Origin of the sequence: Oscillibacter sp. KLE 1745 (genome assembly GCF_000469445.2) — a bacterium.
Taxonomy (GTDB): Bacteria; Bacillota; Clostridia; order Oscillospirales; family Oscillospiraceae; genus Oscillibacter; species Oscillibacter welbionis.
In genome coordinates this window covers 1-50,922 of sequence record NZ_KI271721.1, presented here as the reverse complement: position 1 = coordinate 50,922, position 50,922 = coordinate 1, and the positions used below count along the sequence as shown (strand labels likewise).

Here is a 50,922-nt window from a genome sequence, read left to right as displayed (position 1 = left end):
CCGGTACAAGGGCACCCACCCCCGCACCTTTCAGGAGAAGTACAAAGAGCATGACCCGGAGAAGTACCGCTCTGATGTAGAAAAGATCATCGAGAGCGGCAAGACCCCGGCAGGGATGCACATCCCCATTCTGGTAGACGAGATCCTGGAGGTCCTTCAGATCCAGCCGGGCCAGACCGGCTACGACGCCACGCTGGGCTACGGCGGCCACACCCGCCGGATGCTGGCACAGCTCCAGGGGCAAGGACACCTATATGCCACGGACGTGGACCCCATCGAGATGGAAAAGACCCGCGCCCGGCTGGCATCTGCGGGCTTCGGGCCGGAGCTCCTCACCATCCAGCATCGGAATTTCGCCGACGTGGACCAGGTGGCCCCCGGCGTGCTCTTCGACTTCGTGCTGGCGGATTTAGGCGTCTCCTCCATGCAGATCGACGACCCGGCCCGGGGCTTTACCTTCAAGCAGGACGGTCCCCTGGACCTGCGGCTGGACCCCTCCTCCGGCGTCACCGCGGCGGAGCGGCTGCGGCAGCTGGACCAGGAGGAGTTGGCGAACCTGCTGGTGGAAAATTCCGACGAGCCCTACGCGGACCGCATCGCAAAGGCCGTCATTCAGGTGTTCCGCCGGGGCGGCACTGTGGACACCACCCGGCAGCTGTACGCTCTCATCGAGGGGGCGCTGTCCTTCCTCCCCGCCGCCGAGCGCAAGGAGGCGGTGAAGAAGTCCTGCCAGCGGACCTTCCAGGCATTGCGGATCGACGTGAACAGCGAGTTCGAGGTGCTGTACGCCTTTCTGGACAAGCTCCCCCATGTGCTGAAGCCCGGCGGGCGGGCGGCCATCCTCACCTTTCACTCCGGGGAGGACCGGCTGGTGAAGCAGGCCTTCCGCCAGCAGTACCGGGATGGGCTGTACAGCGACATCGCCCAGGAGGTCACCCGTCCCTCCCCTCAGGAGTGCCGCCGGAACCCCCGGGCCCACTCCACCAAGCTGCGGTGGGCTGTCCGGGCGGAGTGAATGCTGATTTTATGGAAAAGGAGTTGACATCCATGCTGCGGGATGAGACGATCCGTCGGGTGATCCAGTTCCGGGACGACCGGGAGTGGCGGCAGTTCCACACCCCCAAGGACCTGGCCATCTCCCTGTCCCTGGAGGCGGCGGAGCTGCTGGAGATATTCCAGTGGAGCGGCGCGGACCTGGAATGCCGGGACAAGCTGGGCCGCATCCGGGAGGAGCTGGCGGATGTGCTGAGCTACTGCGTCCTGATGGCCGATGTGTGCGGCCTGGATCTGGATGAGATCCTGAACGCCAAGGTGGATCAGAACGCCGCCAAGTACCCGGTGGAAAAGGCCCGGGGCAGCGCCGCCAAATACACAGAGCTGACCTGACTGTTCTCCGGATCCCGACCGCTCCGCGCCCTGCCGCACGGGGCGGTTTTTCCGCATCGACAGCTTTTCTCCGGAACGCACAAATTTCCTCGCCGAATTTTGGAAGACACTATGGTAAATGCAACTTTTCATCCCATATCTAGTGTGGTATGATAACAATGCTTACTAGATATATTACAATTGAGATTGATTCTACAAGAGAGGCGGAGAGTCCCATGAAAGTCATGAAGCGGAACGGCACGGAGGTCATCTTCGACATCACGAAGATCATCGCCGCCATCACCAAGGCCAACAACACTATCGAGGAGGACGCCCGGATGACCCCGGTCCAGATCCAGCGGATCGCGGAGTCCGTGGAACTCAGCTGTCAGAAGATGAACCGCTCCCCCTCTGTGGAGGAGATTCAGGACCTGGTGGAGTCCCAGATCATGGCTCACGGGGCCTATGAGGTGGCCAAGAACTACATCACCTACCGCTATGTCCGCTCTCTGGTCCGCAAGAGCAATACCACCGACGAGAAGATCCTCAGCCTCATCGAGTGCTGCAACGAGGAGGCCAAGCAGGAGAACTCCAACAAGAACCCGGTGGTGAACTCCACCCAGCGGGACTACATGGCCGGCGAGGTCTCCCGGGACCTGAGCGAGCGGCTGCTGCTGCCCGCCGACATCGTGGAGGCCCATCGGGAGGGCATCATCCACTTCCATGACTCGGACTACTACGCCCAGCACATGCACAACTGTGACCTGGTGAATCTGGAGGATATGCTTCAGAACGGCACCGTCATCACGGACACCCTGATCGAGCGGCCCCACAGCTTCTCCACCGCCTGCAACATTGCCACTCAGATCATCGCTCAGGTGGCTTCCAACCAGTACGGCGGGCAGTCTATCTCCCTGGCCCACCTGGCCCCCTTCGTGGATGTGAGCCGGAAGAAGATCCGCCGGCTGGTGGAGCAGGAGATGGAGGCCCTGGGCATCCGGCCCACCCGGGAGAAGATCGAGGAGCTGGTGGAGACCCGTCTGCGGGATGAGGTCCGCCGCGGCGTCCAGACCATCCAGTACCAAGTGCTGACCCTGTTGACCACCAATGGCCAGGCCCCCTTCGTGACGGTGTTCATGTACCTGGGTGAGGCCAAGAATGAGCAGGAGAAAAAGGATCTGGCCCTCATCATTGAGGAAACCTTGGAGCAGCGCTACCAGGGCGTGAAGAACGAAAAGGGCGTGTGGATCACTCCCGCCTTCCCCAAGCTGATCTATGTGCTGGAGGAGGATAACGTCCACGAGGATTCCCCCTATTATTACCTGACCAAGCTGGCGGCCAAGTGCACCGCCCGCCGGATGGTGCCCGACTACATCTCTGCCAAGAAAATGCTGGAGCTGAAGGGCGATGTGTATACCTGCATGGGCTGCCGCTCCTTCCTGACGCCGGACCGCTTCACAGATGCCGGCATCGGCAACATCGCAAACGCCGGCAATTATGAGCCTGGCAAGCACAAGTACTACGGCCGCTTCAATCAGGGCGTTGTGACCATCAACCTCCCTGACGTGGCTCTGTCCTCCGGCGGCGACCTGGACAAGTTCTGGAAGATCTTTGACGAACGGCTGGAGCTGTGCCACCGTGCCCTGATGTGCCGGCACAACCGGCTGAAGGGCACTCTCTCCGACGTGGCCCCGATTTTGTGGCAGTACGGCGCCTGCGCCCGGCTGAAGAAGGGCGAGACTATCGACAAGCTGCTCTACCACGGCTACTCCACCATCTCCCTGGGCTACGCCGGCCTCTACGAGTGCGTGAAGTACATGACCGGCAAGAGCCATACGGACCCCTCCGCCACCCCCTTCGCCCTGCAGGTGATGCAGTACATGAACGACGCCTGCAGGAAGTGGAAAGCGGAGAGCGACATCGACTTCTCCCTCTACGGCACGCCTCTGGAGTCCACCACCTATAAATTTGCCAAGAGCCTGCAGCGCCGCTTCGGCATCATCGAGGGCGTCACTGACAAGAGCTACATCACCAACAGCTACCACGTCCATGTGACAGAAGATATCAACGCTTTCGACAAGCTGAAGTTTGAGGCCCAGTTCCAGGCCCTGTCTCCCGGCGGCGCCATCAGCTACGTGGAGGTGCCGGACATGCAGAACAACCTGGAGGCGGTGCTCCAGGTGATGAAGTTCATCTATGAAAACATCATCTACGCCGAACTGAACACCAAGTCCGACTACTGCCAGGTGTGCGGCTGGGACGGCGAGATCCAGATCGCGGAGGAGAACGGCAAGCTGATCTGGAAGTGCCCCCAGTGCGGCAACACAGACCAGGACAAGATGAATGTGGCCCGCCGGACCTGCGGCTACATCGGAACCCAGTTCTGGAACCAGGGCCGGACTCAGGAGATCCGGGACCGGGTGCTGCACCTGTAAAATATTTCGTTCAAAAGGCAAAGCCTTTTGAACGAAGAGATTGCAGTTTGTGCGCGCACTCGCTTCGCTCGCACACTTACAAACTGAGCGGTGTTTTTCCCGAGGCGCATGTCCCCGGGAAAAACGATCAAACTCAAATGGGCGCCTGCGGGCGCCCATTTTGAAGAATAGCAGGAGGGCTGTCATGTACTACGGTGAGATCAAAAACTGCGACATTGCCAATGGCGAGGGAGTGCGGGTCACCCTGTTCGTCTCTGGCTGCACCAATCACTGCAAGAACTGCTTTCAGCCCCAAACCTGGGACTTCTGCTACGGCCAGCCCTTTACCACCGAGACGGAGGATTATTTGCTCTCCCTGCTCTCCCCTGTCTACATCAACGGCCTGACACTGCTGGGGGGCGAGCCCTTTGAACCGGAGAACCAGCGGGCCCTGGTGCCCTTTCTCCGGCGGGTCCGGCAGATGTATCCGGACAAGACCATCTGGGGCTTCTCCGGCTTCACCTATGAGGAGCTTACCTCGGACGGCACTCATCCCCGCTGCGAGGTGACAGACGAGATGCTCTCCCTGTTGGATGTGCTGGTGGACGGCCGCTTCGTAGAGGAGCTGAAGGACCTGACCCTCCGGTTCCGGGGCAGCTCCAACCAGCGGCTCATCGACCTGAACGCCAGCCGTCAGGCCGGTTGCCTCTGTTTCCTGCCGGACCGCCCCCGGGGCGGCCGCTGAACAGCAGCCTCCAACCCGTTTTTTCAGAGGCGCCCCGCCCTTCGGTGTGGGGCGCCTCCTTCTCTTTCGGTGCCTGCCGAATTTTAAAGGAAGACCCGTAGAAATTTTGGCAGATTGCTTCTTGACATTTGCTAGTTTGCTAACTAAAATATAATCCTGTTCAGTTGGAGGAGGTGTTTCCATGCAGCATGAGCGGTACGTCGGGTATGAGATCAAGGCACTGTCCAATCTCCTGCGCAGACGGCTTTGGGGGCCTGCCGACCATCCCCAGAGCATGCTGACGGAGATCGAGGGCGTTTTGATCGGTTATCTCTGCCACAGCCAGGGCCGGGAAATCTATCAAAAGGATCTGGAGCGCGCCCTCTGCATCCGCAGCTCCACCGCCTCCCGGCTGCTGAAGCGGCTGGAGGACGAGGGCCTCGTCCAGCGCTCTATGGGAGTCAGGGACGCCCGGATGAAGCGGATCACGCCCACACTCCGGGCGCAGGCGCTGAATCAGGAGGCAGAGCGGCGGATCGCCGCCACAGAGGCGACGCTGACCAGAGGCATCTCTCAGGAGGAGATTGACCAGTTCCTGGCCATCGCGGAAAAGCTGAAGCAAAATCTCATTTGACCAACCGGGCCCGGCCGGGAAGCGGCTCAATCGCTTCCCCCGGCACAGCAAAGACACAAGGAGGTATTCTATGAAGAAAAAAAGGAGCCTGGCCAGCTGTATTCAGGAGTTCTGGCCAGCCACCATCCTGACGCCCATCTTCGTCATCGGCGAAGTGGCGTTTGACGTGTTGATCCCTCTGATGACCGGCAAGCTGCTGGACGAGGGGGTCAAGGCCGGCAGCATGCACCATATTGCCGCCTACGGCCTCACCGTGGTGGGAATGGCTGTTCTGGCGCTGATCTGCGGCGGACTGTCCGGCCGTTTCGGCGCCAAGGCCTCTACGGGCTTCGCGCGGAATCTGCGGCGGGAGATGTATCGGAATGTCCAGAAGTTCTCCTTTTCCAACATTGACAAGTTCTCCACCAGCGGCATCATCACCCGCCTGACCACAGACGTGACCAACGTCCAGATGGCTTTTATGATGGTCATCCGTATCGCGGTCCGGTCCCCCATCATGTTGATCTGCGCCTGGGTACTCACCCTGCGCATCAACCCCAAGCTGGCACTGATCTTCCTGGTGGTCATCCCGATCCTGGGCATCGGCCTGGCGCTCATCATGACCAGGGCCCACCCCATTTTTGAACGGGTCTTCAAGCGCTATGACCACCTGAACAACGTGGTGCAGGAGAACCTGCTGGGCATCCGGGTGGTGAAGTCCTTTGTTCGGGAGGACCATGAAGTAGAGAAGTTCGGCAAGGTCTCCCAGGAGATCTACATGGACTTCTCCAAGGCGGAGCGCATCCTGGCCTTCAATATGCCTCTGATGCAGATCTGTGTGTATGCCTGCATGATCTCCGTGTCCTGGATCGGCGCCAACCTGATCGTGGGCGGCAGCATGACCACCGGCCAGCTGACCAGTATGTTCAGCTACATCATGATGATGCTGATGAGCCTGATGATGCTCTCCATGGTACTGACTATGATCATCATGGCCCGGGCCTCCGCAGAGCGGATCACAGAGATCCTGAACGAGGAGAGCGATCTGAAGAACGGCTCCCAGCCCATCGAAGAGGTCAAGGACGGCTCCGTGGTGTTTGAGAACGTCAGCTTCTCCTACGCCAAGGACCCCAGCAAGGAGTGCCTGAAGAACGTGAACCTCACGGTGAAGTCCGGTGAGACCGTAGGTATCCTGGGCGGCACCGGCACCTCCAAGACCACCCTGGTCCAGCTGATCCCCCGTCTGTACGACGCCACTGAGGGCCGCGTCCTGGTGGGCGGCGCGGACGTCCGGGACTACGATATGGACGCCCTGCGGGACCAGGTGGCCATGGTGCTGCAGAAGAACGTGCTGTTCTCCGGCACCATCAAGGATAATCTCCGCTGGGGCAAAAAGGACGCCACTGACGAGGAGATGGTCCGGATGTGCCAGCTGGCCCAGGCGGATTCCTTTATCCAGGAGTTCCCCGACAAGTACGACACCTATATCGAGCAGGGCGGCTCCAACGTCTCCGGCGGGCAGAAGCAGCGGCTTTGCATCGCCCGGGCCCTGCTGAAGCACCCCAAGATCCTGATCCTGGACGACTCCACCTCCGCCGTGGACACCAAGACCGACGCCCTGATCCGCAAGGCGTTTCTGGAGGAGATCCCGGATACCACCAAGTTCATCATCGCCCAGCGGGTCTCCTCCATCGAGGACGCCGACAAGATCCTGGTGATGGACGGCGGACAGATCGTGGCCATGGGTACCCACGACGAATTGCTGAAAACCTGTGATATCTACCGCGAGACCTATGAATCCCAAATGAAAGGAGGCAGTGACAATGAGCAGTAAGCAGATCCGCAGCGGCGCCAAGGCACCCGGCCATCGCCGGCACATTGTCGGCCGCCTGATGGGCTATATCAAACGGGGGTACAAGGCCCGCTTCATCATTGTTCTGGTGTGCATTCTGGTCAGTGCCATCGCCAACGTGGCGGGCTCTCTGTTTCTGGGCAGTCTGATCGACGACTATATCACCCCCCTGCTGGGTGCGGCGGATCCAGACTTTTCCGGCCTGGTGCGGGCCCTGGTGATGATGGGTTGCCTGTTCCTGGTGGGTGCCCTGTGCGCTTACGCCTATAACCGGAACATGATCGTGGTGTCCCAGGGCGTACAGAAAACCATTCGGGACGACCTGTTCGGCCACATGCAGACCCTGCCTATCAAGTATTTTGACACCCACGCCCACGGCGACGTGATGAGCGTCTACACCAACGATGTGGACACCCTGCGGCAGATGTTCGCCCAGAGCATCCCCCAGGTCATCAACTCCTCCATGACCATTCTGGTCACCTTCCTGGGTATGCTGTTCACCAACGCCCTGCTCACGGTTGTGGTCCTGGTGTGCGTCTGCTTCGCCCTGGTGGTGACACGGTTCCTGGCCGGCCGCAGCGGCCGCTACTTCCTCCGCCAGCAGAGCACCCTGGGCGCCCTCAACGGTTATATCGAGGAGATGATCAACGGTCAGAAAGTGGTCAAGGTCTTCTGCCATGAGCAGGAGGCCCAGGACGGCTTTGACCGGGTCAACGACGAAATGTTCCACAGCGCGGACAAAGCCCACACCTACGCCAGCATCCTGATGCCTATCATGGTGAACATCGGCAATGTCCAGTACGTGATCGTGGCTATGGTGGGCGGCGCTCTGGCCCTCAGCGGGGTGGACACCACCATCACCCTGGGCGTTATTGCCAGCTTCCTGCAGCTGTCCAAGAGCTTTTCCAACCCCATCAACCAGATCTCCCAGCAGTTCAACTCCATCATCATGGCCCTGGCCGGCGCGGAGCGGATCTTCGCCCTGATGGACGAGGAGCCGGAGGAGGACCACGGCACTGTGACGCTGGTAAACGTGTCCTATGATAAAGAGGGCCACCAACTGGAGGAGTCCGAGAAGCGCACCAACCTCTGGGCCTGGAGGGTCCCCCACAGCACTGACATGGTGATGGTCCCTGTGCGGGAAGAGGCGGACGGCTCCTTCACGGAGCTGAAGGCCCCCGAGGCTGGAAAAGACGAGGCCTGGGCCTGGAAATACCAGGAGCACGGCAAGGCCTTCTACCGCCCCATCCTGGGCCCGGTCCGAAATGTCGAGAGCGAGGACTACTACCTCATCAAGCTCTCCGGCGACGTGCGGTTCGACCATGTGGACTTCGCCTATGAGGAGGGCAAGACCATCCTCCACGACATCAGCCTCTTTGCCAAGCCCGGCCAGAAGCTGGCCTTCGTGGGCGCCACCGGCGCCGGCAAGACCACCATCACCAACCTGATCAACCGGTTCTACGACATTGCCGACGGCAAGATCCGTTACGACGGCATCTCCATCAACAACATCCGCAAGCCGGACCTGCGGCGCAGCCTGGGCATCGTGCTGCAGGACACCAACCTCTTCACCGGCACCGTCCGGGAGAACATCCGTTACGGCAATCTGGATGCCACGGATGAAGAGGTGGAGGCGGCCGCCGCCCTGGCCAATGCCGACGACTTCATCCGCCGCCTGCCCCAGGGGTACGATACCATGCTCACCGGCAACGGCGCCAATCTGTCCCAAGGCCAGCGGCAGCTGCTGGCCATTGCCCGGGCAGCCGTGGCAGACCCGCCGGTGATGATCCTGGATGAGGCCACCAGCTCTATCGACACCCGGACGGAGGCCATCGTTCAGCAGGGCATGGACTCCCTGATGTATGGCCGGACGGTGTTCGTCATCGCCCACCGGCTCTCCACCGTCCGCAACTCCAACGCCATCATGGTGCTGGACCACGGCCGGATCGTGGAGCGGGGCGACCACGACGATCTGATCCGCCAGCACGGACTGTACTATCAGCTGTACACTGGTGCCTTCGAGCTGGAATAAGCGAACATCAAAGCCACCGGAGCATTTGCTCCGGTGGCTTTTTTCTGTTCAGCGCCCCGCTCACGATTCCAGCATCTCCCGCACCAGCGCCTGGAAGGCCCGGCCCAGCTCCTTGGAATCCGCTCCTTCCAGTGCCTCCGCCCGGGCCATGATCCGCCGCAGGGTGTCCAGGTCCTGCTGCAGGAACAGCTCGCAGAGATACCGCTTCATCCTGCCGTTGTTGTACCGCTCCAGCGCCACCGTCAGCAGGTCCACCTTTTCCTCATACTCCGCCAGCCAGGCGGGCAGGCCCTCCGCCGCCACGGCCTGGCAGGTCCGCTCCTTCACGCGGCCCGTATCCAGGTCCCGGAAATCCCCCATCTTCCCCAGCTTCGGGCAGGGGAAGTCCCCGCACTGTCCGCAGTGGTCCAGTCCCTTTTCCCGGACGCAGCGGTGGACCTTGCAGGGCACAGTGTAGTATCCGTCGCAGGAGCAGCCGGGACACCGGCTGCTTCCCTCTGTCCGGCAGCGGGTACAGAGGGCGCAGGGCATCCCGCAGTATCCGTAGGCATAGTGGCTCATAGGTCCTCCTTCCCTTCCGGACCGGGAATCTCCGTCCCGTCCATCTCCCGGTCGATCAGCGCCAAGGCGATCCGGAACGCCCGGATGCGCCGTACCGTCAGCGTGTGGGGCGACGTGCCCGGTCGCAGCTTCTCCAGCGCCTTCTCACACTTGCGCAGGGTGGAGTCGATGGATCGCCGGGCCTCCGCCAGCTCTTCCCGTGTGTATCTCATCGCTTGCTCTCCGCAAAGTCCCATGCCTCCCGCAGCCAGCCCATCAGCTCTTCGTTGATCTGGTCCGCCTCTGTCACCAAGACATGGTGGGTCCAGCGGCCGGGATACGGCTCCGAGGCCGCCACCACCCGGGGCGAGTCCAGCCGGTACGGCAGTCCAACGGTCACCATCAGGCACATCTTCGGCCAGTCCTTCCGCCGCCGCACCGGCAGAGATGCCGCAGCGAACAGATGCCGGCCGTAAAAGCTGATCTGGCTTTTCTGCACCTTGACGGTTCCCTCCGGAAACGCCCCGTCCATCCGCCGGAACAGCGCTTCATACAGCGCCAGCTCCGCCGGATGGCCGTCGAAGAACATCCCCGCATCCGCTGTGCAGTGCTCTGGTACGCGCATAGTGATCCGCCTCTCCTCTTCCGGCCTCTTAATCTCCATCAGCGCCGGTTACAGGCCGTTGACCACCCGTTCCGGACGCTTGCCGTCCATCAGCTTTTCCAGATCCGCAAACACCATCCGCGCGGCCTCTCGGAACGCCGCATGGCTGATCCCGCCCTGGTGGGGGCAGAGGATCAGCCGGTCCGGGCACTCCGCCGCCAGCCGCACCAGCGGGTGCTCCGCCGTCACAGGCTCCGGGTCATAGGCGTCCAGCGCCGCCCCCGCCAGACGGCCGGAGCGGATAGCCTCGCACAGGGCCGCATCGTCGATCACCGCGCCCCGAGCGGTGTTCACCAGATAGCTCCCCGGCCGTATCCGGCCGAAGAACGCCCGGTCCAGCAGGTGGGTGCTCTCCGGCGTGGCGGGCAGATGGAGGCTGATGATGTCACAGGTCTCCGCCAGCTCGTACAGGGGCAGATACCGGGCGCCGCACGCCTCCTCCACAGCCGGATCCTGCCGGTGCCGGGCGTAGTAAAACACCTCGCTGCCGTTGGCCCGCAGCCGCTGCGCCGTAGCCTGGCCGATGGCGCCGAAGCCCACCAGCCCCACCCGGCAGGTGGACAGATCTTCCGGCACATGGGCTGCCAGCTCGTTCACCGCCTCATGCTGCTGCCCGGCCCGCACCATCCGGTCTCCCCACAGCGTCCGGTGCAGCAGCATGCTCATCAGCGTCACCGCCAGCTCCGCCACGGGGCCTGCGTTGCACCCGGCGCAGTTGCACACATAGATGCCCCGCTCCCGGGCCGCCGCCAGGTCAATCCGGTCGTAGCCCACCCCGTCGCTGTGGATCAGCTTGAGATGCGGCATCCGGGCGATCAGTTCCTCTGTCACCGGCGTCACCGGTGCGGCCACCAAAGCCTCCGCATCGCCGCCAGCTGCCAGCCAGCGCTCCTCCGGCCCCTCCCGGTCCGTGAACACCAGCTCCATCCGCCCCGCAGCGGGAATATCGGGCAGATACCGGTCATATCGGCTGCTGGGATGTAAGATCAAAACCTTCAACGCTCTTTCGCCTCCAAATCATTTGCCCGGCCCACTGCCTCCACATCTGCGGCGGTGATCCGCGTCAGGTCCTCCCGGTTGACGGACGCCTGTCCCGCCAGACGGCCCGCCTGCCGGACCAGGATCTGCTCAAACAGGTTTCGCACGCCCCGGGCGTTGCCGAAGGAGGCCGCATCCGCCATCCGCCTTTCCAGCAGGGAGCGCAGCGGCGCCTCCGCCTCCGGCTCCAGAATGTAGCACCCTTTTTCACACTGCATCCGGAAGATGGCCAGCAGTTCCTCCGCCGTGTAATCTGCAAAGTGGAGAAAGCGGTTGAACCTGGACTCCAGTCCCGGATTGGAGTGGATGAACTCGTCCATCAGCCCGTCGTAGCCCGCGACGATCACCACCAGGTCGTCCCGGTGGTCCTCCATGGCCTTCAGCAGCGTGTCGATGGCCTCCTGGCCGAAGTCGTTGGCCCCGCCGCCGTTGAGGGCGTATGCCTCGTCGATGAACAGCACACCCCCCAGAGCGGAGTCGATGACCTTCCGGGTCTTGATGGCTGTCTGTCCCACGTAGCCCGCCACCAGCCCGCTGCGGTCCACCTCCGCCAGCTGCCCCTTGGACAAGATGCCCAGGCTGTGGTAGACCCGGGCCATCAGCCGGGCGATGGTGGTCTTTCCCGTGCCGGGATTGCCGGAAAACACCATGTGGAGACTCATGTCCGCTGTGGGCAGGCCGTGCTGCCGGCGCAGACGCTCCACCGCCGCCAGATTGATGAGGTCTTTCACCTCCCGCTTCACCGCACTGAGGCCCACATAGCTGTCCAGCTCCTTCTGCAGGTCCTCGATGTTCTCTTTGGGGGGAGCTTTGGCGGTGTCTTCCTGTTTCTGTTCTGCCGCCTCTGGCGCCTTTTTCTCCCCGCCGTCTGCCGGCGGGATCCTTTTTTCTTTCTCCGGCAGCGGAGCCACAGGCACATGCTTCTCCGGTGTCGGAGTGCCCCAGAAGTCCGCGCCCATGCGGCTGAGGTTGTGCTCCGTCATAGAGCGGATCACCTCCAGCTGCCGCAGGATGATCTCGTCCTTTTTGCTCTGATCCCGCTTGTCCATCCGCTCACACCCCCCACAGTCTTGTATGTACCAGCGCCCGGAACAGGCAGGCGGCGATCAGCCCCGTCAATGCCCCGGTAAAGAGGGACACCCCCAGCAGCACCGGCAGGTAGTACAGCGGCGCCGTGTTGCCCAGCGTCAGCACGGCTGCGGCCACCTGGCCGCAGTTGTGGGCCGCTGCTCCGCCCACAGACACTCCGTAGACGGAGAGGCGCTTCAGCCGGGAGAGGGCGATCATCACCCCCATGGCCGTCACGCCCCCCAGCAGGGAAAAAATCAGCGCGTTCATGTTTCCTGCAAAGACCGCCCCCAGCAGGCACCGGGCCACCAGGATCAGCAGCGCCTGCCCCGGTCCCAGGGCGTACAGGGCGAACAGCGTCACGATGTTGGCCAGTCCCAGCTTGATCCCCGGAATGGGGATGGCCAGGGACAAGGGGAAGAAGTTCTCCAGATAGCTGAGCGCCAGCGCCATGGCCGTCAGCACCGCGCACAGCGTCAACTGTCTCGTCGTCAGTTTCATGGCGCCTCCTTATCCGATCACCAGATCCACGCCGTCATCCGCCGCCGCGCCGCCCTCCAGCTGCACGACGATCCGGGCGGGCAGGCACACGATGCTCTGTCCCCCGCGGGTGATCTCCCCCATGTGGACGCAGTCCTGGGTGGGGCAGTCGGACACCGTCACCTGGGCAGACTCTGGCCCAAAGGCCACCCGGAGGGTGTAGCCGTTGGACGTATAGGTCCGCTCCTCCGGTCCCGACAGGTCCGCCAGCACCACCCGGTCCACCGGCTCGCCGTTCGCAGACACTACCGCCGTCAGCGGGCCTATTTCCTCTCCCCCAGTCCAGAACAGAGCCGCGCAGGCCACCGCCAGCGCCAGCACAGCGGCCGCCGCCAACGCATCCCAGCCGTTTGGCCGCAGCTTAGGAGACGATTTCATACGCATACCCCGCCGAATCGTCCGGCCGGAACCGGTCCGCGATGCCTGCAGTCGCCAGCAGCCGGCCGTCCTCTGTCACCAAGATCAGGTCAAAGTCATAGACGCCGCTGCGCCAGAGCTCCAGCGCCCGGTCCTCCCCCATGACGAACAGGGCCGTGGAGAGGGCGTCGCACATCGTGCCGTTGCCCGCGGCCCCATCCGCCACCACGGTGACGGAGGTAAGTCCGCTCTCCGCCGGGTGGCCGGTGGCAGGATCAATGATATGGTGATAGAGCTGTCCATTTTCCTCAAAATACCGCTGATAGCCGCCGGAGGTGACGGCAAAGGCGTCCGACGCCTCCAGGATCCCCGCCAAAGCCCCCGCGGACCGGGCCGGGTCCTGAATGCCGATCTGCCAGGGCTCCCCCTCCAAGTTCCCGCCGCAGACCCAGGTGTTCCCACCCAGGTCCACGATGCCGTGGGTGATGCCGTGCTCCTGGTAAATCGCAGCCATCCGGTCGCTGGCATACCCCTTGGCAATGGCTCCCAGGTCAATCCGGGTGCCCTGGTCCAGCGAGACAGCAGTCCCCTCCTCCAGGTGGACATGCTCCGCCCCCACGCAGGGCAGCAGCAACGCCAGTTCAGCGTCCTCCGGCACCCGGTAGGTGTCCTCCGTAAAGCCCCAGGCAGAGGACACCGGCGCCAGGGTGATGTCAAAGGCCCCGTCTGTGGCAGCGCTGAAATCCAGGGCCCGGGCAATCAGGTCGCGGAGTTCCTCCCCCACATCCACCGGCGTCCCCCCCGCCGCGCTGTTCAACCGGGACACTGCGCTGTCCTCCCGGGTGCGGGAGAGCGCCTCATCCAGGCGGTAGATCTCGTCTTCCGCCGCCGCAAGCGCCGCCTCCGTCTCCCCGCCGCAGGCCCGCAGGCCCATCACCGTGTCCATGGCGAAGACCTGTATGCTCTGCATCTCCTGCGCCGCAGTGCCGCCGCAGGCGGTCAGGCTCCCCGCCAGCAGCAGTGACGCCAGCAGTGCGCCCAAACGTTTCATAAGCAAATTCCTCTTGTCATCAGTATTTTTCGCAAAAAATCTCATAATAGAGGAGTATACCACGCCCCCGGGCAAATCTCAACCGGCAATCCTGACTCCTGTTGGAAAAAAGGGAAAAGTCTGGCTCCTTCCCCTTGCAAAGGCACGAAATATCTGCTATACTATCATAGTATGCCAGCGGAAGCGCATGTTTTCCCGCGGCTATTTTCGGAACAAACACCCTGGAGGTTGTCCTATATGTCCAAAAATCCTGTCAGTAAATCCAAGCCGGTAAAGCGGAACGAGCCCATGCACAACGCGCTCAAGTTTTTTCTGGCCGGCTGCGTGGCGGAGATCTATCTGTTGGTCATCCGCCGCTTCTATGTGAACGGCACCGCCAATGAGCTTCTCGCATGCGACGCCGCACTGCCCTATCTGATGGCCGCGGGTGCGGCAGTGGCTGTGATCGGTCTGGTCCTGGGCATCGTCTGGCGCCAGCAAACCAAGCGCCGCTGGATCGGCTGGTCGGTGTTTGCCGCCGGCGTTTTCCTGGGCGGTTCCGCCTGGATGATCCGCACCTTCTACGACTCCGCTCTCACCTTCCTGTGCGTGGTGGTTCCGGTGGTCATGCTGCTGGGCATTCTGTGGAATCTGTACGATCGGGAGTGCTCCTGGTCCCTGACCATCCTGGGTGCCTCCCTGATCGCCCTGTGGGTCTGCCGGCGGGTGCTGGACAGCATCTTCCTGGGTACCTATGTCCGGATCGCTGCGGTAGTCTATATCGTGGTACTGATCGTAGCGGCTTTCCTCACCAACAAGGCGGACAAGAATGGCGGCAAGCTGGGCAATCTTCAGGTGTTGACTGCCGGCGCGGATCCCATGCCCATCTATGCGGCCTGCGGCCTGTCCGTCGTGGCGCTGGCCATCGCTCTGTTCAGCAGCACCATCGCCTATTACGCCATGTGGGCCCTGGCCATAGTGGTCTTTGCCCTGGCGGTGTATTACACGGTCAAGCAGCTCTGATAGATCCGCAGCCCCCCTTCGGGCATTCCGAAGGGGGGGCTGTTTTGTTCTCTCGCGTCCCGACAAAGGGACCCCCTTTCCGCCGCCTTGCAGCGCAGTATGTCCCGCAAGGCAAGCCGCTTTTCGTGGGAAGAAACCGCTCTGCCGCCCTAAACGGCTCAATACGCACGGCGGAAGAAGCGTATGGTATTTCTTATAAGAGCCAGCCGCCAAGGCAGACGGTTGTTCTTCCGGCGGGAGGGTCCGGACTTTGCGGCATGAAAACTGCGCATCGGTGAGCGGAAAATTCGTTATCAGCGATCCGAATCCCAAAGCAGCAGGCCACTCTTCCACCAACCGCCGCGGGGCACTGCCGGAATTATAAAAAGCTTCTTCTCTGGCTTGACGTCGCTTCCAGGTCAAGTTGGAACAGTCCGCCGCCCCGGCACATGTCTGTGAGCAGATTCCAGCCATTGGGGACTGGACAGGATGCTGAAGAGTGCGGCCCCATGATCTGCGCTGCAATAAACAAAAGAAGGATTCCCCGTACGGGGAATCCTTCCGATAATCAAAGCAAAATCCGTCTGTGGGCAAGCCATAACCGCCGGTTAAGCCGGAGGCTTGCGTAGGCCCTATAAGGGCCTATTACCGGCAAGCGTCTCAAGACACACGGAAATTTATTCCGCTTGCATCACTTGCCATACAGCCCGTAAACGGGCAATCACCGTTCTAATAGCAGATTTCTATTAGCGGAAGGTTCATGTTAGCGGCTCACTTCACTCGATGTTTGATATTAAAGCTCTTTTTACGGGGCGCCCCACCGGCAGAGCTGATGGGGCGATCCAATGAGAAATCGCCGCAGTAAAAACTGCAGCGATTTCTAGTTTTGGCAAGGGGTAACAATCCAAATCCTCTCAGGTCGTTTGCAATTTTTCTTGAGAAGCACCCAACCGGCCTTCTGGCCGGCGGCGCCTTTGCGCCGTACAAGCGTTTTGCCACAGGCAAAACCTTGGCGCAGGGCGAATTCACTTCGCCCGAGCATTTCAATCACTGAAGGGTGGAGCGACCAACGGGAGCGAAACCCAAAAGAAAATGCGACTTGTCGAAACAAGTCGCATTTTCTTTTGGTGGACTCGAAGGGGATCGAACCCTCGACCTCTGCGATGCGAACGCAGCGCTCTCGCAAGGTGGTAAGTTTTCTGCCCACGGACTGCGGTGTATGGTTTGATGAAAATGCTGGACGAGGAGCAGATGCAAGAAACACTACCCACAGTTTTTCAATAAGGAGGGAGTGGACAGCAAACTTATATGCGGAGAAGACTAAAAGTTATTTTTTTTCCATGACAAATTTATTCTTGACAAAGAAAGATGGCCTGGTGTATAATGGGGACAATTCATCAGAGGGAAATTTTTTTAGAAAGCCATTGTTATTTATTGGCCGTGACAAAAGAGGTGAAAGAATGAAGTTGCAGGACCTTGCGAGTGTTCGCAGCGGCTTGGTCTTGTCGAGAAAACAGGCCAAAGAGCCAAGTGAGTATCGATATCCCTTGATTAATCTGCGGTGTATCCAGCAGGAAGGGACAATTCAATTGAAAGAGGCCGATATCTATGAAGCAAAAGAACCGCTGAAAGAAGAATACCTCTCGCAAAGCGGAGATATCATTGTCCGCCTTACAGCTCCCTATACAGCAGTTCTGATTGATGAAACTACATCTGGAATGGTGGTTTCCTCAAACTTTGTAGTGATTCGAGTTGAAGATAAGAGCCTGTTGCCAGAGTATCTTTTTTGGTTGCTGAATACAGAAAAGATAAAACGAAAAATTTATGAGAATGCAACCAGTAATATGCTTGGCGCAGTTAACGCAAGATTTTTAGCTGACTTTGAATTGGCCCTTCTTTCCGTGGAGGATCAGCGTAAAATCGCCCAGTTCAATCTGCTGGCCAAAAGAGAACGCCAATTACTTAGGATGTTGGCAGATGAAAAAGAAAAGTATTATGCTGGTGTACTGAATCAGGCGTACAAAAGAGCAAAGAAAGGGAAATGAAGATGACAACCAGAAAAGATATTGAGCAGGTCCTGTGGAACGCCTGTGATAGTTTCCGCGGCAAGATCGACAGTTCCCGCTATAAAGACTATATCCTCTCCATGCTGTTCGTAAAGTACCTCAGCGATGTTTCCAAAGAGAGGCGCGAAGGGTATATCAAACAGTATGACGGGGATATGCGCCGAGTGGAACGGGCCATGAGCCGGGAACGCTTTGCAATGGACGAGCAGTCCACCTTCGACTATCTCTATGCCAACCGGAACGATGCTGAAATCGGCCAGAAAATCAATGTGGCATTGAACCACATCGAGGAACACAACAGCGGAAAGTTGCGCAATGTATTCCGGGCTATTGACTTCAACTCCCAGGTAGACTTCGGTGAACCAAAAGAGAAGAATGCTACCCTGCGTAACCTTCTGGAGGATTTCAACGGTCTGGATCTGCGTCCCAGTCAGTTGGGTTCCGCCGATATCATCGGAGATGCCTACGAGTACATGATTGCTATGTTCGCCTCTGATGCCGGGAAGAAGGGAGGCGAATTCTTCACGCCAAGCCAAGTCTCTGAACTGGTAGCCTCTCTGGTGCAGCCCAAGGAGAACGACCGAATCTACGACCCCACATGCGGCAGCGGCGGCTTGTTGCTGAAAGCCTATAAAAAAGTACCCAGTGGCAAGGTGGCTGTCTATGGCCAGGAGCTCAACGCTCAGACCTGGGCTCTCTGCACTATGAATATGTTCCTGCACGGTGTGGATGATGCCCGGATCTGGCAGGGCGATACTCTCTCTAATCCTCAGAATGTTGAGGATGATAAGTTAATGAAGTTCCAGGTGGTGGTGGCAAATCCGCCCTTCAGTCTGGACAAGTGGGACAGCGGCTTCCTTTCGGAGGCTGAGGCAGACAGCAAGGGCAAGAAGAAAATGTCCGCCGAACTGGATCAATACCACCGTTTCGATTGGGGTGTGCCTCCTACTTCCAAAGGTGATTATGCCTTTGTGCTGCATATGCTTTCCAGTTTGGATGCCGAGAACGGTCGCATGGCGGTGGTGCTGCCCCATGGTGTTCTGTTCCGTGGAGCCAGCGAGGGAAAAATCCGCCGTCAGCTGGTGGAGATGAATCTGCTGGATGCAGTCATTGGCTTACCCGCCAACTTGTTCTACGGCACTGGAATCCCAGCTTGTATTCTGGTATTTAAGAAGAACCGCACCTACCGGGATGTACTGTTCATCGATGCCTCTGGGGACGGAAACTTTGAGAAGGGTAAGAACCAGAACATTCTGCGGGACTGCGACATCACTCGTATTGTCAATGCCTATCAAGCGCGGCAGAATGAGGATAAGTACAGCTATGTGGCCTCCTTCGATGAGATCAAGGAGAACGACTTCAACCTAAATATCCCCCGGTATGTAGATACCTTCGAGGAAGAAGAACTGGTAGATATCGACGAGGTGCAGCGAAACATTGCTGATATCGAGGCGGAACTGGCTCAAGTACAAGCGCAGATGAAAAAATATATGGATGAACTTGGAAGCTAAGGAGGTAGAGGAGTTGGCTACAACCGTTAATAATGCATTTGCTGAATTTATGAGGGATATTGTCAATCTTGACCCGGATGTTGTATCCGAAGCAAGAACGAGTCGAGACAACCTGCTTGATAATATCGCCGAATTTGATGACAAGGACGGCTTCTTTGATTTATGTGATAGCTTTAATGTACATTTTGGTTCATTTGCGAGAAAGACTAAATGCCGTGATCTTGATGATGTGGATTTGATGATCGGTATTGCTGCTAACGGTGCAACGTATTATTCCGATGACCCATGGGACGAGGTCAGAATAACTGCAAGTACCACCAATGCAGCACAAAAAGATTGCACACGCGAAGATGGAACACTTAACAGTACCCAGGTATCTAATAAATTTAAGAAAAAGTTAGAATCAGTGAGAGAATATTCGCGTTCTGAGATTCGTAGAAACGGCGAAGCGATTATTTTAAATCTAAAATCAAAGGAATGGTCTTTTGATATTGTACCTTGTTTCCATACGGTAGAAGAAAGCGATGGTAGATCATATTATTTAATTCCAAACGGAAATGGCAATTGGAAAAAGACAGCACCCGATAAAGACAAAGGGCATGTTACAAGCACAAACCAAAGTAAAGATGGACGCGTGTTAGAGTTAATTCGCCTTTGCAAAAAATGGAATAAAGTAAAGAACGCCAAAACACTGCCGTCATATATGCTTGAAACGATGATTATAAATTTTGCGGATTCTCAAGCAGTACTAAATGAGTACATAGATCTTCGTTTTCGAGATGCGCTGAGTTATATAGCAGGACATATTTTGAATCCAGTATATGATATGAAAGGAATTCAAGGCGATATCAACAATCTTGGCATAGATGATAAATTGCGCCTTCAGCAAAAGGCATGGACTGATTACAATAAGGCATGTGAAGCTTGGCAACAAGAACAGGCTGGTAACCATAAAGAGGCTATTAAAAAGTGGGGTGAAATTTTTGGAAGCGACTTCCCGACATACGGATAATAGTATTTTTGCTTGTCAGAATGAAGAATTCTTACTCAAATGCCAGTTAGCTCAAAGAAATGAGTATTCTCATGCAAAAAGAGCCAGTCGGATAAAGTCGACGGTAACTCTTATATTCACGATCTGTTCTATCGTTGCGTCTATTGTAGATTGTGATACACTGTCTGCCATATCCAGCTTATTTGCCGTAGGATTGGTTGTGTTTAACAAATACTCAGATGGACATATTTCCGCTCACAAAAAACACGCAGCTTCCATACAACAGTATATTGATGTGACGCTTTTTGCTTCGGCTATAGGAGGAACTAAGTCTGAGTGGGGCGAATTGCCGAATAAGACCGACCTTGCAGAGACGATAAGTGAATTTTCAGGTGAAGATACCTCTGATATGAAAAACTGGTATAGTGATTACTCCTCTTTGCCAGGTGAAGCTCAGATTTTTCATTGTCAACGAGAAAATGTAAGATGGGACTACGGTTTGCATAAATCTTATATCTGCCTTCAGCTTGGCATTTTGCTGGCTGCAGTCGTTGCTATGATTGTAACTATGTTCATCGTTAATCCTGACTTTATAAAGCTGATATGTATTTTATCATGGTTAACACCACTTGCAGAATATACATATTCCATTTGCAAAGAAGTCTTCGAGAGTATTTCACTTTTACGAAAAATTGATAGTTTTTGCGATCAAATTGAAAATAAGCTATCAGGAGATAACAGTGTATCTGTTAAAGAAGAATTGATTGATTTGCAATATAAGATTCGAGAAAGACGAGAAGTGGGTTTTCTTATTCCAGATTGGTTTTATAAAATGCGAAAGAGAAAGCATCAGAAGCAAGAAGACAGTATTGCAGAAACCATTGTTAATTTGAGCCAAGAGAATGGTGAGCAGAGATGATATTAAGAACGCGAAATATAATCGAGCAAATCGAGCGCGGAAATGTTCCAGAGGGATATAAAATAACAAAGGTAGGGATTTTCCCTGTCGATTGGGATGTGTATATGCTTGGAGATTGCCTTAGCCGTGTGGAGAGACCGGTGGAGGTTAAGCCTAACGAATTGTACACGCAAATCGGTATCCGTTCCCATGGAAAAGGCCTCTTCTATAAAGAACCAGTTACAGGCGCAGCGCTGGGAAATAAGTCTGTTTTTTGGATTGAGCCGGACTGCTTTATAGTAAATATTGTTTTCGCATGGGAACAGGCAATCGGGAAGACCACACAATCTGAAGTAGGAATGATTGGTTCCCACCGTTTTCCGATGTACCGTCCTGTAAGCGATAGGGTTGATGTCGATTACCTGATTTCTTATTTTTTGACAAAGCGAGGAACCGATATTCTGGAGGCAGCCTCTCCCGGAGGTGCAGGGCGAAACAAAACTCTGGGGCAAGATCGCTTTTTGAAAAGCAAAGTCATACTGCCCCCCATTGAAGAACAGCATAAAATTGCCGCCATCCTCATCACTCAGGACAAGGTAATTGAGTTGAAAGAAAAGCGCCTTGCCGAAAAGCAGCGGCAGAAAAAGTACCTCATGCAGCAGCTTTTGACCGGCAAAAAACGCTTGCCGGGGTTTTACGGGGCATGGAGCTTCCCAAAAGCAAAAGAACTATTTCAGAGCGTTTCTGATAAAGACCATAACGGTGATTTGGCTGTATTGTCTTCTACGCAAGACAGGGGTATTGTACCGAGGGATGAAGTGGATATTGATATAAAATATGACGCTTGTTCCTTAGTGAACTACAAAAAAGTTTCCAAGGGTAATTTTGTAATCAGCCTCCGCTCATTCCAAGGTGGTATTGAGTATTCTACTTATACCGGGCTTGTTAGTCCTGCTTATACAGTTTTATCTTCCAGAAAGGAAATATCCGACGGATACTATAAGCAGTTTTTTAAAAGTACGGATTATATTAACCGATTAAATGTCGCAGTTTATGGAATTCGAGACGGGAAGCAGATCAGCTATGAGGACTTCGGCCGTCTTCGGATACCATATCCACCTATTAAAGAACAGGATGCCATTGCTGAAGTCCTTTCTACCGCTGACCATGAAATTGACCTGCTCCAGCAGGACATTGAGCAAGAAAAACAAAAGAAAAAAGCCCTGATGCAGTTGTTGCTGACGGGCATTGTGAGGGTGAAAACATGACGGGAAAAGAAATGCAGGAACATACCTTCAAAGAACTGCTAAAGAAGGTTGTGGACAATGGGCAGAATTACACGGAAAAGATGAAGTCTGACCTGAAAGAAATTATTGACCACGGCAAGTCTCCTGAGGAGATTTGTGAGGCAACCCTTGCCTATTTTGCCATGCACAGGTGGTATTGAAAGGAGGTGAAAACGCATGGCAACCAATCCCCCCAGCGGTGACGGACATAGAAACGGTGCGGTAAAAGACCGTTCTCAGACGTTCAACCCTGTTACAAAACAATGGGTAAAGCGAGACAGTGACACCGGTCGTTTTATGGATGTCAAAAAGGATGGCACTCCTTTTAAGGGAGTCCGCAAAGAAAAGTAAATCCAGAGACAGGAGAGCGAGGCGGGATTTCCCGCCCCGCTATTCCTGCTTTTACTGATATTTCCGAAAGGAGGCAACCATGGACAAATCCCTGTACTTAGAAAAGAATATCAGTCAGCAGCCGGCCATTGATCTGCTGCGGTCCATGGGCTATACCAACATATCACCGGAGGACTGCGAGGCGCAGAGAGGCAGCCGGTACCATGTACTGCTGAAAGACATCCTCCGAGGCCAGCTACGGCGGCTCAACCGCTATGCCTTCGCCGGTGCGGAAAACGAGTTTTCCGCCGCCAACATCGAGCGGGCTATGGAAGATCTGGACGAGCCTTTAACTGACGGCCTGATCCGCTCCAGTGAAAAAATCTATGATGCCCTGTTGCTGGGCAAAAGCTATCCAGAGACTGTGGGTGAGGGTAAAACCCTCAGTTTCAATCTGAAGTATATTGACTGGGAACATCCGGAGAACAACCTGTTCCATGTTACCGAAGAGTTTGCAGTAGACAGCCGGGACAAGATTCACAATGCCAGGCCGGATATCGTGCTGTTTATCAACGGTATTCCCTTCGCTGTCATTGAGTGTAAAGCTCCACAAATCAGTGTGGAACAGGCTGTGGAGCAGAACATTCGCAACCAGCAAAAGGAGTATATCCCACAGCTCTACAAGTTTGCTCAGATCGTGATGGCGACCAATAAAAACGCTGTGAAGTATGCCACCACCGGCACGCCTAAAAAATTCTGGAATGTGTGGAAGGAACAGGACACCGCTTTTCTGGAGGAGGCGCTGGCCCAGCATGTGAGTGACCGCACCCCAACTGAGCAGGATCGGAATTTGATTTCTCTGTTCAGCAAAGAACGGGTCATGGAACTAATCCGGTACTTTGTGCTCTTTGACGCCAATGTAAAGAAGATTTGCCGGTATCAGCAGTATTTCGCCATCAAAGAGATTATCAAGACCATTGGGCAGTCAGACGAAAAGGGCAACCGACAAAGCGGCGTCATCTGGCACACCCAGGGCAGCGGCAAGAGCCTGACTATGGTTATGCTGGCAAAGTATATCTTAATGGAACTGGCCGACTGCAACCCGAAAGTAGTCGTTGTCACTGACCGCAAGGAACTGGATCGCCAGATCGCCGCCACCTTTGCTCACACCCGTCTCAATCCGGCCAGAGCAACCAGTGGACGGAATCTGGTGGAGCTACTGAATAGCGGCAAGGCGGATGTGGTCACTACCATCATCAATAAGTTCAACACCGCTGAAAAAATGGAGCACAAGAACTTTTCGCGGGATGTGTTCCTGCTGGTGGATGAAAGCCACCGCTCTAACTATGGTCTGCTGGCCACCAAAATGAGGGCGGTGTTTCCCAACGCCTGCTACATCGGTTTTACCGGTACGCCTTTGATGAAAAAAGAGAAGAACACCATGGCGAAGTTCGGTAAGCTGATCCACAAATATACCATCAAGGACGGTGTGGATGACGGAGCCATTGTGCCGCTCATTTACGAAGGCCGTTTTGTGGAACAGAATGTGGACGAGGCAAATATCGACCTCTGGTTCAAACAGACCACCAAGCGGCTTACAGAAGCGCAGCGGGATGACCTTTCCCGGAAATGGAGCAGTATCCGCCGCTTGACCTCCACCGATGCCCGTATTAAGCGGATTGCTCTGGATATCAATGAGCACTTCATTGATGGGTACAAAGATACCGGCTTTAAGGCTATGCTGGCCACTAACTACAAGCGGGATGCAATTCGGTATCTGGAGTGTTTTGAGCAATTTGGGGATTTGAACTGTGCCGTGGTGATCTCACCGCCTGATCTGCGGGAAAGTGTAGACGATATAGACGAGGGTGCCGACGATAAGGTCATTGCCTACTGGAATAAAATGATGAACCGCTACGGTGATGCAGATGCCTACGAAGAGGCAATGAAGAACCAGTTCTGCGCAGGGGACATCGATATTCTTATTGTGTGCAGTAAGCTGCTTACCGGTTTTGATGCCCCCATCTGCCAGGTGCTCTACATTGACAAAGAGTTGAAAGAACACGGTCTACTCCAGGCTATTGCCCGCACCAATCGTCTGTATGAAGGCAAGGACTACGGCCTCATTGTGGACTACCGTGGACTGATTGAAAAGCTGGATACCGCTATGGATCTGTACAGCGGCGCTGGGCTGGAGAACTTTGACGGCGGAGACCTGAAGGGTGTCGTGGTGGATGTTATGTCCTCTGTGGCTGGCCTGCGGGAAGCCTATACTCGGTTGACAGAATTGTTTGCCGACTTGAAAAATCCACGCGACACCGAAGAAGTGGAAGTATTTCTCGCTGACGATAAGAAGCGAGAGAACTTTTATAATCTCCTCTGTGCTTTTGGCAAAGCGTTGAATATGGTGCTGAATGCGGAACAGGCGTATGCAGCCATTCCGAAAGATGAATTGAAGCAGTATCAAAACACTTTTATCTTTTTCTCCAAGGTACGCCGTAGCGTGAAAATCCGTTACTGCGATGCCATTGATAACCGGGAATATGAGCCGCTGATGCAAAATCTTCTTGATACACACCTCTCGGTAGCCGGTCTGAAACAGATTACCAGCCCCATCGATATTCTGAACAAGGATGACTTTGAGCGGGAATTGGAGGAATTGGGATCTCTTCGAGCAAAGGCGGACGCTATTACCAGCAAGTTGACCCGCAGCATCAGCGAAAAATATCAGGAGAATCCCGCCTATTACGACAGTTTCTCCAAGCGGATCAAGGACGCATTGGAGCAGTACAAGGAAAAGGTGATCTCTGAGGCCGAATATCTGGCAAAGATGCGTACCATCATGGAAGACTATCACGCCGGAAAAAGCACCGTGACCTATCCGGAATCCATTAAGAATAATGTCCACGCCCAGGCGTTTTACGGTGTTCTGTCAGCGGTATTCGACGAAGCAAAAGAAGCGGAAGTTTCTCCTGATTTTGCTGCGGAGATTGCCGAAGAGATTACAAAAATTGTGGCCAACCACAGTCAAGTGGATTGGACCAACAACAAAACAATCCACGACCGAATCTCGCAGGATATTGATGACCTTTTTTATGACTATGAGAAAGAACGGGGATTAAAACTGTCTTTTGACACCATTGATAAGATCATCGAAAATGTCAAAACAGTAGCACTTCGGAGGTTTTGACAGCAATGGCGCAGGAAAGAACCGTTGTATATGGAAACAACGAGATCCACTACCTGCTGGAGCAGAAGCAGGTAAAAAATCTCAATCTGCGGGTTCATAAGGATTGTATGGTTTATGTTTCAGCTAATCCAGATGTCCCGGCTGAAAAAGTCGATGATTTTGTGGTAAGCAAAGGAGCCTATATTCGCTCAGCACAAAGAAAGTTTCGTGAGATGGCGCAGTATGCCCCTCAACCCAAGCAGTATGTCAGTGGAGAGACTTTCTATCTGCTGGGCAGAGGAGTCCGCCTGAAAGTGGAAAACAGTCTGCGGGACGCAATTTCCTCTGATGGGATATATCTTCATCTTTGTGTGAAAGACACGGAAGACTTTGCAAAAAAGCAAAAGATGGTGACCCGTTACCTGGATGAGCAGTGTCGATCCATTTTCGGTGAAATTATTTTGGAGACCTACCCCGTATTTCAAAAATATGGGGTACCGATGCCAGAATTACGGATTCGGAATATGGAGACCAGGTGGGGATCTTGTCTGGCCAAAAAGGGAATTGTTACGCTGAATAAGAGGCTATTAGAAGCCCCACGCAACTGTATCGAATATGTTGTGATGCACGAGTTTTGCCATTTCGTTCACCCCAATCATTCAAAGCAGTTCTATGCGTTCCTAACGATGCTGATGCCGGACTGGAAACAGAGGAAAGAGACCCTGGATAAAAGCGCAACTTTCTGGTTGTAAAATATCCGCAAAGAGCTGGCTATTTTCCTTAACCTGTGCTATTGTGTCTTGCTACAAGGAGGCGAGGCACATGAACAAAACGCTGAGATTGTTGTACGATAGATTTTATACACCTCTGCCCATGGTGGAATCCGAACAGGAAGTGGAAAACTGCCACCGGCAGCTCATTGAGCGATTGGATAAACCTGAGCGGAAGTTGGTGCTGCGGATCATCGACGCCCAGAACCTGATGATAGAGCAACGCTCCGTGGACAGCTTTATCTGCGGATTCCGTCTGGCGTGGGAAATGGCAAACGAACTGAATCATTTTGAAATGAACAGGCATCCATCTCCAGTGGAAGAAGCGGAGATGGATGCCTGATTCTATCCCTACTTAATGACAAGGGTGCCACCCAGCCGATACCGGCACAGTCCAAAGCCTGTTTCAGATCGCTCTAAAATGGTCTCCGGGATTTGTTTCAGATACTTCCGCCCAAAGCTGGTGGTGCCGAAGTATGCATCAAAATTGGCCACCGGCAGCACCACCCAGTCGGAATCCTCCGGCTTATTGGCAAGGTAGTAGGCTGCCAGCGTCTCCACCATCTCCACGGGAACGCCCTTAGGCGTGCGGCTGCGAAGTTGCTCTACCAATGCGGGTGGAAGTATCGGTTCCTCCGTCCGGAGCGGCCCCAGTTCCAGAGCCTGGGCCAGAAAACTGTCAAACCGCAGGCCCCACTGCCCCTTGGTGGTGGGGGCGAACAGGGGAATCTGCATCTGGATCACCTTGTCCCGCCAGGCCTGGTCAAAGCCTTTTTCAATGGCGGCACACTTCTTCTGGGCACTGCTGGACACCCTCTCCGGTTTTTCCTGCACAAAGGTTGCCACCCGATGCACATGCCTATGAAACCATCCGCTGCCGTTTTCATCCACAAGGCTGGGGAATTCCGAATGAAGTTCCCCAAAATCACTGCCAAACTGCCACGCCTCCCGGGGCGTGGATTTTTTGCTGTCCGGCACACTGCACCAAGCGCACAGGCCCCGCTTGGCGTAGTCGATGCGATCCCGGGGCATTTCGGCGGGGCTGCCATCCTCATTATGAAACAGAAATCCTCTTGCCAGGATGGTCAGTACCCGGTTGAGCCCCTCGAAACCCAAAATGGTGTCAAAGGTAAAGCGGCCCAGATAGGTGGTGTCCTGCTTGTTCCTGACGGTGTAGTTTACCACACAGGTGTAGTCCTGAAATTCTTTCCACTCATTCAGCATGGTCCACCTCCAGAACATGTTCCTCAATGTGGTCCGGCAGCAGATCCCACAGCAGGTTCCGCTTACCCAGAGCCACCACATAGGGGGCCGCCAGGCTGGGCCGGACGATCTTGTTCAGCAGCTTGCGGCAGGCCCTGGACACCACGGCCCGCTCGTTGCCGCTGAAGGGGGCAGACAGATAGGCCTCCATCATCTTCTGGAAGGCCGGGGAATCCGCCGGGCGGCAGAGCTGCTTCCGTTCCCGGGCCGCTTCCAGATCGTCGATGTCGCAGACCAGATCACCCAGCAGACGGAACCCGCCGTGGCGGAAGTCGGTCAGGAGATCGTAGTAGTCGGCTCCCTCCGGCAGATGCTCCCGCAGAAATGTTTCTCTCTGCCCTTCTGCCATCAGGTGCCACTGCTGTTCCACGATGGCCCTTCGCAGAGCGGCAATACGCTCCGGGGAAAGCTGCTGGAAGAAGGCGTACAGCTCGTCGCTGTCGTAGACCTCCTCCTGTCCTCTGGCGTAGAGGATGCGATCAATGTCCGTTTTCCGCTGCTGCCCCTTGGCTGGGGCGCGGCAGGCCCGGATGCGGGAGAGGCAGTGCTCGTAGTCCCACAGCAAGGCAGAAACAGAAGAAAGTGTTTTCTCATCCAGCTGCCTCTTCCAGTTTCGCTCCTGGGCGAAAGCGAATAACTCGCCGTCCTTTGCCGGTTTCTCCTGAACCTTCGGCGTGTTGCGCTCCAGCTGGTGGGCCAGCCAGGGCAACCGCTCCACCGGGGAGTCCACCGTGTCCCAGTCGACTCCAGCAAAGAAGGTCTCCAGCCGCTCCCGGTGGGTGGGCTCATACCAGGCGCGGCGGCGCTCTTCCGCACGCTCCAACAGATATTTGTACTGGAGGAAAGGAGTGCGCTTTACCCTCCGTCCGCCCAGAAATTCATCCAGGTTGGGCCGCACACCGGTCTTGGCCGCGTCGATCTCCAGTCCGCTGTAGATGGCCAGAGCCTCCAAGTCCCAGCGGCACCGCTTGCGCTCCTCTGGGTCGGCGTGGTCGTTGTAGGCGATGACGCTGCGATCCAGGGCGGCGTTGCAGATCTGTCCGATGCGGGCGGCAAAGGTGTTCTCCACCGTCTGAAACCGGGCCTGCCAGTCATTGGCGTCGGACTTAGGTGCGGACAAGGATGGAATTTTCAGCAGGGGCAGGTTGGCATTGTTGGAGAGCTGCTGGTGGACATCGTAATCATAGTTCCGCTTCACGCAGCGGTTCAGAATGGGATCGGCAATGGTCTTGATGAGGTCGCCGTCGTAGTCGGCGCCGCCCAGCCGCTCCGCTGCCAGACTGTCAGCAGACACCATAACCACATCGGTGAGGTGGCCCAGGTAATGCTGGCGCAGTGCCTCTCCCCCTGGATACACCGACAGCTGCAATTCCTCGTTCCGGGCGATATGGGGATTGCGCAGCAGAGTGCAGCTGTCCTCATGGTCATAGGCGGCACCAGGAGCAAAGAAGCTGTCCTCCGCAAAGAAATCTCCCATCACCTGATTACAGAAGTCCCGCTCACCGGGCAACTGGAATACACGGGGCGCGATCAACTGCCGCAGCAGCTCCAGCAGGTCGCCGGATAAGAATCGGTTGTCCCCTGGTACCAGCAACCGCCCAACGGCATATCCTCGAAGGATCTTTCGGGCCTGTCCGTCCAGCTGTTCCGCATAGATTGGTTCCCGGATAAATTTCGGGTTCTTCTCCAGCACCCGGGCCATGATGTGCGCCCGGCTTCCCCCGGGCTGGCTCAGGCCCCGGCAAAAGTATTCCTGCTGATATGCCTCATTGGCACGAAAGTTATAGTAGGCCGTCTCGGTGGCCTTGGTCAGCCACTGCCGGGGATCGTCCTCCGGGCTGTGGTCCCAGCCTTCCGGCAGGTCGGCGGGGCGGAACTCCTCCGGCTGGATGGAGAGGGTGGAGAGGAATTGGTAGTTGAGCTCCACCAGCTTTTCCGGCTCGGTCTTACTCAGGTTGGTGATGTACAGGGCGTGATTGTAGTCCCGGAAGGCGTCCCAGTAGTCCTCCCAGGTCATACCGTTCTCACGCAGCCAGCCGTAGGCTTTGAACTGACTACGGGTGAGGATAATGTCTACACTGCGGACAGGGTGCGCCTTGCCCCAGATGTCTACGATGCTCTGGGTGCCGCTGCGCTTCAAAAAGTCCTTGAAATCCACCTGATGGAGCATCCCCTTGATATAGGGCATACGGATCTGGAAGGAGGTGTGGGTGTGGCTGCCGCAGCAGGCCTTGTCCACTACCTCCGCATACTCTTTGGAGATGAGGCCCACGCCGTCAAAGCAGGTGATGTCCAGATCTTCCAGCGTCTCTGTCCGGTAGAAGGTTCCCGGCTGCTCTCCTTCCCGTAGGGTGATGACAGGGGCTCGCTCCACTCTTTTGGTCGGATTGTCTATGACGATGACTCGATGATTTTTGTCGATGCGGATACCGTCCACCCGGGTTCCGCTGGAGAACATGAGACCGTTGTATGCGTAGAGTTTACTGAGCTGGCAGCGATCCAGTTCCATGTTCAGCATAATCCGATGGGGCATGGACTCATACAGATCTACTCGGATAAAGGAGAGACGAGATTGACGGCTCATGCTGGCGGAGCGCTCAAAAGCCACATAGCGGTGTGGGCCGCTGCCGAAGTCCAGGGTGATCCCCTCGGGGCGGAACATATCTCTGGCCTTTTCCCGGCGGGCCTGCTGCGTCCTTCCGGTTCCGCGTCGGTCAAAGATTCCGGCGAAGTCCATATAGAACAGCACATCGGAAAGCGCTGTGACTTTCTCATCGCCACGCTCCCGCCAGCCCTTCCCGTGGAGTTGGTACATCAGCTGGTGGAACATGGCGCAGCTGTCCTGCTCGTGCCTGGCTCCCGGTACCTTGCAGTGCTCGGTGGCGCTGCGGTTCAGGGTAAAGGTGTAAACACCGTCTTGCTCCGCGGCATAGCTCATCACCGCCCGGGCAGAGAGTTCATAGATCTGATAGGTCGCCATTGGCTCACCTCCGTTTGCTCCATTCTACCATAAACCATTTCAAAGTCAAAATGAATACTACTCCCACTTCTTTTGAGGTGGGAGCTTTTTGTATTCAAATTCTTGAAATGGAGGTACCAAATATGAACAACAAAATGAACCATCCCCTGATCACAGTGGACGGCAGAACCCTGATGGATCGTCCGCTGGAGCCGCCCAATTTTGTGGTGGATACCCTGATCTCTCAGGGTCTGCACATCCTGGCTGGCTCACCAAAGGTGGGCAAGTCCTGGCTTGCTCTATGGCTGGCGGTGACAGTTGCCAAGGGAGAACCGGTCTGGAACATGACCACCAAGCAGGGCACCACCCTCTATCTCTGCCTGGAGGATTCCGTCCTCCGCATCCAGAATCGACTCTTTGAAATCACTGAGGATGCACCAGACAGCGTCCACTTCTGCACGGAGTGCGCCCTCATCGGCCAAGGGTTGGAGGAACAGGTGGACGCATTCGTCGCCGCACATCCTGACACAGTGCTGGTCATCATTGACACCCTGCAGATGGTCCGTCCGATCCACGACGCCACCTACGCCAATGACTACCGGGATCTGTCTGTGCTCAAGCGGCTGGCGGACAAGCACGGCATTGCCATCCTGCTTATCCACCATCTGCGGAAAGAAAAGGCGGAGGATGTATTCCACCGGATCTCCGGGACCACTGCCATCAGCGGCGCAGTGGATTCCAGCTTCACACTGGTGGAAGAAAAGCGGGGCAGCGGCAGAGCCAGACTGACCTGCGTGGGCCGGGACATCGAATACCGGGAGCTGGAGCTTCGACGCAGCGAGGAAAATGTGTGGGAGTTGGTTTCGGACAGCAGAGAAGAACCCGTGCTGCGTGAGGATCGGATCGTCGTTCTCCTCTCTGCGTTCATGAGCAGCAGAACAATATTTATCGGCACTCCTACGGAGCTCTCCGAAAAGATCGACCCTGATAAAGCCGAAGGGGTAACGCCCAAAAAGATTTCAAGGATGATCCTGCAAAGCGTTGAGGCCCTAAGAAAAAACGGCATTAAGGCAACGGTGCGCCGCAGCAACGGGAAACGAGTGATTGAGCTGCGCCGTGCCGATAGTGTCGATTTGGAGGGTGCCGGAGAAATCGTCCCTATCGACCCTGTCGAGGCGCTGTGCGGCGATTTGCGGGCGGTTTCCAGGTGCGGCGAGTAACTACGCAAGGCAAAAGAAACGCCGTGTTGGGCCGCTTGTGGCCGAAGGAGGAGTGCGGGTGTTCGGCGCGGGAGAATCACCTCCTTGGAGGTGGCCAGCATCGCGTTTGTCTGGTCACCGGCACAGCCGCCGCCCGCCTTCCGCATAATTTCCGGGCAGAAGCCCGGACCCACTTTATCTGCGGTTTGGAGGAAACGACATGAAAAAAGATATCAAGTTCAGCACTCGGATGGCATCCGCAGACCGAGAGGCCATCAAGGAATTGGCGAAACGCTCTGGGATGTCCATGAGCGATTATGTGACGGCCTGCTGTCTGGGAAAGCAGGTGGTTGTCATTGACGGACTAAAAGAAGTGCTCAAGGAGCTGAAGTCCATCGGTAGAAATCTAAACCAGCTTGTCACCCTGGCGCACATGGGACGTGTCACGGTGATCAACCTGGACGGTGTACGCCAGACATTCTCTGAACTCTGCGCTGCTGTCCGACTGATTCTGGAACGAAAGCGGTGGTGAAGGATGGCCATTATCAGCTTCACCAACTACAAGCGTGGTCAGACCACCGGATGCATGGGAGCCGTGATGCGGTACACCATGCAGAACAAGAAAACCGAGTGTGACGGTCAACGGTTGGTCACGGGCATCAACTGTCAGCCGGAATCTGTCTACGCGGACTTCATGACCACCAAGCGGCTGCATCACAAAACCGACGGTGTGCTGTTCTACCACATGGTGCAGAGCTTTCCAAAAGGCGAAGCGGTCGATCCGGTCGCCGCTCATGCGGCGGCACTGAAGCTGGCTGAGTACTATGAGGGCTATGAAGTTCTGGTCTGCACCCACACAGACCGGGAACACATTCATTCCCACTTTCTCATCAACTCCGTCAACTTCGATACTGGGAAGAAACTGCACATCGCAAAGGAGCAACTCCAAGAACTGCGGCAGCGCAACGATCAAGTCTGCACGGAGTTTTCTCTCCCTGTGTTCAACCCCGCGAACAGGAACGAAAAGGCCAAGACCATGTCCATTGGTGAGTATCACACCGCAGCCCGTGGCCAGAGCAAGAAGCTGCAGCTTATGAACATCATCAACGACTGTATGCGCCACGCCTCCAGCCGGGAGGAGTTTATTGCGCTGATGGAGAGCGAGGGCTACAAGGTACGCTGGGAAACCTCCCGGCGGAACATCACCTACACCACACCCAGCGGCTGGCAGTGCCGTGACCGCCTGCTGTTCGGGGACAAATATCTGAAGGAGAATATGGAATATGAATTCAGGATCAGAGAAGAAATTATCTATGGACGAGCTGTTGGAAAAGAATCGACCTACGCAGATGGTACAGATCACGCCGCAGCCTCCGGCGCAGGAGCTGACACCGCCTTCCAAAGTGCATCCTACGAAAGCGGAGTGGGAGGAACTGCTGAGCAGCCTCTATGCACTGGGGGACCACACCGAGAGACAGACTGGCTATCTCAGGAAAGTCAGCGAACTGCTGGCGAAGCTCCCGACCCGGGCGCAGATGGACGAGCTGCTGAAAGCGGTGAAGCATCTGGAGAAGATGAGCGAACAGGCTGGGAAGCGGAACGAGAAGCGTTTTTCTCTGCCCAGCATCAGACTGCCCAGACCGAGTCTGCCGGACATTCCATGGACCAGTCTGCTGTTGGGACTGGCGGCCCTTGCGCTGACTGGGCTGGTGCTGTGGGTGGCGTGGTCCAGTTTGGACACGCTCTGGAGCGCGGCCAAGACAATGCTCCCGCGAGGGACGCCACCACCACGCACTACCACGCAGACAGCAAGGCCCTCCGGAAAGAACGACAAAAGAAAATCGCCCAAGGCCACGCCGAGGACGACCACGAAGAAGAACAGACTTGGCAGCAGACTATGTAAAGGAGGATGATCACATGAGTTATCAGAAGGCAATATATGATCGGGAGCATCCCCGATACTCTGAGCCGACAGAATATATCACGATGGAAGTGGACGGACTGATTGTTGCTCTCCGCTTCAAAAACACCATCACAAAGCCTGACACAGTGTCTGAAATTGAGCAGACGCTGTTGATGGCGCAGGACTTTGAAAATCTGAACAAGCCTGCTTGATTCAGTAGACTTTTTACCAGTGGTGTGGGATACTGTGTGTGCATATGAACCTTGACAATTTAATCTGAGCAAACCATATGCACCGCAGTCCTACACCAGAAAGGACAAGGTGCAATCATGGAAAAAAACAAGCGAGTATATTGCCTCTATCGAGTCTCTACCAAAGGACAGGTAGAAAAAGATGATATCCCGATGCAGAAACAATACTGCCGTGAATTTGCGGAGAGCCAGGGATGGACGATCATCAAAGAATTTGCGGAAAAAGGTGTCTCGGGTTTCAAGGTGGCTGCTGCTGACCGCGACGCGATTCAGGAGATCCGTCAGGATGCCGAGGGACGAAAGTTTGACATCCTGCTGGTGTTCATGTTCGACCGCCTGGGGCGGAGAGATGATGAGACGCCCTTCGTGGTGGAGTGGTTCATCCGCAACGGAATCGAAGTGTGGAGCGCAATGGAAGGGCAGCAGAAGATGGATGATCATATCGACAAACTGCTGAACTATATCCGTTACTGGCAGGCTTCCGGTGAGAGCCTCAAAACCTCCGCCCGAACAAAGACACGTCTGTCTCAAATCGTGCAGGAGGGGAGGTTCCGCGGCGGGATCGTTCCCTATGGATACCGCCTGGAAAAGCAGGGGCGCTTCAATAAAAAGAATCATGAAGTCAACGAAATTCTGGTTGACCCGGATGAAGCTGCGGTGGTGCGCATCATCTTTGAAAAATATGTCTATGAGGGGTTCGGCGCACAGCGGTTGTCCCGGTGGCTGTATAACAACGGCTATCTCAATCGAAAGGGAACCAACTTCGCCAATACCACCATCATCAAAATGCTGAAGAACATCATGTATGTGGGCATTCTGCGCAGTGGGGAAACACGCTCAGAAATCTTTCCGGAGCTGCAAATCGTTCCACTGGATCTGTATGAGCGGGCACAGGAGTTGATGGAGGCCAGGACAATGCACCACAATGAGGTGCCCTTTAACTCCAAGGGGAAGGCGCTGCTCTCCGGGATGGTCTACTGCGCCCACTGCGGTTCCAAGTTGGTGCTGACCACCAGCAGCGGCAGACGAGCCAAGGGTGAGCCCAAACGGGAAACCCATATCCGCTACGCCTGCCATTACAAGATTCGCCATCCTCAGGACTGTGACGGTCAGACCGGATACTCCGGTGAGAAACTGGACGGCATTATTGATAAGATCGTCATCCAACTCTTTGAGCGGATGAAGACTGCACCCAGGAGCCAGCTCATTCAAAAGCAGCGGGAAAAAGAGCTCCAACTGGCAAACAGTTCGGTGGCGAATCTGGAGAAACTCCATGCCGCCGCAGAACGGGAGCTGGAGAGCTACAAGAAAGAGATCATCAAAACCATCAATGGGACTGGCAGTTTTGGAGCGGACATCCTCGGCGAGATGATAGAGGACACCCGAAGCAAACTGGCGGCGCTGGCACAGGAATTGGAACAGGCCAAGGAAAAAGCGGCTGATCTGAAGCGCTCCGCCGTTGCCGTCCAAAAGGAGTATGACAAGATTATGTCCTGGGCCGACCTGTATGCGGGGAGTAGTATCGAGGGAAAGAAGATGATCCTTCGGCAGCTCATTGAGCGGGTGAATATCGGGAGGAACTTTGAAATCGAAGTAGAATTCAAAATCAGTGTCACACAGTTCTTCGACTTCCTGCATCCGGAAGGGGACAAGAGTGTGTACTATCGTGCATCCTGAAAGCATGAAAAAACTCGGGAGATCTCAAAACGAGATCTCCCGAGTGTGGTGGACCTAATCGGGATCGAACCGACGACCTTACGGATGCGAACCGTACGCTCTCCCAGCTGAGCTATAGGCCCAAATCAACAGTTCCCAAAGCGGAACAGAAGAATAAAGCAATATGAAATTATAATAGATGTGGCAGAAAACCGAACCCTTTGCGCTCCCAGCTGAGCTACGAGCCCAAATCGGCCATTTTTCAATCAAAAAAGTTATGAAAAACAGATTTTTGAGATATTCGGTTTTGAGGAGAAATCACGGAAAACCAGACTAGTGAATGGGAAGAGAACCAGCGCTGCGGGATGTAGTTTTATATGGCTGCAAACGCAGCGCCCTCCCCGTTGAACTATGAGTCCATCATCCCTGTCATGCAACGGCAGATAATATTATACCATAATTTTCTCTGTTGTAAAGACTATTTTTTTCAGAAAGCGGAAAATTTTTTGTTGCCAATTTGCAGAGGATATAGTAAAATAAATAAGCTATAACGTTACAGTCCTCCGCATGCAGCTGCGGAGCCGGTCTCGCGCAATGGATGCCCGCGAATCATGTCAGGCGGGGAACCGAGCAGCATTAAGCGGGATGTTCCATGTGCCGCGAGGGCGCCGGTTCCGCAGCTGCATGCGGAGGACTTTTTTCGCTTGGAGGTGATTTCTTGTATCAGGCCCTGTACCGCAAATGGCGGCCCAAAACGTTTTCGGATGTCATCGGCCAGTCCCACATCACCCAGACTCTGCGTAAGCAGGTGGCGGAGGGCCGCACCTCCCATGCGTACCTCTTCACAGGCACCCGGGGCACCGGCAAGACCACCTGTGCCAAAATCTTGGCCAAGGCCGTCAACTGCGAGCACCCGATGGACGGCGATCCCTGCTGCCAGTGCCCCTCCTGCGTGGGCATCGAAAACGGCAGTTTTCTGGATGTACTGGAGCTGGACGCTGCCTCCAACAACGGTGTCGACCAGGTGCGGGCCTTACGGGACGAAGCCATCTACGCCCCGGCCAATGTGAAGAAGCGGGTGTACATCGTGGACGAGGTCCACATGCTCTCCACCCCGGCCTTCAATGCTCTGCTGAAGATTCTGGAGGAGCCGCCGGAGCACCTGATGTTCATTCTGGCCACTACGGAGCTCCACAAGGTGCCCGCCACCATCCTCTCTAGGTGCCAGCGGTTTTCCTTCAAGCGCATCACGCCTCAGGACATCGCGGCGCGGCTGCTGTATGTGGCCGGACAGGAGCAGATCGACCTGACGGCGGATGGCGCGGAGCTGTTGAGCCGTCTGGCGGACGGCGCTCTGCGGGACGGCCTGAGCCTTTTGGACCAGTGTGCCGCCGTAGGCGGGACCGTGGACAGCCGGGCCGTGCTGGAGGCGCTGGGCCTGGCGGGAAACCTGCAGACGGCCCAGCTGATGGAGTTTATTCTGAGCCGGGACGCCAAGGGCGCCCTGCTGCAGCTGGACCAGCTGTACCAGGGTGGCAAGGATGTAGGCGCGGTGCTGGGTGAGCTCAGCACGCTGGTCCGGGACCTGCTGCTGCGGCGTACAGCGCCGGAGGGGGGGGCAGCCCTGCTCTCCGGCGGCTATGACAGCGCCACGCTGGACAGGCTGGGCAGGGAGATTCCCGCTACCCGGCTGATCTACTTGGCCACTACGCTGCAAAGGGCCACGGCGGACCTCTATTACAGCTCCAACCGCCGCACGGATGCGGAGCTCTGCCTCCTGCGGCTGTGCGACGAGTCCCTCTCCGGGGACCTGACGGCCCTGGAGGCCCGGGTCCAGCGGCTGGAAGACAGTGCCCAACGGGGGCAGCTTCTGCGGGCGGCCGCCGCAGAAAGCGGCGGCACGGTGAAGCCGTCCTCCAGCCCCGTACCGCCCCCGGCACCTGCGCCGGAGGATGCCCCACCTCGGGAAGAACTGCCGGCACGGGAGGAGCGCCCTCCGCTTCCCGAGGAGCCGCCTCTGCCGGAGGAGCCCGGAGCGCGGGTGTTCGACGTACCGGAGGCGCAGCCCGCCGCCCCCTCCCCTGCTGCGGCATCCGCTGTGGGGGGCAGTTGGTGGCGGGCGCTGGCAGAGGGTTGCAAGGGCCGCCTGCCGCCTATGTACCGGGTGTTTCTGGATATGTGCACAGGTGTTCTGGAGGGCGGCCTGCTGACGGTTTATGCCCCGGATGACATTACCTTGGGACGTCTGGACAATGACCGGGTGCGAAATGCCCTGATGGAGGAAGCCGCCAGCGGCGGCGTGACGGTGCGCCTGGTCTTTCAGGTGGGAGAGCCCCCCAAGGCCACGCCCCGGGAAAATCTGCAGAACCTGCTGAAATTCGGCAGTCAGTTCGATAATATCGAGATCAAGTAATACAAAGGAGAGACCAGTTATGGGATACAGCGCACGCCGTGGATTTACCAACGGCAGCATGAAGATGACCGGCGCTCAGCGCCAGGCGGAGATGCAGGCCCGCATCCAGCAGATGCAGGAGCAGGTGAATGCGGCCCAGGAGGCCGTAGAGGCCCAGGAGTTCACCGCCAGCGTGGGAGGCGGCGTGGTAGAGGCCAAGGTCAACGGCAAAAAGGAAGTGCTGGCCGTTACCATCAAACCGGAGGCCGTGGACCCGGAGGATGTGGAGATGCTCCAGGATCTGGTGGTATCCGCTGTAAATGAGGCCCTGCGCCAGGCCGGGGAGGCCATGGACAAGAGCATCGAGCAGGCCACCGGTGGGTTGGACCTGGGAGCATTCGGACTGTGAGGGAATTCGGAGGGGAGTAGGCTCCCCTCCGAGCCACCACGGCGGTCACTGGAGACGCCGCCCAAGGCGGCTGAGTCCATGTATTTTCGGCAGGCGCATATCCTGCCGAAAATGGTTTCAGATTCTTGAGCTGCCGGAGGCAGATCAACTGGGGAAAACCGAAGGTTTTCCCCTGCCCCTTTTCCCGTCCCGAGAGTGTGGGGCAGGACAGAACAGATGGAGCGGAGCCGATGGCTCCGCTCTTTTGGAAACAGGAGAACATACCATGAGAAGACGGATGTTGGCAGCGGCGCTGGCCTGTACGCTTCTGGCAGGGTGCGGGCCGGTGCGGACGGAGCCTGTGGAACAGGAGACCCCCCAGGCCGGTGCGCCGGTGATCGCCTACGTACCTCTGGATGACCGGCCAGACAACGCCGAGCGGGTGGTATACCTGGCGGAATCCTTGGGCTACGAGTTGGCCATGCCGGAGCGGGACCTGTACCGCACCCGGCTGGACGGCCAGCCCCCGAATGAGAACGGGACCCAGTACGGGGACCGGGGAGCACTGTACGAGTGGGTGGCTAAGCAGGAGGCCGCCGGGTGTGACCGGTACATCCTGTCCCTGGATCAGCTGCTCTCCGGCGGGCTGGTCAGCTCCCGGGCTATGACTGGGGAGAACCCGGTGACGCTTTCCTCCGGAGAGACACTGGTGGAAGCGGAGCTGCTGACGGCGGTGATCGACCTGCTGGCAGCGGATGAGAACAACCGGATCTGGTTGCTGGACACAGTCATGCGGCTGGCGGCCACCACCGGCTACGGCGGGTTCGGCCTCAACGAGTACAATGCCCTGCGGACTTACGGCATGGCACCCCGTCCCCACCTGGAGGGCACGGATCTGACCATCGGGAACATTGTGGCGGACTACCCCCTGGGGGCGGACGGAACCCCCGTCCCGGTGGAGGCGGAGGAGCCGCTGCCGGAGGGAGCCGTGGAGAACTATCTGGCCTCCCGGGAGCGGAAGCTGCGGCTTAGCGACGCCATGTTCCAAGCTCTGGAGGAGACGGCGGACGGGCAGTTCCGGGTATTGATCGGCATCGACGACTCCTCGGAGGAGGACAGCATCCAGAAAAACGAGATCGCCTATCTCCGGGCGCAGCTGCGCCAAGGGGACGCCCTGCTCTCCGGTGTGGACGACCTGGCCTTTAAGGCGGTGACGAAGCTCTGCCTGGAGGAGTACGGCTGGGAAGGTGCTGCGGTGTCCGTCCAGTATTTCGGCGGTACTGAGGACCAACCCGCCTGCGCCTATGACTACCAGCCTCTGGAGGCCATCGTGGCAGAGCACTTCGACTTTTTCGACCTGACGATGGCGGAACCCGGCGGCGAGGAACTGGCAATGCTGGTGCTGACCCAGCCGGCAGACCCGGCAGCCCAGGAGACGTATATCAACGCACTGGTCCAGTGTCTGAACGACAACCGGGCTGCCGGGCTGCCTACCATCCTCATCGACGCGGGAAACGGCACCTACGGGACCGCCTTCCATAAGGCGCTGACAGATCAGGCAGAGCTTGGCTGGCTTTTGAGCTATGCGGGCTTTCTGGATATGGCCATCGTCACCGGCACGGCCCTGAGCCATGGTGTGGCCCGGTATGCCTTCCTCCAGCACGGTAAGCAAACAGATGCCACAGAACAGGCATTTGTCCGGACCTTGGCGGACAGCATTCTGAAGGACTTCTGCTACAAGAACATCGTGCGCAACGACATTCTGAGCTTTGTCCGGAACGACCTGTCGGGCAATGCCGACAACTTCTGGATGCCGGACATCGACCGGGTGGCCATCCTGGAGCGGCTGGAGGCCGGCATGGCAGTGGCCGTGGCCCCGGTGATCGAAAACCTGGAGCGGAGCAACTTCATCTCTTCCCTTTCCTCCACCCGGGAGTATGCCGAGCGGGGCTGGGGCGGCGTGGAGCTGACGGGATACGGCTTCCCCTGGGACCGGGCCTTCGAGATCAGCATGGAGATCCGGCTGGGGGCATTCACAGAGCCTCACAAGGCGCTATTGGGAATTTATTATAAGTAAGGTCCCGGCGGAGCGCGGCAGGAAGCACGCGCAAAGCCGTGGAGCTTCCGGTCGAAACGGACATTGAAAACCTCATGGGCCCCGGTGCGGATTCCGCACCGGGGCCCTCTTTCGCTCGAAGGAAGCCACACGGTTTTCCGTCTCCTCTTTGCGTTTTGAACTTCTCTGCTCCAGCTGCTCACAGGGGCATCCTCCTTCCGAGAGGCCCTCTGGCAGTATGCAGGCCGCACATGGTCGGGGTTCTCGTTCACCAGCCCCGGCCTGCCGCCAGTGCGCACAGATGCCTTAGGCAGCACAGGTTCTGCGCTCATCAATAACAACGATCCGGGCCGCCTCCAGCCGGAGATGCACAAGCTAAAATGACAGTTGCTACCACATTACCACCGTTATACAACATTTCCAGAAAAAGAGAAGCCTCAAGGCCGTTGGACCTCAGGGCTTCTTTTGGAGCTAATGATGTGACTCGAACACACGACCTGCTGATTACAAAGTGTAGGCCAAGCGCCCCATGTGCCGTTTTAGGCCCTCTTGGGCGCTTTCTGCTGGGTGGGAGATTCCGTTTAGCCCTCTTCCCCCCAATGTCTCCGCCCCGATTTTCCGGGTAGTGGGTCAGGCGGTCATCTTACGATTCAAGGATTCGGGAAGGACCGAGGCGGAGATCAGCGAGAAGCAAAGAAACCAAAATCAAACTGACCGCTTACGATGACCTTTTTCAGGCAGATGAAAGCCGTGCAGACGCAAAGCTGAGTAAAATCAGAGATATTCCCTTATCGTAGATTGACGAGATTCCAGGCCACCCGTTCAAGGTTTTAATGGACGAGGATATGCAGTAGCTTGCCGAGAGCATTAGGCGAAGCGGCATAATAACCTCTGCTACCGTTCGACTTATCTTTTACCCGGTTTTCATAAATTTCAACACAAATGCTTCTCTGTGCCGTTCCTTTACTTTGCAATTCAATAATGCAGAGCTTGATTGCATTTACAAGGAAAGCAGTTTACCAGGATTTTCTCCACTCATCTTATGAATTTCTTCCTGGGTAAAACCGGTATTAGCCAATGCTTGCAGGTACCGACTCATACCCTCAATGCAGTTTCCAAACTTCGCCTGTCCATAATCAGACGAAAGGATCGTATGGTCTACGCCAATTTCACGGATATAGTCGGCAATTGCAGAAATAGCTGTTCCCTTTTCCCCCATTTCTGGGGCCGAAATCGTTCCACAATGTTCAATCCAACACCCCAAAGAGGCCCAGCACTTTACCTGCTCCAAATTTGCTCCCAACCCAAACGTGGGATGATCAACAAGGATCTTCTTGACTCCGCTGCTGACAGCCTCTTCCACAACCTTTTCGATCTCCGCCGCGTTGGCGTGCCCGGTCGCCAAAACCACATCCGGCGCCTGGGCCACCAGATGGATCACATCGCGGACTTCTTGCTTGAGATCTCCCTTTTCATCCGTCAGTGTGATCGGCCGCTCTTGAAGCGCCACCCGGGTCGAGGGAAATGCTCCTCCCGCTTTGTGGAATTCCATGTGCTGCCGCGCAGAAACCGTGGGCAGCCAGACGATTTTGACCCCGAAATTGATGGCAGCCTCCACCACGTATGGATTGACTCCGCCCACCGAGTTGTTCAGGGCGATGCTTCCGAATATCCGCAACGGAGATCCGTTAAATAAGTACCGCTGGATCTGGTCGCACGCCGGCGCCGAATTATAGTGGTGATCCTTGATGACGATCGCCCTGTAACCCGCAGCTTCCGCCTGACGGGCAACTGTTACGATGTCGGCGGAGCGGGGTATCAGCGACGGCGCAACATGCAGATGGATATCGCAGCACCCCTGCAAAAGGCGAGATTCCAACACAAATACTTCCTCCTTGTCTCACTGCTTTTCCGCGTTTGAAATGGCCCAGTCACATACCGGCACACTCGTGAGCGATCCCTCTGAAATAGCGCTTGCTCTGCTGTTTGAAAAAAACAAGGTCGTTCATGACGGTGACGATCTGAAAGCCCTCCTGAATCCTGAGCACCGCCTCCTGCATGGAGGACGTGGCAATCCCAGCCAGGATCCCCTGTTTTTTGCAGGCTGTCAAAACCCGGTGAAAGGCCCCGTCCACTTCGGGATGATGCAGATCCTGGGGATGGCCTAGGCTCATGGACAAGTCTGCGCTCCCGATAAAAACGCCTGTCAGGCCCGGTACAGCGGTGATCTCCTTAATACTGCGAACCCCCTCAGCCGTTTCACACTGCACAAATGTTGAAAGAGCCTCATTGGCCTGCTGGACATAGTTCTCATATTCTCCCCAGCGGGGACCCCGTCCGTAGTTCATACCCCGCTTCCCAAGAGGCGGATACTTCACTGCATCCAGAATCTCCATCGTCTCTTCCCTGCTGTCCACCAGAGGGACCATGATCCCGTGGGCTCCGATATCCAGGATGCGGCGTATCAGTTTTCCCTCCGGCGTATAAACTCGGACAATTGGGACCACCTGATACATTTCCGCCGCCCGGATCATATGTACCATGTTCTCCAGATCCAGGGGCGAATGTTCCATATCGAGCACCACGAAATCGATCCCGTTGAGGCCCAGGATCTCCACCAGATTGGCATCGCATGACGCACAGAACGCTCCTATGAGGAACGTTTTTTTTTGCAACTTCTCAAAAATCCAATTATGCATTTCCACGGCAGACGCTCCTTTGTCACATTTCCGCGTTCTGCTCTTCAAACAGCGGGATCGCCGCCCTCTCCCGGGGCGTCTGAGCGCGGCGGCTCTCCTCGCGTTCAGGGCGTCGCGGTGCAAACACATCCAGATTGAGCACGGGCACCTCTCCTTTGGCCACGATATAATGCTCGATATTCGCCGGGATGTCTACCAAACACCCAGGCATCAGATGGTATGGCGTGCCATCGATGAAAAAGTCGCATTCACCCTGGAGGATCAGCACGAGCTGTTCGTATATGTGCCGGTGTGGCCCGGGAGTATGGCCGGCGGAGACCTCCGTCAGCGTGGCAGTCAGGTTCTCTCCCTGATATGCCAGAACGCGCATCTTCTCCCGCACGTCCGTCCACACACAGTCATTCCAATTCTGCACATTTGCTGCAAAACTCATATTCACACACCTCACATGAAATCTTTATCCCTGCATCATGCCGGGTAGCCAGGTGCTCAGTCCGGGCACAAAGGCAAACAGGATGATACAGGCCAACTCCGTGATCATAAAGGGGAAGCTTTCCCTCACCACATCGGAGAACGTGTCGTTATTCAAAGTGCAGCTCACAAAGAGGCAGGTACCGAAAGGCGGAGTAGCCTGTCCAAGAGCCAGCAGGAATACAAAGATCAGGCCAAAGTGAACCGGGTCCATGCCATACATGGCGGCAATGGGCGAGAAAATCGGGCCCAGGATCAGATTGTTGGCAGAGGTATCTAGGAACATGCCACAGAGCACCATAATTGCGATGGTGATGAGGATAAAGCCCGTCTTGCTGGCCACATGCTCCAGGAAAAAGTTTGCTACTGTGGTGGGGATGCTGTAATAGGTGAACAGAAATCCCACCACCTGGGCTGTTACCACCAGTAGCATCAGCGTGGAAACACTGACAGCCGTGCTTTCCAGAACTTTGCAGAAGCTCTTGAAGGTAAGGTCATGGTAGGCCACAAAGCATACGATGGCACCATAGAGGCAGGCGATGGCCGAGGACTCCGTGGGCGTGCAGATGCCTGCGTATATACCGCCCAGGATGATCAGCGGCATCAGCAGCGCAAAAACGGAGCGCAGGAAGGATTGCCCCAGTCCCCGCCAGGAAAACATCTGGTCAACTTCATAGCTGCGCCTTCTGGCGATGATATACGCCAAAACGCACAGCGCCGCCGCGCAGAGCACACCGGGGACCACGCCTGCCATCAGCAGCTGAGAAATAGATGTCCCGGTAATATTTCCATAGATCACGAACACAATGCTGGGCGGAATAATGATGCCCAAAGTCCCGGCTACCGCAGGCAGCGCCGCGGAATAGGGACTGGAATATCCCCGTTTCACCATCTCCGGATGCATGATACCTCCAATCGCCGCTGTAGTAGCAACAGCGGAGCCGGAGATCGCCGCAAAAATAGCACAGGCAATAATGGCCACGATGGAAAGTCCGCCTTTCAGCCAGCCCACCAGGGCATTGCAGAAATCACAAAGGCGCCTGGAAAGACCGCCCCGGGCCATGATATCTCCGCACAGAAGGAAGCAGGGGATTGCCAAAAATGCAAAGTTGTTCAGGCCCAGGAACACCTTCTGGGGCACGATCGTCAAAACCAAATTCGGCTCCAGCATCAGGCAGGCGATGCATCCGCTCATCATCGCCCATACGATAGGAAACCCCAGCAAAATCCCGCCCACCATAATAACTAAGAGAAGAATAATCGGCGTGCTCACAGAGAATCGCCTCCTTTCATAGGCTTATCTGCCCGCCACATTCTGCAGTAGGATAAAATTTCTTGCAGAAGCTTTAAAATGGCCGACAACAGCGCCAGAACATATCCAATCTCCATCGCGATATAGATCCATGCCATGGGAATCTGCAGCGCGTCGCTGCTACGTGTCCACCCCAGCGCGATCTGTGTTTTGCTGTATATGGTAAGCACCGCACAGACAAACACGCCAGAGAGTGCATAAAGGATTCTGAAAATCCCCATCGCTTTGGGAGAAAATTTTTTATCAATGATATCCACGCGAATAAGTGAATCCCTCTGGATTCCTATGCAAATGCCCCAGGACACCAAAATTGCAAATAAAAATCGGGACACCTCTTCCGACCAGGAGAGACTTTTGAACACTACGTAGCGAAAAAAAGTCTGGGCACAGATCACCAGAACAATCACCACAAGCATGACGGAAATCGCAATCGAAATTACCCGCATAATCCGACCAATCACATTTTCACTTCTCATCATCACCCCTCCTTTTCCAGGGGGCGGAGCCCAGCGCCCCGCCCTCGAAGCTGTCAACGGTTACGCCGCCTCCGCGCAGGAATTGATCAGATCGATAGAATCCGCATACTTGTCATAGTTTTCTTCCACCATGGGCTGCAGGATCCTCTGGAAGGATTCCCGATCCACGTCGTACGTGATCGTGACGCCCTTCTCTTCCATCTCTGCGTAAGCCTCCTGCTCCTGCTGGCGAGCGGCCTCTCGCTGATAAACCGCCGCCTCATAGGCACACTCGGCAAAAATCTCCTGATCCTCAGAGCTTAGGGAATCCCAGGCGGCAGTGTTCATAATAACCGGGATGCAGGAGTAAATATAGTTGATGGGGCTGAAATACTTGTTGACCTCCGGGATATTATTACTGATGCAGAAAATGGCGGGGTTGTCCTGCCCATCAATGGCGCCTTGCTGCATGGCGGTGAACGCCTCCGCCATATCCATGGGAACGGGGTCGCAGCCCAGCCGCTGCCAGATATCGATATAGTTGTTGTTCTGCATGACGCGGATCCGCAAACCCTCGCAGTCCGCAGCGCTGCGGATCTCCCGCTTGTTGTTGGTGATGGTTCTCCAGCCGGTCTCAAAAATGGTCAGACACGAAAAGCCGCCTTCCTTCTCCATCATATCCTGCCAATAATCCAGATGGTCCAGTGTCACTGCGTCCGCCTGCGCATTGTCCTTGATCAGCATGGGCATATCAAACACGCCCAGGCCTTCCACGCTGCCCGTCAGTACGGAGACGTTGACCAGAGAAAGCTCAATGGTGCCCATCTGGATATCCTGAATGCTGTCGGCTGGCGTCGTCAGGGTGCCGTTGGCATGGACCTCGATCTGATAGCGCCCGTCTGTCTTTTCCGCGATCAGTTCCGCAAACTTTTCACAGCCCAGGCCATTGGCGGAATCCGCGGTATCCTGTGTGGCCATTTTCCACACAACAGTCTCACCCGAGGTGGCGCCTTCTCCGGCCGCATCCCCCGTCTCCATACCGCCGCAGCCGATGCAGGTCAGCAGGATGCAGGAAATCGCCAGCATAAGAGATAGCATTTTTTTCATAGTGATCCTCCTTTACGCGTCCAGTCATATCGTTATCTTTTTACGACCAAGCGCCCCACAGCTTCTGCCATCGCCTGGTCGGAAAGCTCCTGTCCCAGGCCAGGGAGTTCCGGCGGACGAAGAATGCCGTTTTGCGGCGCATAGATATACTTCCCATAAGAGCGGCATTCGGGTCTGAGAGACATATAAAAATACTCATGATAGAAGAAATTGGGAATGGCTGCTTCCAGGTGCATGGCGGCCGCCTCCGTCAGCGGAGTGCCCGCCACGTGTGCCTGTACTCTGACATCAAACAGCTGTGCCAGGTCGCAGATCTTCTTTGCCTCGGACAATCCCCCCGTATTGCAGATATCCGGCTGTATCACGGACACAGCGTTGTGCCGCAGGAGCTGGTAAAATTCCCATCTTGTATGGACTCGCTCGCCGGCGGAGAGGGGAATAAATGTACTTTGTGCGATCACGCGGTAGAGCTCCGGATTAAAATTAGCAGTTGCCTCCTCGATGAACAGCACTCGGTATTTTTTTGCGATCTCAGCGATTCCCCGGGCGGAGGTAGCATCCGAAGCACACAGGTTCTCCATGATGATCTCCAATCCGTACCCGCATTCTTCCCGAATCGCACACAGCCGCTCTTCCAGCATTTCCCGTAGCTGCGCTGTCAACGGGCCGGTCGTCTCTATTCTGGGGATCTTTTTCCCCTGCCGGTCATAAGAGAGGAAGTTGATCTTCACCGCCTTAAAGCCATCCGCCATGATCTTTCGGCAGGTCTGCGCATACTCTGCAGCTTTTCCCAGAGGCGCCAGTTGCTCTCCGTACCCTGTCTGTGCCTGGGACAGGTAGCAGCGCAGCTCTGCGTTATGCTTTCCGCCCAGAAGCCGGTAGATGGGCACACCCAGCGCCTTTCCCTTGATATCCAGCAAAGCGATATCGATGGCGCTCATGGCGGAGTAAACCACGACGCCCCCGCCGCTGAGATGGCCGTAAAGGCGATTGTGAAGGTCCTCCCAGATCACCTCGTTGTCCAGTGGATCCTTTCCCAAAATCATCTCCGAAAGGTCCTTCAGCATATGCGCCACACCGTTTTCACCAGGCCCGATAGAGATCCCCGCTTCCCCGAAGCCGCAGATCCCCTCGTCTGTATTGATACGGCACACAACGGGCTGAAACGGATAATCAGAATACGAATGCCCGCTATGGCGCAGCAGGAAAATATCGACACTCTCAATTTTCACAAAAGCAACACACCCCTTCCAGACTTTTGGCCGCTTGAAAATCCCCTATCCCTGTGGTATATTTCCTCTGACGGCCGGAGGAACTCTGTCTTCGATGAATTTTGCTTTTTTCACCGAAAGTTCCTCCTTTCATTATGGAATATACTGACTTTCTTACAAAGTGTATATCTCATTTGATACATAGTGCATAAATTTTTGCGAGATCTTTGCAAGTGTTTTGGAGGAGAAAACCATGAAGCTTTCCGACATATACTACGATTCTCATTTTGGGGAATTTGAAGAGCTCTTCCGTCAGAGCGGTGTCCCGGTCCACTTCCGGAAGGGCGAAGCCATTCCCACGGACTATAAGATCCGGAATATTTTTTATACGGTCAACGGCCTTTCCAAATACTTTTTTGTGCACGAGAACGGTACGGAAAAGGTGACCGGCATCTTTGGACCCGGTACTCTGATCCCGTACTCCCTATGTCTGCCGGTTTCGGAAAAAAACTTCGTCTACAAGGACTACTTCAAATCCCAGACCCTGACGGATGTGGACGCTATATGCCTGAAGCAGGCAACGTATCACAAACTGTTTGAAAGCTCCGCCGCATTGCGCACCGCAAATTATGATTGGATTGCTTTTCAGCATAACCGCTATGAATTTGAGACATTTTTTCTGTCAAATTGCGGAGCTTTTACAAAAGTATGTAATTTTTTGTACTCCAATAGTTCTTTGTATAACGTATACCGCCAGAACGGGCTTATTTTAACTCAAGATGATATTGGAGACATTATCGGCGAAAGCCGCCTGGACGTGGCGCGCGCATTCCGAAATCTGCGGGATTTGAACATCGTTTCAACCTCCCGCGGCTCCGTCACAATCCTAGACAAAGAAAAGCTTTTCCGATTAACCAGTTATTTGAGATAACCTGAATCCTGTTTTCGCTGATTTTCTGATATGCTCCCCATAGAGTAGACAAGCAGAGAGTAAAAATCTTCAACTACTTCAGATGGAGAGCATTCTTATGTTAGTGGTGAATTACGTGAGTTTGGAAATAAAAATCATTGCGGTAAAGCACAGTCTCATTGGAATGGAAAGTCTCAATCAGTCCGCAGCAAGATTTGACGTGAGCCGGAGCACACTACAAAATATGAAATGTTTGGCACGGAAGGTCTATGCCATTGGGCTGGAAAACATCACTACTCCGATGAGATCAAGTGCAAAGCGGTAGAAGTCTATTTGTCCGGGCGGATGAGTGAAGAGGATATCTGTAGATTCGATCGAGAACACAGCTTGAGAAGTGGGTTTCGTTGTATAATGGCCAAAAAGAGTTCCGTCCCGCGGTCGGAGCCAGGAAGGGTACGTGTATGGCCAAGATCAGTGGAGAAGAGAAACAGGCGGCGGAATTCTGCATCACCCATGACAGGGACTACGCCCTGACAGCAGCTCTCTTTGGGTTTACATCCCAGCAGGTCTACAGCTGGGTGCGGAAATATCATGCGGCAGGCATCAACAGCCTGAGGCATGAGAGAAAATGCCCCAGAGAACTTTCCGATTGGGTTACTGAGAATAAGCAGCTCAAAACGGTCAATCTTAAGCTGGAAATGGAGGCTGTGCTGCATCGGAAGCTTCAGCAGGGCCGGGTATATTACAAATGCCTCAACCGCACCGTGAGCCAAAAGCAAATAGAAGATGAGAAGCTGGCCGGGCTTATTACCGAAATTTATCAAGCCCAGCGCGGCATTCCTGGATACCGGCAGATGAAAATTATTTTGGATCGCCGGTATGGGTTAAAGTACAACTTGAAACGAATCTACCGTCTTATGCGTGTGCTTGGCCTGCGGTCTGTATGCAGGAAGAAAAAGCGGCTGTATAAGAAGAAAACTCCGTCAGAATACGTCGCGGAAAATGTCCTGAACAGAGAGTTTTCGTCTGACCGGCAGAATGAGACCGGCAGAATGAGAAGTGGGTGACTGACGTAACAGAGTTCAAATATGGCTCCATCAGCAAGGCGTACTTGAGTGCTGTGCCGGATCTGTACGGAAGGAATATCGTTGCGTTCTCCCTAAGCCGCCGCAATAATACACCTCTTGTTCTGGACACCTTCGATCAAGCGTTTCAGAAATATCCGGACGCAAAACCACTGCTGCACAGCGACCGGGGCGTCCAATATACCAGTCGTTCCTTCCGAAAAGAAATGAAACGCGCTGAGGTATGCCACAGCATGTCCCGTGTGGGGCGCTACCTTGGCAACGCCCCAATGGAGGATTCTAAGGAATCCTGAAAACAGAAATGTATTACCTCTATTATTTCGAGGATCACGAAACTCTGCGGGAGGCGATCTGCGCATATATTGATTTTTATAACAACGATCGGTGCCAGAAAAAGATTGGCTGTATGACACCGTCGGAATTGATCGCAGCTTCAGCAAAATAAAAACTATACAGAAAATCCCACACGATATAGAATCCTCTGCATAGTTTTTATTTCTTGCTTTCTCTACTTGACAGGGAGCAGTTCACCTGCCTGAAATATGCAATTTTTTACAGCAAAAAGCACCCGAAATCCACAGATTTCAGGTGCTTTTTGGAGCTAATGATGTGACTCGAACACACGACCTGCTGATTACGAATCAGCTGCTCTACCGACTGAGCTACATTAGCTTATCAATTCATGACATGGTGTTTTTGGAAAGGCACATCCAGAACAGGATATATTTTATCATATTTTTTGACGGACGTCAACAGATTCTTTTGATTTCCTGCCACACTCTCTGCATGGCAATTCCTGTATATTACATTTTGTATTTTGAAGGAATTCCTTCAAAATATTTTCAGGCGATTAGCCTATTTCCTACGCTTTTCCCCCGAATTCCGCCCATTACAACAGGAAATTCTGTTGTGATTTTCCCAAGAAACTTCGACAAATTCTGTCATTATTTTCTGTTGACTCCCTTCTTTTTGCAGTCTTCCGTTCTTTTCAGCATTTACATAATTTATTTGATAATTTCTTTTTACAAAGAGTTATTCACATTTTCCACATGATTTTCCACACGCGAATTTTCTATTTATTTTCAATATTTTTTTGTAAATTGTATAAATTTACCATCTTCTCTTTTTGCGCTTTTCCACCGCCCAAAAAAGCGTCTAAACTTTACATAATGTTTTACCTTCAAAAAGTTCTCCGCCTCTCCTGCCTGTTTTTCCAAAAGTGAACGGCAAATGAAGACCACCCGAGCTGCGCCTTCACAAAAAGCAAGGTATCTGGCTTTACAGATGCAGCCTGCATAAGCTCGTTATGCATTTTCCAATAAATCAGGCGGCCGCTGACGCGGCC

At 55.5% G+C, this 50,922-nt stretch carries 47 protein-coding genes, 2 tRNA genes and 1 other RNA gene; 31 read left to right on the top strand and 19 right to left on the bottom strand.

Annotated features, from left to right (window positions below; all coding sequences use genetic code 11):
* From rsmH to HMPREF1546_RS08585, 7 genes are all read left to right on the top strand, one after another.
* On the top strand, positions 1–1,015 hold a 1,015-nt coding region (gene rsmH / locus HMPREF1546_RS08615), incomplete at its 5' end, for a 16S rRNA (cytosine(1402)-N(4))-methyltransferase RsmH (protein ID WP_021751860.1).
* A 32-nt stretch (positions 1,016–1,047) separates the two neighbouring features.
* On the top strand, positions 1,048–1,386 hold the full coding sequence (locus HMPREF1546_RS08610) for a nucleotide pyrophosphohydrolase (protein ID WP_036628054.1): 339 nt from the start codon (positions 1,048–1,050) through the stop codon (positions 1,384–1,386).
* 215 nt (positions 1,387–1,601) lie between these two features.
* Positions 1,602–3,800 (top strand): anaerobic ribonucleoside-triphosphate reductase, encoded by a 2,199-nt coding sequence (gene nrdD, locus HMPREF1546_RS08605; protein ID WP_036629918.1) that lies wholly within the window; start codon positions 1,602–1,604, stop codon positions 3,798–3,800.
* A gap of 184 nt (positions 3,801–3,984) precedes the next feature.
* Positions 3,985–4,524 (top strand): anaerobic ribonucleoside-triphosphate reductase activating protein, encoded by a 540-nt coding sequence (gene nrdG, locus HMPREF1546_RS08600; RefSeq protein ID WP_021748614.1) that lies wholly within the window; start codon positions 3,985–3,987, stop codon positions 4,522–4,524.
* A gap of 181 nt (positions 4,525–4,705) precedes the next feature.
* Entirely contained in the window at positions 4,706–5,137 is a 432-nt protein-coding gene (locus HMPREF1546_RS08595) for a MarR family winged helix-turn-helix transcriptional regulator (protein ID WP_021748615.1), read from the top strand.
* Between the two features lie 70 nt (positions 5,138–5,207).
* Positions 5,208–6,950: an ABC transporter ATP-binding protein gene (locus HMPREF1546_RS08590; RefSeq protein WP_021748616.1), complete on the top strand. Its 1,743-nt coding sequence runs from the start codon at positions 5,208–5,210 to the stop codon at positions 6,948–6,950.
* The gene (locus HMPREF1546_RS08585; protein ID WP_021748617.1) at positions 6,940–9,000 is read left to right on the top strand and encodes an ABC transporter ATP-binding protein; all 2,061 of its coding nucleotides are present in this window, start codon (positions 6,940–6,942) and stop codon (positions 8,998–9,000) included. The genes HMPREF1546_RS08590 and HMPREF1546_RS08585 overlap by 11 nt, the downstream gene beginning before the upstream one ends.
* A 60-nt stretch (positions 9,001–9,060) precedes the next feature.
* Here HMPREF1546_RS08585 and HMPREF1546_RS08580 read toward each other — a convergent pair whose 3' ends face one another.
* The 8 genes from HMPREF1546_RS08580 to HMPREF1546_RS08545 are packed head-to-tail and all read right to left on the bottom strand — an operon-like array spanning position 9,061 to position 14,258.
* Positions 9,061–9,561: a DUF3795 domain-containing protein gene (locus HMPREF1546_RS08580; RefSeq protein ID WP_036629920.1), complete on the bottom strand. Its 501-nt coding sequence runs from the start codon at positions 9,559–9,561 to the stop codon at positions 9,061–9,063.
* Entirely contained in the window at positions 9,558–9,773 is a 216-nt protein-coding gene (locus tag HMPREF1546_RS08575) for a hypothetical protein (protein ID WP_021748619.1), read from the bottom strand. Before HMPREF1546_RS08575 ends, HMPREF1546_RS08580 begins: the two co-directional genes overlap by 4 nt.
* Positions 9,770–10,165, bottom strand: a complete 396-nt coding sequence (locus HMPREF1546_RS08570; protein ID WP_051319995.1) for a DUF5655 domain-containing protein — start codon at positions 10,163–10,165, stop codon at positions 9,770–9,772. The genes HMPREF1546_RS08575 and HMPREF1546_RS08570 overlap by 4 nt, the downstream gene beginning before the upstream one ends.
* 48 nt (positions 10,166–10,213) lie before the next feature.
* Positions 10,214–11,203, bottom strand: a complete 990-nt coding sequence (locus tag HMPREF1546_RS08565; protein ID WP_036629922.1) for a 2-hydroxyacid dehydrogenase — start codon at positions 11,201–11,203, stop codon at positions 10,214–10,216.
* Positions 11,200–12,291, bottom strand: coding sequence for an AAA family ATPase (locus tag HMPREF1546_RS08560; RefSeq protein ID WP_021748622.1), 1,092 nt, complete (start codon positions 12,289–12,291; stop codon positions 11,200–11,202). Before HMPREF1546_RS08560 ends, HMPREF1546_RS08565 begins: the two co-directional genes overlap by 4 nt.
* Positions 12,292–12,295: 4 nt before the next feature.
* Entirely contained in the window at positions 12,296–12,811 is a 516-nt protein-coding gene (locus tag HMPREF1546_RS08555) for a Gx transporter family protein (protein ID WP_021748623.1), read from the bottom strand.
* Between the two features lie 9 nt (positions 12,812–12,820).
* Positions 12,821–13,228 carry a NusG domain II-containing protein gene (locus tag HMPREF1546_RS08550; protein ID WP_021748624.1) on the bottom strand — a complete coding sequence of 136 codons (408 nt, stop codon included), beginning with the start codon at positions 13,226–13,228 and terminating at the stop codon, positions 12,821–12,823.
* Complete coding sequence (locus HMPREF1546_RS08545; protein ID WP_051319994.1) at positions 13,212–14,258, bottom strand: FAD:protein FMN transferase; 1,047 nt, start codon at positions 14,256–14,258, stop codon at positions 13,212–13,214. The genes HMPREF1546_RS08550 and HMPREF1546_RS08545 overlap by 17 nt, the downstream gene beginning before the upstream one ends.
* Before the next feature lie 237 nt (positions 14,259–14,495).
* Between HMPREF1546_RS08545 and HMPREF1546_RS08540 the strand changes: the two genes are divergently transcribed.
* The 11 genes from HMPREF1546_RS08540 to HMPREF1546_RS08495 all read left to right on the top strand — a co-directional run bounded on the left by HMPREF1546_RS08540 (position 14,496) and on the right by HMPREF1546_RS08495 (position 26,603).
* A complete protein-coding gene (locus tag HMPREF1546_RS08540; RefSeq protein WP_021748627.1) occupies positions 14,496–15,260 on the top strand; it encodes a hypothetical protein in 765 nt (254 codons plus the stop codon).
* Between the two features lie 953 nt (positions 15,261–16,213).
* Positions 16,214–17,284 (top strand): restriction endonuclease subunit S, encoded by a 1,071-nt coding sequence (locus tag HMPREF1546_RS19610; RefSeq protein WP_301546140.1) that lies wholly within the window; start codon positions 16,214–16,216, stop codon positions 17,282–17,284.
* A gap of 2 nt (positions 17,285–17,286) precedes the next feature.
* Entirely contained in the window at positions 17,287–18,816 is a 1,530-nt protein-coding gene (locus HMPREF1546_RS08530; RefSeq protein ID WP_198016059.1) for a type I restriction-modification system subunit M, read from the top strand.
* 13 nt (positions 18,817–18,829) lie between these two features.
* Positions 18,830–19,828, top strand: a complete 999-nt coding sequence (locus tag HMPREF1546_RS08525; protein WP_036629925.1) for a hypothetical protein — start codon at positions 18,830–18,832, stop codon at positions 19,826–19,828.
* Positions 19,800–20,726, top strand: a complete 927-nt coding sequence (locus HMPREF1546_RS18820; RefSeq protein ID WP_021748634.1) for an S-4TM family putative pore-forming effector — start codon at positions 19,800–19,802, stop codon at positions 20,724–20,726. Before HMPREF1546_RS08525 ends, HMPREF1546_RS18820 begins: the two co-directional genes overlap by 29 nt.
* Positions 20,723–21,973 (top strand): restriction endonuclease subunit S, encoded by a 1,251-nt coding sequence (locus HMPREF1546_RS08515; RefSeq protein WP_021748635.1) that lies wholly within the window; start codon positions 20,723–20,725, stop codon positions 21,971–21,973. Before HMPREF1546_RS18820 ends, HMPREF1546_RS08515 begins: the two co-directional genes overlap by 4 nt.
* Positions 21,970–22,152, top strand: coding sequence for a hypothetical protein (locus tag HMPREF1546_RS08510; protein ID WP_021748636.1), 183 nt, complete (start codon positions 21,970–21,972; stop codon positions 22,150–22,152). The genes HMPREF1546_RS08515 and HMPREF1546_RS08510 overlap by 4 nt, the downstream gene beginning before the upstream one ends.
* Positions 22,153–22,168: 16 nt before the next feature.
* Complete coding sequence (locus tag HMPREF1546_RS19180; protein WP_021748637.1) at positions 22,169–22,342, top strand: hypothetical protein; 174 nt, start codon at positions 22,169–22,171, stop codon at positions 22,340–22,342.
* Positions 22,343–22,421: 79 nt separating this feature from the next.
* Positions 22,422–25,511, top strand: a complete 3,090-nt coding sequence (locus tag HMPREF1546_RS08505; protein ID WP_021748638.1) for a type I restriction endonuclease subunit R — start codon at positions 22,422–22,424, stop codon at positions 25,509–25,511.
* Positions 25,512–25,516: 5 nt separating this feature from the next.
* Positions 25,517–26,242 carry a M48 family metallopeptidase gene (locus HMPREF1546_RS08500; RefSeq protein WP_021748639.1) on the top strand — a complete coding sequence of 242 codons (726 nt, stop codon included), beginning with the start codon at positions 25,517–25,519 and terminating at the stop codon, positions 26,240–26,242.
* Between the two features lie 70 nt (positions 26,243–26,312).
* A complete protein-coding gene (locus tag HMPREF1546_RS08495) occupies positions 26,313–26,603 on the top strand; it encodes a DUF6809 family protein (protein ID WP_021748640.1) in 291 nt (96 codons plus the stop codon).
* Positions 26,604–26,611: 8 nt separating this feature from the next.
* On the opposite strand, the gene HMPREF1546_RS08490 is transcribed toward HMPREF1546_RS08495, so the two are convergent.
* Entirely contained in the window at positions 26,612–27,484 is an 873-nt protein-coding gene (locus tag HMPREF1546_RS08490; protein ID WP_021748641.1) for a hypothetical protein, read from the bottom strand.
* Complete coding sequence (locus HMPREF1546_RS08485) at positions 27,474–30,503, bottom strand: hypothetical protein (protein WP_021748642.1); 3,030 nt, start codon at positions 30,501–30,503, stop codon at positions 27,474–27,476. The genes HMPREF1546_RS08490 and HMPREF1546_RS08485 overlap by 11 nt, the downstream gene beginning before the upstream one ends.
* A gap of 122 nt (positions 30,504–30,625) precedes the next feature.
* Between HMPREF1546_RS08485 and HMPREF1546_RS08480 the strand changes: the two genes are divergently transcribed.
* From HMPREF1546_RS08480 to HMPREF1546_RS08460, 5 genes are all read left to right on the top strand, one after another.
* On the top strand, positions 30,626–31,702 hold the full coding sequence (locus tag HMPREF1546_RS08480) for an AAA family ATPase (protein ID WP_051319993.1): 1,077 nt from the start codon (positions 30,626–30,628) through the stop codon (positions 31,700–31,702).
* A gap of 199 nt (positions 31,703–31,901) precedes the next feature.
* On the top strand, positions 31,902–32,213 hold the full coding sequence (locus HMPREF1546_RS08475) for a plasmid mobilization relaxosome protein MobC (RefSeq protein WP_021748645.1): 312 nt from the start codon (positions 31,902–31,904) through the stop codon (positions 32,211–32,213).
* Between the two features lie 78 nt (positions 32,214–32,291).
* Positions 32,292–33,584 carry a relaxase/mobilization nuclease domain-containing protein gene (locus HMPREF1546_RS08470; protein ID WP_301547032.1) on the top strand — a complete coding sequence of 431 codons (1,293 nt, stop codon included), beginning with the start codon at positions 32,292–32,294 and terminating at the stop codon, positions 33,582–33,584.
* A gap of 14 nt (positions 33,585–33,598) precedes the next feature.
* Positions 33,599–33,796, top strand: a complete 198-nt coding sequence (locus tag HMPREF1546_RS08465) for a hypothetical protein (RefSeq protein WP_021748647.1) — start codon at positions 33,599–33,601, stop codon at positions 33,794–33,796.
* Between the two features lie 192 nt (positions 33,797–33,988).
* Complete coding sequence (locus HMPREF1546_RS08460) at positions 33,989–35,512, top strand: recombinase family protein (protein WP_051319992.1); 1,524 nt, start codon at positions 33,989–33,991, stop codon at positions 35,510–35,512.
* A gap of 46 nt (positions 35,513–35,558) precedes the next feature.
* On the opposite strand, the gene HMPREF1546_RS08455 is transcribed toward HMPREF1546_RS08460, so the two are convergent.
* A tRNA-Ala gene (locus HMPREF1546_RS08455) sits at positions 35,559–35,634 on the bottom strand.
* A gap of 435 nt (positions 35,635–36,069) precedes the next feature.
* On the opposite strand from HMPREF1546_RS08455, the gene ffs reads away from it, so the two are divergent.
* The 4 genes from ffs to HMPREF1546_RS08440 all read left to right on the top strand — a co-directional run bounded on the left by ffs (position 36,070) and on the right by HMPREF1546_RS08440 (position 40,348).
* An RNA gene (gene ffs, locus HMPREF1546_RS18325) (signal recognition particle sRNA small type) lies at positions 36,070–36,169 on the top strand.
* Between the two features lie 40 nt (positions 36,170–36,209).
* Positions 36,210–37,904, top strand: a complete 1,695-nt coding sequence (gene dnaX / locus HMPREF1546_RS08450) for a DNA polymerase III subunit gamma/tau (protein ID WP_036636742.1) — start codon at positions 36,210–36,212, stop codon at positions 37,902–37,904.
* Between the two features lie 19 nt (positions 37,905–37,923).
* Positions 37,924–38,292 (top strand): YbaB/EbfC family nucleoid-associated protein, encoded by a 369-nt coding sequence (locus HMPREF1546_RS08445; RefSeq protein WP_025544956.1) that lies wholly within the window; start codon positions 37,924–37,926, stop codon positions 38,290–38,292.
* A 265-nt stretch (positions 38,293–38,557) separates the two neighbouring features.
* Positions 38,558–40,348, top strand: a complete 1,791-nt coding sequence (locus tag HMPREF1546_RS08440; protein WP_036636740.1) for a DUF4127 family protein — start codon at positions 38,558–38,560, stop codon at positions 40,346–40,348.
* A gap of 979 nt (positions 40,349–41,327) precedes the next feature.
* Here the strand turns inward: HMPREF1546_RS08440 and HMPREF1546_RS08435 are convergent.
* From HMPREF1546_RS08435 to HMPREF1546_RS08405, 7 genes are read right to left on the bottom strand one after another with little or no spacing between them, the layout of a single operon-like run.
* Complete coding sequence (locus tag HMPREF1546_RS08435; protein ID WP_021748656.1) at positions 41,328–42,209, bottom strand: DUF6282 family protein; 882 nt, start codon at positions 42,207–42,209, stop codon at positions 41,328–41,330.
* A gap of 49 nt (positions 42,210–42,258) precedes the next feature.
* A complete protein-coding gene (locus HMPREF1546_RS08430) occupies positions 42,259–43,026 on the bottom strand; it encodes an HpcH/HpaI aldolase/citrate lyase family protein (RefSeq protein ID WP_021748657.1) in 768 nt (255 codons plus the stop codon).
* Positions 43,027–43,048: 22 nt separating this feature from the next.
* Entirely contained in the window at positions 43,049–43,459 is a 411-nt protein-coding gene (locus tag HMPREF1546_RS08425) for a cupin domain-containing protein (RefSeq protein ID WP_021748658.1), read from the bottom strand.
* Between the two features lie 24 nt (positions 43,460–43,483).
* Positions 43,484–44,770: a TRAP transporter large permease gene (locus HMPREF1546_RS08420; RefSeq protein WP_021748659.1), complete on the bottom strand. Its 1,287-nt coding sequence runs from the start codon at positions 44,768–44,770 to the stop codon at positions 43,484–43,486.
* Positions 44,767–45,288: a TRAP transporter small permease gene (locus HMPREF1546_RS08415; protein ID WP_021748660.1), complete on the bottom strand. Its 522-nt coding sequence runs from the start codon at positions 45,286–45,288 to the stop codon at positions 44,767–44,769. The genes HMPREF1546_RS08420 and HMPREF1546_RS08415 overlap by 4 nt, the downstream gene beginning before the upstream one ends.
* A gap of 57 nt (positions 45,289–45,345) precedes the next feature.
* A complete protein-coding gene (locus HMPREF1546_RS08410) occupies positions 45,346–46,371 on the bottom strand; it encodes a TRAP transporter substrate-binding protein (protein ID WP_021748661.1) in 1,026 nt (341 codons plus the stop codon).
* A 32-nt stretch (positions 46,372–46,403) separates the two neighbouring features.
* Complete coding sequence (locus HMPREF1546_RS08405) at positions 46,404–47,525, bottom strand: mandelate racemase/muconate lactonizing enzyme family protein (RefSeq protein ID WP_287826431.1); 1,122 nt, start codon at positions 47,523–47,525, stop codon at positions 46,404–46,406.
* 310 nt (positions 47,526–47,835) lie between these two features.
* Here HMPREF1546_RS08405 and HMPREF1546_RS08400 point away from each other — a divergent pair, with 310 nt between their 5' ends.
* The 4 genes from HMPREF1546_RS08400 (at position 47,836) to HMPREF1546_RS19905 (ending at position 50,022) form a co-directional block, all read left to right on the top strand.
* Entirely contained in the window at positions 47,836–48,513 is a 678-nt protein-coding gene (locus HMPREF1546_RS08400; RefSeq protein WP_036629931.1) for a Crp/Fnr family transcriptional regulator, read from the top strand.
* A 440-nt stretch (positions 48,514–48,953) separates the two neighbouring features.
* Complete coding sequence (locus tag HMPREF1546_RS18315) at positions 48,954–49,559, top strand: IS3 family transposase (protein WP_021748665.1); 606 nt, start codon at positions 48,954–48,956, stop codon at positions 49,557–49,559.
* Complete coding sequence (locus tag HMPREF1546_RS18310) at positions 49,556–49,870, top strand: IS3 family transposase (RefSeq protein WP_021748666.1); 315 nt, start codon at positions 49,556–49,558, stop codon at positions 49,868–49,870. Before HMPREF1546_RS18315 ends, HMPREF1546_RS18310 begins: the two co-directional genes overlap by 4 nt.
* A gap of 8 nt (positions 49,871–49,878) precedes the next feature.
* Positions 49,879–50,022, top strand: coding sequence for an IS3 family transposase (locus tag HMPREF1546_RS19905; RefSeq protein ID WP_021748667.1), 144 nt, complete (start codon positions 49,879–49,881; stop codon positions 50,020–50,022).
* Between the two features lie 151 nt (positions 50,023–50,173).
* On the opposite strand, the gene HMPREF1546_RS08385 is transcribed toward HMPREF1546_RS19905, so the two are convergent.
* Positions 50,174–50,249: transfer RNA gene (locus HMPREF1546_RS08385), tRNA-Thr, on the bottom strand.
* Positions 50,250–50,922 lie beyond the last annotated feature (673 nt).

Excerpts from the sequence above, each read along its gene's own strand:
- HMPREF1546_RS08475 (WP_021748645.1), top strand. The coding sequence starts at position 31,902 with ATGAAAAAAGATATCAAGTTCAGCACTCGGATGGCATCCGCAGACCGA.
- HMPREF1546_RS08415 (WP_021748660.1), bottom strand. The coding sequence starts at position 45,288 with ATGATGAGAAGTGAAAATGTGATTGGTCGGATTATGCGGGTAATTTCG.
- HMPREF1546_RS08430 (WP_021748657.1), bottom strand. The coding sequence starts at position 43,026 with ATGCATAATTGGATTTTTGAGAAGTTGCAAAAAAAAACGTTCCTCATA.
- HMPREF1546_RS08530 (WP_198016059.1), top strand. The coding sequence starts at position 17,287 with ATGACAACCAGAAAAGATATTGAGCAGGTCCTGTGGAACGCCTGTGAT.
- HMPREF1546_RS08440 (WP_036636740.1), top strand. The coding sequence starts at position 38,558 with ATGAGAAGACGGATGTTGGCAGCGGCGCTGGCCTGTACGCTTCTGGCA.
- HMPREF1546_RS08400 (WP_036629931.1), top strand. The coding sequence starts at position 47,836 with ATGAAGCTTTCCGACATATACTACGATTCTCATTTTGGGGAATTTGAA.
- HMPREF1546_RS08515 (WP_021748635.1), top strand. The coding sequence starts at position 20,723 with ATGATATTAAGAACGCGAAATATAATCGAGCAAATCGAGCGCGGAAAT.
- nrdD (WP_036629918.1), top strand. The coding sequence starts at position 1,602 with ATGAAAGTCATGAAGCGGAACGGCACGGAGGTCATCTTCGACATCACG.
- HMPREF1546_RS08465 (WP_021748647.1), top strand. The coding sequence starts at position 33,599 with ATGAGTTATCAGAAGGCAATATATGATCGGGAGCATCCCCGATACTCT.
- HMPREF1546_RS08505 (WP_021748638.1), top strand. The coding sequence starts at position 22,422 with ATGGACAAATCCCTGTACTTAGAAAAGAATATCAGTCAGCAGCCGGCC.
- HMPREF1546_RS08555 (WP_021748623.1), bottom strand. The coding sequence starts at position 12,811 with ATGAAACTGACGACGAGACAGTTGACGCTGTGCGCGGTGCTGACGGCC.
- HMPREF1546_RS08425 (WP_021748658.1), bottom strand. The coding sequence starts at position 43,459 with ATGAGTTTTGCAGCAAATGTGCAGAATTGGAATGACTGTGTGTGGACG.
- HMPREF1546_RS08485 (WP_021748642.1), bottom strand. The coding sequence starts at position 30,503 with ATGGCGACCTATCAGATCTATGAACTCTCTGCCCGGGCGGTGATGAGC.
- HMPREF1546_RS08610 (WP_036628054.1), top strand. The coding sequence starts at position 1,048 with ATGCTGCGGGATGAGACGATCCGTCGGGTGATCCAGTTCCGGGACGAC.
- HMPREF1546_RS08495 (WP_021748640.1), top strand. The coding sequence starts at position 26,313 with ATGAACAAAACGCTGAGATTGTTGTACGATAGATTTTATACACCTCTG.
- HMPREF1546_RS08445 (WP_025544956.1), top strand. The coding sequence starts at position 37,924 with ATGGGATACAGCGCACGCCGTGGATTTACCAACGGCAGCATGAAGATG.
- HMPREF1546_RS08550 (WP_021748624.1), bottom strand. The coding sequence starts at position 13,228 with ATGAAATCGTCTCCTAAGCTGCGGCCAAACGGCTGGGATGCGTTGGCG.
- HMPREF1546_RS08575 (WP_021748619.1), bottom strand. The coding sequence starts at position 9,773 with ATGAGATACACACGGGAAGAGCTGGCGGAGGCCCGGCGATCCATCGAC.
- HMPREF1546_RS08410 (WP_021748661.1), bottom strand. The coding sequence starts at position 46,371 with ATGAAAAAAATGCTATCTCTTATGCTGGCGATTTCCTGCATCCTGCTG.
- HMPREF1546_RS08490 (WP_021748641.1), bottom strand. The coding sequence starts at position 27,484 with ATGCTGAATGAGTGGAAAGAATTTCAGGACTACACCTGTGTGGTAAAC.
- HMPREF1546_RS19905 (WP_021748667.1), top strand. The coding sequence starts at position 49,879 with ATGTATTACCTCTATTATTTCGAGGATCACGAAACTCTGCGGGAGGCG.
- HMPREF1546_RS08500 (WP_021748639.1), top strand. The coding sequence starts at position 25,517 with ATGGCGCAGGAAAGAACCGTTGTATATGGAAACAACGAGATCCACTAC.
- HMPREF1546_RS08560 (WP_021748622.1), bottom strand. The coding sequence starts at position 12,291 with ATGGACAAGCGGGATCAGAGCAAAAAGGACGAGATCATCCTGCGGCAG.
- HMPREF1546_RS08590 (WP_021748616.1), top strand. The coding sequence starts at position 5,208 with ATGAAGAAAAAAAGGAGCCTGGCCAGCTGTATTCAGGAGTTCTGGCCA.
- HMPREF1546_RS18315 (WP_021748665.1), top strand. The coding sequence starts at position 48,954 with ATGGCCAAGATCAGTGGAGAAGAGAAACAGGCGGCGGAATTCTGCATC.
- HMPREF1546_RS08570 (WP_051319995.1), bottom strand. The coding sequence starts at position 10,165 with ATGCGCGTACCAGAGCACTGCACAGCGGATGCGGGGATGTTCTTCGAC.
- HMPREF1546_RS08540 (WP_021748627.1), top strand. The coding sequence starts at position 14,496 with ATGTCCAAAAATCCTGTCAGTAAATCCAAGCCGGTAAAGCGGAACGAG.
- nrdG (WP_021748614.1), top strand. The coding sequence starts at position 3,985 with ATGTACTACGGTGAGATCAAAAACTGCGACATTGCCAATGGCGAGGGA.
- HMPREF1546_RS08460 (WP_051319992.1), top strand. The coding sequence starts at position 33,989 with ATGCAGAAACAATACTGCCGTGAATTTGCGGAGAGCCAGGGATGGACG.
- HMPREF1546_RS08595 (WP_021748615.1), top strand. The coding sequence starts at position 4,706 with ATGCAGCATGAGCGGTACGTCGGGTATGAGATCAAGGCACTGTCCAAT.
- HMPREF1546_RS08510 (WP_021748636.1), top strand. The coding sequence starts at position 21,970 with ATGACGGGAAAAGAAATGCAGGAACATACCTTCAAAGAACTGCTAAAG.
- HMPREF1546_RS08545 (WP_051319994.1), bottom strand. The coding sequence starts at position 14,258 with ATGAAACGTTTGGGCGCACTGCTGGCGTCACTGCTGCTGGCGGGGAGC.
- HMPREF1546_RS08585 (WP_021748617.1), top strand. The coding sequence starts at position 6,940 with ATGAGCAGTAAGCAGATCCGCAGCGGCGCCAAGGCACCCGGCCATCGC.
- HMPREF1546_RS08470 (WP_301547032.1), top strand. The coding sequence starts at position 32,292 with ATGCAGAACAAGAAAACCGAGTGTGACGGTCAACGGTTGGTCACGGGC.
- HMPREF1546_RS08480 (WP_051319993.1), top strand. The coding sequence starts at position 30,626 with ATGAACAACAAAATGAACCATCCCCTGATCACAGTGGACGGCAGAACC.
- HMPREF1546_RS19180 (WP_021748637.1), top strand. The coding sequence starts at position 22,169 with ATGGCAACCAATCCCCCCAGCGGTGACGGACATAGAAACGGTGCGGTA.
- HMPREF1546_RS08580 (WP_036629920.1), bottom strand. The coding sequence starts at position 9,561 with ATGAGCCACTATGCCTACGGATACTGCGGGATGCCCTGCGCCCTCTGT.